The organism is Streptomyces sp. NPDC088194 (assembly GCF_040702025.1).
In the GTDB taxonomy this organism is placed as follows: domain Bacteria; phylum Actinomycetota; class Actinomycetes; order Streptomycetales; family Streptomycetaceae; genus Actinacidiphila.
This window is the reverse complement of record NZ_JBFBIV010000011.1, coordinates 76487-132210: the sequence shown is the minus strand read 5'-3', so window position 1 is coordinate 132210 and position 55724 is coordinate 76487. Positions and strand designations below refer to the sequence as shown.

The window sequence follows — 55724 nt, the reverse complement described above, 5'->3', positions numbered from 1 at the left end:
GCGCGGTGGGCGGTGGTGGCCGCGGTGAGCGCGTCGGTGGCGCGGGCCGCGGCGAGTTCGGCGCGGGCCTCGGCGGCGGCGGCCTCGCGGGCGCGGGAGGTGGCGGCGGTGGCGGTGTCGGCGGCCGCGCGGGCCAGCTTCTCGGCGGTGCGCTCGGCGTCGGCGGCGGCGAGCGCGGCGCGGGCCGGATCGGCGTCGGGCGCGGTGTCGTCGAGCCACCCGGCCCGCACCGCCTCAGCGGTCTCCTGCTCGACCTCGGCGAGCCGCTGCCCGAGGTGCCCGCTCTCGCTGCGGGCGCGCTGCGCCTCGGTGGCGGCCGCGGTCGCGTCGCGGTGGGCGCCCTCGGCGAGGGTCTGTAGCGTGGCGGAGCGCTCCTCCTCGTCGTCGGCCTGGCGCTCGGCCCGCACCGCGGCACCCTGCAAGGCGCGCACGAGTTCGGCGGCGGCCTGCGTACGGGCGGCGAGCGCGGGCGCCGCGTCGCGCTCGGCGGCGCGGATCGCCTCGGTGACCCTGGCCAGCCGGTCGCCGGCGGCACGGTGCCGCAGCACCGTCTCCGCGGTCTGCCAGGCGGAGTGCAGGGTACGGGCGTCGGTGAGCTCGCGGCGCAGCGCGGCGGCGCCCTTCTCGGCGCCAGCCAGCGCCAGCGAGGCGTGCCGGTAGGCGAGTTCGGCGGCGATCCGGGCGCTGCCGGCCCGGGCCTGCTCGGTGTCGGTGACGGTGTGCGCGGCGTCGGCCATGTCGTGGGCGAGGTCGGCGGCCCGGTCGCGTTCCTGGCGGGCGCGGGCGGCCAGCCGCCGGGTGAGCGCGCGGGTGCGACGCTCGGACTGGGCGTGCACACCGCGGGCCTGGTCGCGTACGGCCGCGGCCTCGACGATCCGGTCCAGCAGGTCGAGCGAGCCGGCGGTGAAGTCGCGCTCGGCGGTGAGTTCCGACCGGCGGCCGAGCTTCCCGGCGAAGCCGTGCACGAGGTCGGCGAGGCCGTCGGTGTCGCGGGTGTCGGTGACCGCGCGCAGCAGCAGGTCGGTGAAGTCGGAGTCCTTCTTGACCGCGAACAGGCCGGCGGCCTCGCCCTCGTCGGCGTTCATCTCGCGCTGGTAGCGGAAGAGTTCGGGGTCCAGGCCGAGGTCACCGAGGTGTTCGTTCCACCGGTCGTGGATCTCCTCCCAGACCACCTCCAGGTGCGGGTACGCCTTGCCGGCCTCGGTGAGGGCGTCGCGGAAGCCCTTCATGGTGCGGCGGCGGCCACGCGCGCCGGACGCGCCCTCGACCGGGGGCCGTACCGTCGTCGACTCGGCGACCGGCAGCGAGTCCAGGCCCAGGCCGGGGCCGGGGCGGAAGGAGTACCACGCCTCGGCGAACCGGCGCGGGTCGGAGGAGACCTGCCGGCCGCGCCACTCGCTGACCTTGCCGACCACGACGAGTTCGCCGGTGAGGGTGTGCTGCCACTCCAGGGCGACGTGGCCGCAGTCCTCGGCGAGCAGGAACTTGCGCAGCACCCCGGAGCTGGCGCCGCCGAGGGTGTTGCGGTGGCCGGGCAGCATCACCGAGAAGATCAGCTTGAGCAGGACGGACTTGCCGCCGCCGTTCTCCAGGAAGAGCACGCCGGCCGGCGCGGGGCGGCGCGGCGGCCCGGTCGGCTCGTCGGCGAAGAAGTCGCCCTGCGCGGGTGCGGGCTGCGGCACGGGCTCGCCGACGCCGCGCAGGTCGAGAACGGTGTCGGCGTAGCGCGCGCCGGCCGGCCCGATCGAGTAGAGGCGCAGTCGGGAGAGCTCGTACATGCGGGGGGCTTTCGTCCTCGGGGCTTCGGCGGGTGGATGCGGGTCGGGGGTGAGTCGGGGGTGGTTCGTGGGTTCGGGGAACGGGTCGGGGGGTTCGGCGGGTGCATGCCGGTCGGGGCTACGAGGTCAGGGCTACGAGTCGGAGTACGGGTCAGGGCTACGGATCGGGGGTTCAGGTGGCGCGGCGGCGGGGGCCGGCCGGGGCACGGGTCAGCTGCCGGCGTGGAAGGGCAGGCCGGCGTCGGCGGCGAGGTCCGCGGCCTCGCCGTCGGCCGCGGCGGGTACGAGGGTGGCGGTGCCGTCGCCCACCGGTACGACACCGAGGTCGAGGAGTTCGGCCATGGCGGCGCTGCCCGCCATGTCGCGGACCTGGAGCTGGTAGCGGGCGGTGGTGCGGTAGGTGCCGCCCGACTCGTCGCCGGTGCGCTGCAGGAAGCCGGAGTCGACCAGGAACGCGACGGCCTTGCCGATGATGCCGGTGGTCGAACTCGCCAGCCGGCGGGCGTCCTTGGTCGCGCCGGTGGCGCTGCGCCGGGTGTAGACCCGCCAGGCCGCCTCCAGGCCGGGCGCGTCGCTGGCCGGGTCGGTGTTCTCGCCGCTCTCGTCGGCGCGCTCCTCCAGCCGGCGGCACGCCTGCCGGACGAAGGCGTCCACGCCGTGCACGGTGATCCGGCCGATGTAGCCGTCGTCGGCCAGGTCCTCGGGGCGGGGGAAGGCGAGGGCGGCCGCGGCGAGGTGGGCGAGGCCGTGCAGGAAGCGGTCGCCGGAGTCGGACGCGGCGCGGCGGGCGTAGTCGCCCATCCGGACCGCGAACACCGAGTCCTCGCCCGCGGCGACGGCCATGCCCGCCCGGGGCGACACCTCCAGCACGATCAGGCCGAGCCCGGCCGCCACGGCGTCGGCGAGCCGGGCGAACGCCGGGTCCTCGCGGTGGCGGCGGATCAGTTCCGCGTACTCCGCGTCGCGGGCCGGGACCAGCTTGGGCTGCAACCCGAACCCGACCAGGCGGGCGGCGTCCGCGACATCGCCGGGCACGATGGGGGACGGGGTGGCCGCCTCGCCGGATTCCCGTGTGTCGTCCTGCCGATCCGTGATCACGTCGTGCGTTCCTCTGGGTGCTGGGGGTGGGCTGGGTGCGGGTGGGCGGGGCCGGTCGGGCGCCCGGAGCCGAAGCCGGGGCCGGGGCCGTTGCGGAAACCGGGGCCGTTGCGGAAACCGGGGCCGGGGCCATCCGCCAGGCCGCGGACGCGGGGGTCGCCGCCCGTCGGACCGACCCGGCGTTCACCCCTCACGGTCGGCACCTCCCGCCAGCAGAGCGGTCCCCAGGATGAGGTCCGCGCCGCCGAACTCCGGGTCGTCGAGCACGGTGCCGTCGTCCACGGCGAAGAGCAGGTGGGGCTCGCCCTGCCGGTGCGCGGTGCCGACCGGCGGGGACGCGGCGTGGATGGCGAGGAGCGCGACCAGGTAGGGCAGGTCGGGGTCCTGGCGGCGGGCCTCGGCGAGCAGCCCCGACAGCCGGCGCGGGGCGTCGTGCGGCAGGTCGAGGAGGGCGAGCGCGGACTCCAGTTGCTCGTCGCTGAACCGGGAGTCGTCGGGGGTGGCGACCAGGTCGGGCTCGGGCATCTCCGCGCCCAGGTGGTCGCGTTCGACCGGCGGGGTGAGCAGGAGGTCGACCAGGTCGGTGACGCGGACGGCGCCGGGGGTGCGCAGGCCGGTGCCGCGGGCGAAGAACGCGTCGGTGACGCGGGACGCCTGCTCGACGGGCAGCGGCAGCAGGGGCGCGACGAGCTGGCCGTACAGGTCGAGTCCGGCGCGGGCGGGCGGCGCGGCGAACGCCTGCCGGTCCTGCTCGGCGCGGAAGAGCGGCCCGGCCTCCAGCAGCCGGGATTGGAGTTGGGTGTGGCGGCGGATGCAGTCCTTGACGATGTCCACCAGTTCGGCGGCGCGCCGCTTGTGCTCGGGCTCCTCCGCTTCGTCGCGCGCCTTGCGGATGTTGGTGAGGATCGCGTTCTCGTGGCGGTAGCGGTCGGCGACGTGGTCGAGGGCCTCGGCGATCATGTCGGGCACCTGGCGCAGCCAGTCGACCGCGCGGACGTTGCGCCGGGTGGCCTCCAGGGTGCGGCGGAGGGTTTCCGCGTACTGCACCGTGCGGTAGCGGGCCTGCTCGGCGGCGAGTTGGGCGTCGGCGAGGCGGCCGCGGCTGATCAGCACCTCCAGCTTGACCTCGGCGGCGATCTGGGCGCTGGTGACGTCGGTGTCGAGGGCGCCGACCAGGACGTTGACCGCCTCGTCGGTGGTGCGCAGGTACACGCTGCCGCCGGGGCCGGCGACCTCCTCGATCAGCTTGAAGTCGTAGTCCCGCCGGATGTACGCGCCGTCCGCGCCGAACGTGCCGTAGACGGCGCGGAATCCGCGGTCGGCACTGCCGACGTTGATGAGGTTCTCCAGCACCCAGCGGGCCACCCGCTCGTGTTCGGCGAGGGTGCGGGTGGGGGCCTGGGCGGCGACGCGGGGCAGCAGTCTGGCCACTATCTGGTCGTGGTCCGCGCCGGTGTCGAAGTCCATGTTGAGGGTGACCAGGTCGATCGCGGCCAGCGCCACCTCGGCCATCGCGTAGACCGAGTACGCGCCGGCGAGGTTCGCCTTGCGGGTGTCGAGGTCGTGCAGCGGCGCGGTGCAGGCGAGCGCGCGCAGCCGGCGGGCCAGCCCTTCGTCGGCCGCCGGGCCCGGCGCGGGGCGCGGCGCACCCGGCAGCGGCTGCGGCGGCGGCTGCCGCGACTGCTGCGGCGGAAGGTGCGGGACGGTCGTGGTCACGCCCCAACATTAGGCGGTGCCACCGACAACGCACGAAACGGCACGGATGCGTACGGGGTGGGCGGTGCCGGGTGGAAGCGGCGGGGAGCTGCCATGATCGTGCCACGGGCATCGGCGGGCCGATGCGAGGCGACGGACCCGGGCGGATCATCATGGCGCAGGACGCGGTGGCGCGAGCGGCGATCGACCTCAACGCCGACCTCGGCGAGGGCTTCGGCCGCTGGCGGCTGACCGACGACGAGGCACTGCTGGCGGTCGTGACGAGCGCCAACGTGGCGTGCGGCTTCCACGCGGGCGACCCGGCGACGATGCGGCGGGTGTGCGATCTGGCCGCCGAGCGCGGGGTGCGGATCGGCGCGCAGGTCTCCTACCGCGACCTGGCGGGCTTCGGGCGGCGCACGATGGACGTGCCGGCGGACGAGCTGGCGGCGGAAGTGGCCTATCAGATCGGCGCGTTGGAGGTGTTCGCGCGGGCGGCGGGCGCGGTGGTGGCGTATGTGAAGCCGCACGGCGCGCTGTACAACCGGGCGGTGCACGACGCGGAGCAGGCCGAAGCGGTGGTGGCGGGCGTACGGCTGGCGGGGGCGCTGCCGGTGCTGGGGCTGCCGGGTTCCCGGCTGCTGGCGGCGGCGGAGCGGGCCGGGCTGGCGGCGGTGCCCGAGGCGTTCGCGGACCGCGCGTACACCGCGGCCGGCACCCTGGTGTCGCGGCGCGAGCCGGGCGCGGTGGTGGAGGACGCGGACGCCGTGGTGGCCCGCTCGGTCGGGCTGGCCCGCGACGGCCGGGTGGCGGCGCTGACCGGGGAGGCGGTCGCGGTCGCGGCGCGGTCCCTGTGCGTGCACGGCGACACCCCCGGCGCGGCCCGGCTGGCGGTGCGGGTGCGCGGCGCGCTGGAGGACGCGGGGCTGCGGGTGGAGGCGTTCGCATGAGCGGGAGTACGGGCGCGGGCGCGCATACGGATACGGGCTCGGGTTCGGGCTCGGATACGGGCGGGCCCGTACGGATGAGGGCGCGGGCCCTGCCGGCCGGGGAGTCCGCGGTGCTGGTCGAGGTGGAGAACGGCGAGCAGGCGCAGGCCCTGCACGCGGAGGTGGAACGGCGGCGCGCGGCAGGCGAGTTGGGCGCGGTGACGGAAGTGGTGCCGGCGGCCCGTACGGTGCTGGTCGCCGGGCTGGCCGACCCGCGGGCGTTCGCGGCGGACGTGGTGCGCTGGGAGGTGCCGCCGCCGGCGACCGCCGCGGCGGGTGCGGTGGAGCTGTCCGTACGGTTCGACGGGCCGGATCTGGCGGAGGTCGCGGGTATGTGGGGCATGTCGCGGGAGGAGGTCGTGGCGACCGTCACGGGCACCGCCTTCCGGGTGGCGTTCTGCGGGTTCGCCCCCGGGTTCGGCTATCTGACCGGTCTGCCGCCGGAGTTGGCGGTGCCGCGCCGGGCCACCCCGCGAACGGCCGTTCCCCCGGGGTCGGTCGGCCTCGCCGGGCCGTACGCGGGGGTCTATCCGCGGGCGTCGCCGGGCGGTTGGCAGATCATCGGCACGACGGACGCGGAGCTGTGGGACCCGGCGCGCGAGCCGGCGGCCCTGCTCGCGCCCGGCACCGGCGTACGCTTCACGGCCGCGCGATGACCGCCGCCGCGAGCCCGACCGCGCTGACCGTCGTCCGCGCCGGCGCCCTCACCACGGTGCAGGACCTCGGCCGGCCCGGGTACGCGCACCTCGGCGTGCCCGCTTCCGGCGCCCTCGACCGGCCGGCGCACCTGCTGGCGAACCGCCTGGTCGGCAACCCCGCGGGCGCGGCCGGCCTGGAGACGACGCTGAACGGCTGCGCGGTGCGCGCCTCGCGTCCGATGCTCGCGGCGGTGACGGGCGCGGCCTGCCCGGTCCGGGTGGACGGCCGCCCGGTGGCCTGGGGCGCGCCGGTACGGGTGCCCGCGGGGGCGGTTCTCGACGTGGGGGCGGCCACCCGGGGCGTACGCGCCTACCTGGCGTTCGCGGGGGGCGTGGACGTGCCCGAGGTGCTGGGCAGCCGCGCGACCGACCTGCTGTCGGGGCTCGGCCCCGCGCCGCTCGCCGACGGCGCCGAACTCCCCCTCGGAGCACGCCCGTCGGGCCTGACCGGTGCGTGCGACGTGCTGCCGTACGGCGGGCTCGGCGCCGAACTGGTGCTTCCGCTGCTGCCCGGCCCCCGCGACGACTGGTTCACGCCCGACGCGCCGCGGGTGCTCGCCCGCGGCCGCTACGAGGTCTCCCCCGCGTCCAACCGGATCGGCCTGCGCACCCTCGGGCCGCCCCTGGAACGGGTCAGGGATGCCGAACTTCCCAGCGAGGGAATGGTTTTGGGCGCCGTCCAGGTCCCTCCCGACGGACGGCCCGTCGTCTTCCTCGCCGACCACCCCACCACCGGGGGCTACCCGGTCATCGGTGTCGTCCCGGCCGCGGCCCTCCCCGCCGCCGCCCAGGCCCGCCCAGGAACCCCCGTCCGTTTCACCCCCGCACGGCGCCGCTGAACACCCGCGCGCCCCGCAGGCGGCTCTTCCGGGTCATTCGTCGCCGCTTTCGGCGGGCAGCGGGAGGAGCTTGCCGCGGGCGTGTGCCCGGTCAGGCTGATATCGAGGGCCTCGCACCAGACCGCGAGGGGGAAGGCGCCGGCGGCGTCCACCCGGCGGTCGTAGCGCCGGCGGTGGGACGCGGCCGACGCGTCGGCGCGGAACCAGCCCCGCTCCACGTCCGCGCGCCGGCCCGCCGCGCTCAGCGCCTGACCGACCCGCCGCACCCGCGGCTCCGACGTGTCGCGCCGGAGCTGCCGCAACGCGTGCTCGATCCATCCGGCGCCCCGCGAACGTCCCTCGGCGGGACCCCACTTGGGAACGACGAGCGTACCGACCGGTCGAACAGGACGGCTTCGAAGAACGGATGCCCCGCAGCCTGCCGGGAGCGCCACCCCCGCTCAAGGGCGCCCTGCCGTAAGGGAGGAGGGCAGCACCGCGCCGAGGGCGTGTTCGGTGGCGCGGCGGGCCGCGAGGTCCAGGAGGGGCACCGTGCCGCGGACTTCGTGGCGGTACTCCTCGGCGGCGAGCCGTAGCAGGTCGGGCAGGAGGTCACGGCTGCGGTCGGCGACCCAGCGGGTGCCGCGCGTGGCCATCCACCAGGTGGAGGCGCGCCGCCCGGGCGGAGGGCGGTCGGGGTCGAGCCGTGGCGGCGGACCGGCGGCGAGCCCTCGGGCGGCGAGGATCGCGTGGAAGTCGCGGGCGAGCAGCCGGTGCCCCTTCTCGCTGGGGTGCAGCCGGTCCGCGCTGAGGGTGCCGGGCGCGGTGGACCAGGGCCGGTGCGCGGCGTGCAGGTGGAGGGCGCCGTGGTGCGCGGACAGGGCGTGCACGGCGGTGTTGAGCGCCGTCATACGGCGGGCCAGCGGGCGGGCCAAGGGCCAGGGCAGGCCGAGCACGCTGCCGGGGTCGGGCAGGCACGCGGTGAGCACGTCGGCGCCGGCCGCGCGCAGCTCTCCGATCGCGGTGTGCAGGTCGGCCGTGACCCGGTCGATCGCGAATCCGCCGCGCAGCGTGTCGTTGCCGCCGACGACCACGGACGCCAGGCGCGGCCGGCACGCCAGGGCCACCGCGAGCTGCCGCCCGGCCACGTCCCCCGAACAGGCGCCGCTGCGGGCCGCGTTGACCACGGCGACGACGCCCGGCCCGGCGCCGATGCCCTCGGCGAGCAACGCGCCCCAGCCGCGCCAGCCGCCCCCGGGCATGGGGTCGCCGACCCCTTCGCTCAGCGAGTCCCCGAGCACCGCGAACCGCAGGGCCGGCTCCTGGCGCGCCGCCGTACCGCGCGCGTATCCCCGGGCGCCCCCGGAAGTCCCCGCTCCGGAAGCCTCCGCTTCCGAAGCAGCCGCTCCCGAAGTGGCCGCTCCGGGCCGCGACATGGGCAGGTCGGTGCTCATGTCCAGGCGTCCGATCCGGTGCCGGCCGGGTGCGGGACGGGCGCGTCGTGGGCGGCGAGGAACGCGGCGACGGCCGCCGGCCACGGGTGGAGCTCGGCGCGGGCGCGGGCAGTCGCGCGGCGGGTCCGAGCGGGCACGGCCAGCAGCCGCCGGACGGCATCCGCGTACTGCGCCGGGGTGGTGGCCGCGGCGCCCGCCGGCCCGATGAGCGCAGGCAGCGCGGAGCGGGCGCTGGCCACCACGGGGGTGCCGCAGGCCAGCGCCTCCAGCGCGGCGAGCCCGAACGTCTCGACCGGCCCGGGCGCCAGCGCCACGTCCGCCGTGGCCAGCAGCGCCGCGAGGTCGGAGCGCCGCGCCACATGGCCGAGGAAGGTCACCGGCAGCCGCGCCGCCCGCACCCGTTCGGTCAGCCGGGCCCGCAGCGGCCCGTCCCCGGCCACCACGAGTGCCGCGGCCACGCCCCGGCCGCGCAGGTGGGCCAGCGCGTCGAGGGCGTCGTCCGGCCGCTTCTCCGGGGACAGCCGCGAGCACAGCACGAGCAGCACCTCGCCGTCCCGCGCGTACCGGGCCCGCACCCGCGGGTCGCGGTGCCTGGGGTGCCATGCGGCGAGGTCCACGCCGAGCGGGGCGCGTACGACGTTGCGGGCGCCGATCCGCTCGAACTCCGCCGCCGCCCACGCGGTGGTGCACACGATGCGCGTGTAGGCGTGCGCGGACCGGCGGTTGAGGGCGTCGCCGAACCTGCGGGCGAGCGGGCCGGGCACGCCCCAGGTGCCGAGCACGCCGTCGGCGCTCTCGTGCGAGACCATCACGGCCGGCACCCGGTGCCGCCTGGCCCACTCCCCCGTCCAGCGCAGCGTGGTGCGGTCGGAGACCTCCAGCCGGTCGGGGGCCAGCCGCGCGAGCAGCGCCTCGACCGGGGCGCGGCGGGCCAGCACCCGGTAGCCGCCGGTGCCGGGGATCTCGGGGCCGGGCACCGTGATCACCCGCCCCTGCGGGGTGAGTTCGTCGGACCGCTCGGCGCCGGGCACGACCAGCACGGGTTCGTGGCCGGCCGCCGCGTAGCCCTCGCCGAGGTGCCGCAGCGCGGTGCGCAGGCCGCCGGAGACGGGGGTCACGAAGTTCGCCACCCGCACGATCCGCAGCGGGCCCGTACGGCCCGGGCCGTTCCCGCGCGTGCCGCGCACACCGCCCGCACCGGTCACGCCGTACGCGCTCGTACCGTTCAGGCCGTTCACGCCGGTCACGCCGGTCACGCCGTATGCGCTCGCGTCGGCCTGGTCGTGGCCGCTCATGCCGCCGCCGCCTCGTGCCGGGTGAGGACATCGGCGTAGTGGTCGAGGAGTTGGTCGCCGACCGCCTCCCAGGTACGGGCGGCGACGGCGCGGCGGGCCTGCGCGCCGAAGCGGGCACGGCACGCGGGGTCGGCCTGGAGCCGCCGTACGGCGTCGGCGGTGGCGGCGCCGTCGAGGGGCGGCACCAGCAGGCCGGTCACGCCGTGGTCGACCAGGTCGAGCGGGCCGCCGCCGGCGGGGGCGACCGCGGGCAGGCCGCTGGCCATCGCCTCCTGGACGGTCTGGCAGAACGTCTCGAAGGGTCCGGTGTGGCAGAAGACGTCGAAGGAGGCGTAGAGGCGGGCCAGTTCGTCGCCGGTCCTGCGGCCGAGGAAGACCGCGCCGGGCAGGGCGGCGCGCAGTCCCGCGGCGCTCGGCCCGTCGCCGACGACGACCACCCGCACACCGGGCAGCGCGCAGGTCCCGGCGAGCAGGTCGACGTGCTTCTCGGGGGCGAGCCGGCCGACGTATCCGACGATCAGCTCGCCGTGCGGGGCGAGTTCGCGGCGCAGCGCGTCGTCGCGGTGGTCCGGGTGGAAGCGCCGGGAGTCCACGCCCCGGGCCCACAGGTGCACGCGCGGCACGCCCTGCCGGACGAGCGCGTCCACCGCGGCGCTGGAGGGGGCCAGGGTGCGGGCGGCGGCGGTGTGCACCGCACGGATACGGCGCCACGCCGCGGCCTCGCCGGTGCTCAAGTACGTCTTGGCGTACCCGGCCAGGTCGGTCTGGTAGACGGCGACCGCGGGCACGCCGAGCCGGGTGGCGGCGGCCATCCCGCGCACGCCGAGGACGAAGGGGCTGGCGAGGTGGACCAGGTCGGCCCGGTGCGCGGCCACGGCGGCCGCGGTACGCCGGCCGGGCAGCGCGACGCGCACCTGCGGGTAGCCGGGCAGCGGCAGCGACGGCACCCGTACGACGGGACAGGGGTCCTGGCCGGGCTCGGGAAGGAGCGGGCCGGCGGGGGCGACGACCAGAGGGGCGTGGCCGCGCCTGACGAGGTGCTCGGCCGTGCGCAGGGCGCAGTGGGCCACTCCGTTGACGTCCGGGGGGAAGGACTCGGTGACGATGGCGACTCTCATACCGTGGTTGTCGCCGGACCGGGAGTTGTCAGGGCCACGTGGATCTTTCCCGAAGGGGAACGCCCCGTGAGAAGCTGTCTTCCGAACCTTCCGAACCTTCCGAACCTTCCGAACCTTTCGGGCCGGTGCGCCGGTACGCCCCAGGGCGGCTGGCCGAGGCCGTCTCCCCGGCCGCCAGGGTCTTGACCGAGGCCGGAGGGCATCCGGGACCGAAGCCACCTCAGCGCTTACCAGGGGCATCCTGGCCGTGCCGCACGGGGCCGAGGCGGGGAGTCCACGGACATGGACGGCGACGAAGCTCCGGACGACGGTTCCGTCCGGCTGGGATATTCCGGCGGGCTCGCCCGCCCGCTGTCCCGATGACTCCTCCTTGCCTGCGGTTTCGGGGTGGCGATCGCCCTGGCCGGTGGAGCGAGCCTGCCCGAGGCCGACGGCGGATTCACCGAACCGCTCACCCGCACCCTGCTCGCGCTGGGCCTGGCCGTGGTCGGGATCTCGTGCGTGCTGCCGGCGATCGGCCGGTGGCTCGGCCGGCCGGCGGAGCTCTCCGCCGCGGGCATCCGGGCGCCGAGGTGGCGCGGGGAGCAGCGGGGAGCGGCGCATCCCCCTGGTCCGAGGTCCGGGACCACCGGATACACGGCACGGACAAGGACCGGCGGCGGCTGCTGGCGGTGTGGCCGGCTCCGGATCGCGACGGCGCGCCGCTGTGGCGCGGCGACGTGTCGCGGGCCTCGGTTCCCGAGGAAGAGGTCATGGCCGTCGTACGCCGCTCGACGAACCGCTGACATCGGTCGAGGACAGCGGGCGGACGCGGCACTGCGGACGCGGCCTGGAGGGTGGGGCGGCGGTGGGCGGAGCGACAGCGGCGGGGGCGAGTCGGTAGGCTTCCGGCGCCCGTCCCCATGGGAGTCCACTCGATCGCCAGGCATAAAAGCCCGGTGGCCGGTAAGGATGCCGGACGGCGTTACACGCCTGGCCACGGAAATCCCGTTGCCATGAGACCCCCCGCACCGGATGCTGACCTCATGTTCGACCCAGACATAGCGCCCAGTGGCACCCTTCTCGGCCTCCTCCAGCGAGGACGCGGGGACGGGCCCCTCCATGCCCTGGCGACCGAGCGGGCGGAGGCCCTCGCCGCCCTGGAGCACTGCGTGCTGCGCGACCCCCGCCTGGACTGGCGGGTCGAGTCGCGCTCGCTGTACTACGCCCGCCTCTACTCCGACCTCGAGGGCCCGCTCGACGGGGTCGAACAGCACCTCTTCCATCCCGACGACCTGCTCGTCCCCGACGAGCACCGCTGCGGGCTGGCGCTGTCCGTGCTCGGGCACCTGGCGGGGTACGGCCGCCGCGACGCCCTGCGGCTGCTGCGCCGCTACGCCGCGGCCGGCGGCTCCTGGTCCTGGGCGCTGGACGAGCTCGCCGTGCGCGACGACGAAGCCGGCCTGCGCGCGCTCGGCCCCGCCGTGGTCGCCCGGTTCCCGGAGACCGAGGAGGGCGACGCGGAGCTGGCGCGGGCCGTCCGCGAGGCGTACGAACCGCGGCCCTGGCAGCTGTGGGCCGAGGACGCCGCCCGGCCCGGCACCGCCGCCCGGGTCCGCAAGGCCACCGAGCAGGTGTCCTTCGACCGCTGGCAGCGGCAGATGCGGTCCGCCGGACCCACCCCCGGGTGGAGCGTCGCGGCCGTACTGGAGTGGGCCGAGCAGGGGCTCGCGCAGTATCCCGTGCTCGACCGCGACCAGCCCGCCGCCCGCTGCCTCGCCTCGGTGGCCGGGCCCGAGGACCGCCCCGCGCTGCTGGACGCGGCCCTGCACGGCCCGTCGGCCGCCCGCGCGGCCGCGCTGCGCCACCTCGTCGACCGCCGCGACCCCGAGGCGTTCGCCCTCCTGGAGGCCGCCGCGGCCGCCGCGGACGAGCGGGTGGTACGGGCCGCCGTCGAGTCGTTCGAGCGGCGTGCCGACGACGACGCGACCGCGCACGCGCGCCAGTGGGCGGAGCGCACCGACCCGCTCGGGTACGCCGCCGCCCGGATTCTGGCCAGACACGGCGGGCCGCGCGACGCCGACCTCGTGCTGGCCGCGCTCCGGCGGGCCGTACAGGCCGGCGGGGCCGACGCCGACGGGCTCGACGCGCTGGTCGAAGGCGCGGGGCGGCTCGCCGCTTGCCGCGCGGCGCCGGTGCTCAGGCATCTCTACCGGGAGACGTCGTCGTCGCAGTTGCGCGGGATCGCCGCACACGCGCTGGCCGCCACCGATCCGGGGTTCGCGGCCGGGTTCGCGGTGGAGTGCCTGTGGGACTGCGAGGAGAGCACGCGGGAGCTCGCGGCGCGGAAGGCCGCGTCCGGCGACGTCCGGGTGCTGGCGCAACTGCGCAGGCTGGCCGCGGACCCCGCGGAGGAAGTGGACGTCCAGACGGCGGTCCGGGGCCGGTTGAGCGCCGGGTGAACGCCGGCTGACGCGAGGCCCCGCCGGGCGTACGGCCGCACGCGCAGCTGGCCCCGCCCGCACCGGAAACGGTGCCGCGCCCGGCACCTCGCCCTCGCCGTTCCACCTCCGAACGATTCCGCTCCGCCCCCCGGCGGCAAGGAGCCCGGCCGGGCGTACGGCATGACGCCGCGCGCCCGTACCGCCGATCGACGTCCCCTTTGCTCGCACGGTCGGCGGCGGTCGGCGGTCAGCCGTCGCCACTGAGGGGACCCAGCGTGCGGTGCCGGCTCCGGCGCGCCGCTCTGAGGAGCCGTCCGCGACAGCGCGCCCGGCGGTCCCCTCGGCCGGACCGGTGCCCCGCGTACCGCCTGGGCACCCCTTTACCCCGTCCTGAGCGCGGTCCGGTGCCGCCGCACCGGGAGATCACCGCCTGCCCGCCTCCGTCCCGCCGCCAAGTACCCCCGCGGCACCGGATGTTGCGCTCCGCGCGCGGCTGGGCGGCCCGGAGGAAGTACACACGAAAGTGTGGGCTTTTGGCATATGCCGGAAGCACCACCGGATCGGGTATCGCGGAAACCCTTACGAGCCATCGCTCGCTGTGCAACAGTCGTTACTGGTCCATCTGTCCCACCGTCCGCCACGGCCGCACCAGCGGCTGCCCGCAGACATCCCTCGGAGTGCGTCATGCCGTCCCCCGCGCACGCGGATTCCCCCGCAGCACAGCCACCGGGTCCCGGGGCTGTGGATGCTCTGATCAGCCAGGCGCGCCAGTTGCGCAGCCGGGTCGACGAAGTGCTCGGCGAGAGCGTGTCGGCGGCTGAGGACCCGCGGCTGCGGTGGCAGCGTGCGCTGTGCGACCTCGCGGTGCACCAGCTCGACGATCTGGGCACCCATCTGGGGCAGTTGCGGGAGGGCTTCGACCTGGACGTGCCGGTCGAGGCGCCGGCGCGAGAGCCCGGGTCACCGCTCGACGCGGCGATCGGCGCCTCCGCGCTGCCCGACCCGGTCGCGGTCGGCGCGCTCGGGCGGGCCGGAAGCGCCCAGTGGGACCTGCTCACCGACGCGGTGCAGTGGTCCGACGAGTTGTACCGCATCTTCGGCCGCGCCCAGAAGGACGGACCGTTGACCCTGGACGAGTTGCCGTCATGGCTCTTCTCGGAGGACCAGCAACTGCTCTCCGAGATGGTGACCGGCTGCCTGGTCGACGGGCGGCCGATCGACGGCGAGTTCAGGATCGTGCGGGCCGAAGGCTCCGTGCGCACCGTGCACATGGTCGGCGAACCGGTCTTCGACGCCGACGGCGGCACCATCGCGATGTGGGCGGTGATCCGCGACGTCAGCGATCTGCGGCGCAGCCAGCGCACCCTCAGGGAGACCCGCGACTCCCTGGAGCGGCAGCGGCAGATCGCGCAGACCGAGCGCCGGCTCGCGGTGGAACTGCAGGAGGCCGTACTCCCACCGTGGCGTGGCGGCCTGCGCTTCCCGCAGGAGGGCGGTCCCGCCGCGATGGACCTTGCCGCGCGCTATCTCCCGTCGGCGACCAGCGGCCTGATCGGCGGCGACTGGTACGACGCGATGCAACTGCCCGACGGTTCCTCCTTACTGTCGGTCGGCGACCTCACCGGGCATGGTGTGGCCGCGACTTCGGGCATGGCGATGCTGCTCGGCGCGCTGCGCGGCATGGCCGTCGCCGGGTTGGAGCCCGGCGCGCTGATGTCCTCGCTCAACGAACTCCTCGACACCTCCGCGCAGCCCGCCCTCGGCAGCGCCCTGTGCTGCCGGTACGAACCCGGTGAGCGGGTGCTGCGCTGGGCGCAGGCCGGGCACCCCGCCCCGCTGCTGTTCCGCAACGGGACGGGGCGCGTCCTCGACTCGCCCGACGGCATGCTGCTCGGCGCCACCTCCGGTGCCCGGTACGCCCAGGCGCGGGAACAACTCCTCCCCGGCGACCTGCTGTTGCTGCACACCGACGGCCTGGTGCCGAGCCGCTCCCCGCACAACGCGACCGCCGGCGGCAGCGCCGCACGCCTGCTCGCCATGGGACCGCTGTTCGACGGCGCCCGGTCCGCGCAGGACTGCCTGCGCATGGTGGCCGAGGAGTTCGACGTCCCCGACCGGGCGGACGACGCGTGCGTACTGATCGCGAGGATCTCCTGACCGCCCGAGCGATCACCCGAAGGTGAGATCACGCGAACGCGACCGCGAGGTCATCGGACCGCACGACGGGCCGTAGGGCGACACGGCGTCATCACCAACTGGCCATGAGGCGTGGGCACATGACCGACAGGGGTTTCTCCCGCTGCCCGACAACGGTGTGACGTGACGGCGGCGTCACACCGAACGGGTCTGCGGGTTCTTCCCCTTGGGCTCCTTCGCCCCCTTTCCCTCCCGGGGCGCCTTCTGCTTCGGCAGCGCCGTCTCGATCTCCCGGCGCAGCTCCTGGATCTCGACCTGCCCGGAGTACCGCGCGGTAAGCCGGTACATCTGGCGCAGCCGGTCCCAGGTGCGGTGCGAGGAGGTCTGCCCGATGGTCGACAGCGCGATCCGGGCGTAGCGGTCCGCCTGTTCGGGGTCGTTGGCGATGAAGCAGGCCGAGGCGAGCGAGAGGTAGTCGAAGATCATCGACCGCTCGCGGCCGCCGCCGCGCAGGTCGATCGCCCGCCTGGCGTGCAGTTGGGCCTGGACGGCGGCCGACGGGTCGTGCTCGGCCAGCGTGCGGTACGCGAGCGCCTGCATGCCGTGCAGGTCGGCCTCGTCGAAGTTCTGCATCCAGCTCGGCGGCGGCCCCTCGCCCGCGTCGGACGCGAAGAGCTCCTCGGCCTCGCCCAGGGTGCGCCGCATCTCCTGGCCGCGCCCCATCGACGCCTGCGCCCACGCCTCGACGGTGCGCAGCATCGCCTGGATACGCGGCAGGGTCTGCTCGCCGGAACCGGACGTGGCGAGCTTCATCAGGTCGATCGCGTCGTCGGGCCGGTCCAGGTGCACCATCTGGCGGGCCGCCCTGGACAGCGCCTCACCGGCCCGCGGCCGGTCGCCGCCCTCGCGTGCCGCGTGCGCGGCGATCACGAAGTACTTCTGGGCGGTCGGCTCCAGGCCGACGTCGTGCGACATCCAGCCGGCGAGCACCGCGAGGTTGGCCGCCACCCCCCACAACCGGCGTTGCAGATGCGGGGGGTGGCGGTAGGAGAGCATGCCGCCGACCTCGTTGAGCTGGCCGACCACCGCCTTGCGCTGGAGCCCGCCGCCGCGTGAGGCGTCCCAGGCGCGGAACACCTCGACCGAGTGCTCCAGCGACTCGATCTCCTGGGAGCCGATCGGGGCCGCCTCGTAGACGTCGTGCGCGACCGGATCGACCGCGAGCGGGTCGTCGAGGACGGGTGCGTCGGCCGCCAGGGCCGGATCGGTGTGCAGCCACTCGTGCATGGCCGTGCTGAGTACGGTGCCGGCGGTGAGCGCGGCGCCCGCGCCCACCAGTCCGCGTCGGTTGAGCATGAGGTCCATTCCCGTGAATTCGGTGAGGACCGCGGCGGTTCGCTCCGGCGGCCACGGCAGGCCGTCGCCGATCTGTTTCTTCCCCGCCTGCCGGCGCCGGTCGAAGCCGAGATCCTCGATGGTCACGACACGTCCGAGGCGCTCGGTGAACAGCGCGGCCAGCACTCTCGGCACGGGTTCGCGCGGCGACTCACCGGTGTCGATCCAGCGGCGTACCCGCGAGGTGTCGGTCGCCAGCTGCGGATGGCCCATGGCCGCCGCATGCCGGTTGACCAGCCGTGCGAGTTCGCCCTTGGACCAGCCGGTGAGGCCGAACAGGTCCGCGAGTCGGGTGTTGGCTTCGTTGCCCACGTCAAGCCCCCAGGTTCCTCGGCACGTTGACACTAATCCCGGTGACATTCGCCTCGCGACTATTCGCCAGGGTTCGCCAGGGTCCGCCAGATGGTCTGCCACCCGCGCCAGGGTGTCAGGTAGGAACGCGCCACCCCGGCCCGGTTCCGCATTCCCCAGGGTGCGGTACCGGACCGGGACGGCGCCCCTGGAACTCCTTGGCACGCGAAGGGATCTGCTTCCACTCATGTATTCGGCATCGTCCTCCGTGTCCGCCCCGCCCCGGCCCTCGCACCCCTCCGTCGCCGAGCCGGTGCTGCGCCCGCGCCCGGCCGCCTTGCGGCGGAACATGGCCGGCGGCGCCCATCCGCTCAGCGGGAGAATCGACTTGACCGGCCCGCAGGGGGCTCAGCTGCGCACCGCCGTGGCCGCCGTGCAGCGGATCTGCCCCGAGTTCGCCCCCGTGCAGTTGCTGCGGCGCGGCGGCCGTACCGCGCTGCTGATCGGCACCTCCGGCCGGGCGCCGGCGGTCGCCAAGTGTCTGCTGGACCACTCCCCCGCCTGGGCGGAACGTTTCCGCCATGAGATAGCGGCCTACCGCACGTTCGTCCGGCAGCGCCCGCCGGTGCGGGTGCCGCGGCTGATCGCCGCCGACCCGGACAGCTGCGTGCTGGTGATGGAGCGGATGCCCGGACGGGTGGTCACGCCGCAGCGGCACCCCGTGCAGGCGCCCACCCGGGCGGATGTGCGCGCCGCGCTGTCGGCGTACTCGCGGATCAACGCCTGGCGGCCGGCCCCCGGTTCGTTCGACGCGCCGATCGACTACCCGGCGCGGATCGGGCGCTACCACGAACTGGGCCTGCTCACCGACCGGGATCTGGGCGACCTGCAGAAGCTGCTGCGCGGGCTGGCGCACGCGCCGGGCCAGTTCTGCCACGGCGACGCCCTCCTGTCGAACGTGCTGCTGTCGCCGGCCGGACCGTCGCTGGTCGACTGGGAGCACGCGGGCTGGTACCTGCCCGGGTACGACCTGGCGGTGCTGTGGTCGGTGCTCGGGGACGATCCCGCCGCGCGGCGCCAGATCAGCCAGCAGGCGCAGGCCCAGGGCGCGGAGGCCCGTGACGGGTTCCTGGTCAACCTGATGCTGGTGCTGACCCGGGAGATCCGTACCTACGAGACCGCCGTGCAGCGGACGATGCGGGCCACCGGGCCGGTCCCGCCGGGTTCCGCCGAGGCGGGCGAGGAGCAGCGGCTGCTGCTGCGGCGGCTGCACGACGACTGCGGGATGGCGAGGCGCGCGGTGCGGGCGGCAGTCGGCACGCAGTAACGGCTGCCGGCCGGACGGGACAGCCGCCGGGCAGGGCGGGCGGCTGTCAGGAGGCGGGGCACGCCCCCTCGCCGACGGAGATGGTCACGGAGTCGTAGCCCATGGCCATCCTGCGCTTCAGCGCGTGGACGTCGAGGCACAGCTGCGTGTCCGTGCCGTCGGCGCTGACGGTGTAGTCGGCCCGTTCCGGACCGCCCTCGACCAGGGCCGACGTCGGGGGCGCCGAGGCGAGGGCGACGGTGAGCCCGCGCTCGGCGCGGTGGGCCGCTTCCGCTATCCCGCTCTGGAGGATCTCCTCGTAGCCCACGCTTCCGGGCCCGAACTCGGCGTCGCTCGCCAGCTCGGCCGTCGCCGCCGTCACCGCCTTCCGCAACTCCTTCTCGCTCCAGTCGCCCGAAGCGCCACGGACGGACGAGCGGTGCAGCAGGAACAGGGCGACGACCGCGACCAGCACGGTCCCGGCGATGAGCGCGCGGCCGATGGGGTTGTACGGGTTGTAGACGTAGCGCCTGTCGCCCCACCTGCTGCGAACGAAGATGCGGTCCGGGTCGTCGCTGCCGTTGGTCATGGCGGGATTCTCGACGCCGGCCGGCCTCTTTGGCCAACGAGTTGGGCGCGGCGCACCGGCCACGCCTCCGCCCCCCGGCGGGAATTGTCGACAGGCCGCTGAAACGGAGCACAGCGGGTGCACAGGTGTACGCCTCTGGCGGTCGGCAGGTGGGCGGCCGCGTGGCGCGGAAACCCGGGGTGCGCGGCCCTGACGTGCGGAAGACGCGCCGTATACGGGTGGTTGACGGGGCGTCGGGAGGGCCGGTACCTGTGGGGAACCGATCAACTCGGCAACCCCCCATCCGGAGGAGGCCCTCGTGCCGCGTTCCGCTCCCCCGTCCCCGCCTGGAAGATCCGTGCCGCTCGGGCGCCGCGCCCGAAGCGCGGTCGCGGTCGCCGCGGCGGCCGTGCTGCTGCCGCTGTTCGGCGCGGGGACCGCGCACGCGGCCGCCGCGCCGGGTTCACTCCAGCAGGCGTTCACCGACGCCGCCGGGAAGTACGGAGTGCCGAGCAGCGTGCTGCTGGGCGTGTCGTACATGGAATCCCGGTGGGACGGCCACCAGGGCATGCCGAGCGTCACCGGCGGCTACGGGCCGATGCACCTGACCGACGCGCGGACCGCGCTGACCGACTTCCCGGTCAAGCAGGTCGGCGACGGGGGCGACGACGGGCGCGGCGACGACTCGCGCCCGCTGATCACGCCCGCGCAGGCGGCGGCGCCGGCCACCGCGGCCTTCCCGGCGAACCTGACCACGGTGCGGCGCGCGGCGACCCTCACCGGGCTGCCGTCCGCCGAGCTGCGCGACACGCCGGCGGCGAACGTGGCCGGCGGCGCCGCTCTGCTGGCCGCGGAGCAGCGCGAGCTGGGCGAACCGCTGAGCGCCGATCCGGCCGACTGGTACGCCGCCGTGGCGCGCTACTCCGGCGCGGACGACCGGGACACCGCGGACTCCTTCGCCGACGACGTGTTCGACGTGATCCGGCAGGGCCAGGCGCGCACCACCGACAGCGGCCAGCGGGTGGCGCTCGCGGCGGTGCCCGGTCTGGCGCCCGCGGCCGGCCAGGCCGCGAAGGTGGGGCTGCGCGCGGACAACGACGCGGGCACCGAGTGCCCGCCGGGGCTGGGCTGCGAGTGGGTGCCGGCGCCCTACCAGGAGATCGGCGGCGGGGACTACGGCAACTACGACCTCGCCGACCGGCCGAACGACGAGAAGATCGACACGATCGTCATCCACGACACCGAGGGTTCCTGGGCCACCTCGCTGAAGCTGGTGCAGGACCCGACATACCTGGCGTGGCACTACACGGTGCGCTCCTCCGACGGGCACATCGCGCAGCATGTGAAGACGCAGGATGTCGGCTGGCAGGCGGGCAACTGGTACACCAACGCCAAGTCCATCGGGGTCGAGCACGAGGGCTTCCTCACCGACCCGGACGCCTGGTACACGGAGGCGATGTACCGCTCGTCGGCGCGGCTGGTGCGCTACCTGGCGCAGAAGTACGACGTGCCGCTGAACCGGCAGCACATCCTCGGCCACGACAACGTGCCGGGTCCGACGGGTTCCTACGTGCCCGGCATGCACACCGACCCCGGGCCGTACTGGGACTGGGCCCACTACATGGCGCTGCTCGGCGCGCCGATCCACCCGACGGCGGGGGCGTGGGGCGGTGAGGTGACGATCGACCCGGACTACGCGACGAACCAGCCGGTCTACACCGGCTGCACCACGGCCGGCGCGACCTGCCCGGCGCACGGCTCCGACGCGGTGCGGCTGTACACGGCGCCGAGCGAGGACGCTCCGCTGGTGCAGGACGTGGCTCTGCACGGTGCGACGGGCGCCAGCACCACCGACGTCAACGACGTGGGCGCGCGGGCGTCCACCGGCCAGCAGTACGCGGTCGCCGGACGGCAGGGCGACTGGACCGCGATCTGGTACCTCGGCCAGAAGGCGTGGTTCCACAACCCGAAGGCGAACCCGACGGCCGTGGACGCGACGGGTCTGGTGGTGACCCCGAAGAAGGGTCTGGCGAGCATCCCGGTCTACGGCCGCGCCTACCCCGAGGCGAGCGCGTTCCCGGCCGGAGTGCCGGTCCAGGCGCTCACCCCGATGCCGTACTCCATCCCGGCCGGCCAGCGGTACGTGGTCGGCGGCGCGGTGCACGGCGAGTACTACTACTCGGTGACCTTCGACCCGGCGAGCCACCAGGTCGTGCGGGGCAAGAACGTCTACTACGAGATCCAGCTCGGGCACCGAGTGGAGTACGTTCTCGCGTCCGATGTGGCGCTGGTGCCCTCGGCGCTGCCGTAGCCGGGCCGGGAGGCCGCGGCGACGGGTGACACCGGTGAGCAGATGAGCAGGTGACACAGGTAAGGGGCGCCATCCTGGGATGGCGCCCCTTACGTCGTTCGGCTTGGTGCGGCTGGATGCGGTTCGTTCGGCCCGGCCGGCTCGCGGCCCGGGCGTTCACTCGGCCTGGAACATCTCCGCGGGCAGCGGCTTGAGCAGCTGGTAGAGGTCGTCGGTGATCGGACGGTCCCAGGTGGCGATGGTGACCTGCACGCCGTCGCTGCGGTCGAACTGCGCGCAGGCGACCCGCGACTCGGAGATCTTGATCCGGCGGACGATCAGCGGTCCGTCGCCCAGCATCACCGGGGTGCCCTCGACGTCGACGACCTCGGCCGGTTCGTCGTTGCCGAGCGCGGCCAGCAGCTGGGCCACCTCGAAGGGCACCTGGCCCTCCTCCAGTTCGCGGGCCGGGGAGCCCTCGGGGAGGTTCCCGATCAGCATCGCGGGGCCGCGGCCGCCGAAGAGGTCGTACCGCAGGTAGATGCCCTGGCAGCTCCCGTCGGCACCGGGCAGCAGCCCCGCGCCCAGGTCGCCGGGCCAGTCCCCCGGGTCCATCGCGAGGACGTCGAAGTCCGGCCCGGTGGGCGTGGCTGCGCTACGGCGGCGGAGGAAGGACATACGGCCATCGTACGGGGTGGCACGGCCGGGGCGGGAGCCCGTCTTTCACGTCTCGCGCGGTGCCGCGGCGGGCGGGGCCTGCGGTGCGGCGGGCGGCACGGACAGCGGCGCGGGCAGGGGCACGGACAGCGGTGCGGGCAGCCGGGCCAGTTCGGCCCGCGCGGTGCCCGCCAGGCCGTCCGCGCCGCAGCCCACCGCACCGTCGAGCCCCAGCCGCAGCGCGTCGGCGGCCGGTCCCGGGCGGCCCGCCGCGCGCAGGGCGGCGCCCTGGGCGACCCGCGCCGCCGCGAGCTGATGGGCGGCGGGCGACGCCTCCAGCTGGGCGACGGCCTCGGCGAGCAGGTCGAGGCCGCGCGCCCCGCCGATCACCTCGGCGGCGACCCGCAGCGCGCCCCCGACCGCGGACGGCGCACCGAACTGCCGGGCCCGGCCGACCGCGTCGAGCGCGGTGCTCGCCGCGCGGTCGGGGGCGTCGTGCGCCTCGGCGAGGGCCAGGTGGAGCTGCCAGGGGCACCAGCCCGGGTTGCGCATGCCGCGCGGGTCGAGCCGCCGCCCGACCGCGGCGAGTTCCGCGGCGGCCTCCTGGTACCGGCCCAGCGCGAGCAGGATCTCGCCGTGCACGGCCTGGGCGTCGGGAAAGGTCACGGCGGCCGGGAAGGGCGCGGCGAAGTCGTAGTCGGCGGCGAGCGCGGCCGCCTCCTCGGGGCGGCCACGGGCGATCAGCACCCCGGCGAGCACGCCGACGGCGTACCACTGCACGGGGGTGCCGCGGCCGACCCGCTCGGCCAGCCGCAATCCGTCGCGGGCCAGTTCCTCCGCCTCGGCGAGCCGCCCGCAGCGGTGGCGGACGTAGCCGAGCAGGACGTACCCGAAGGAGAGGTGCGCGCCGCGCCAGCCGTGGCGTTCGAAGTCGGCGATGCCCTCGGCGAACAGCTCCTCGGCGCGCTCGGGCCGGTCGGCGTACAGGTGGGTCATCGCGACCAGCACCGGCACCTCGAAGCCGCGGCCCTCGTCGACCCAGGGCAGGCCGCCGCGCAGGGCGCGGGCGGCGTGGCGCAGGACGGTGCCGGTGGGTTCGCCGCGCAAGGTGGCGTCCCAGGCGCGCAGGCCGATGATGTACCGCTCGGTGAGGTCGCGGCCGGTGAGGCGGTCGGCGAGCCGGGCCAGCCGGCGGGACCTGCCGGGCGAGTCGGGTTCGTCGGAGCGGAAGGCGTCCCACATGAACTGCTCGGCCTGCATGCGCAGTCGGGTGCGTGCCCCGGTGGCGGTGCGGGCGGCCCGGCCGACGACGTCGGCGGCCTCGCTGAGCCGGTCGCTGTGCGCGAGGGACTGGGAGAGCAGGAAGAGGATGCCGTCGCGCAGTTCGGGGTCGTCGATCGGCTCTTCGAGGGCGGCCCGCAGGTGGTTGACGGTGGTCGGGGGCTCCAGCAGCTGTGTGGCGCAGCCGAGTTCGTAGAGCACGCCGGCCCGCTCGCCGGGCGGCGGGGGCTCGCGCAGCGCCCGGGCCAGGCAGCTGCGGGCCGCCTCGGGGGCGCCGGCCCGCAGGATCTCCCGGGCGGCGGCGCGCAGTTGGTGCACCACCCACGGGTCCTCCTCGGGGTGGGTCTCCAGCAGGTGGCGGGCGGCCGCGGTGGGGCCGAGCCCGGCGTCGACCACGGCCCACGCGGCCTTGCCGTGCAGGGCGACCCGCACCGCGTCGGGTATCGCCCGGTAGACGGCGGTGGCGATCAGCGGGTGGACGAACTCCAGGGTGCGGCTGCCGGTGAGGACGCGCGCGGCCCGCAGCCGGTCCGCGCAGTCGGCGGCCTCCTGGGTGCCCAGGCCGGCCACGGCGGCGGCCAGCGCGGGCCGGATCTCGGTGCCGAGCACGGCGGCGGCCCAGGCGAGGCGGACCGTGGAGGGGCCGAGCCGCTCCAGCCGGGCGACCAGGCCGCTGCCCTTCACCGCGGCGACCAGGTCGCGCAGCAGGTGGACGCTGCCACCGTCGGGTTGCAGCCCCCGGTCACGGACCTTCGCGGCCAACTCGACCGCCTCGAACGGGTTTCCCGCGGTGACCGCCCAGCACTCCCGGCAGAACTCCTCGTCGGCGTGCGCGCCGACCCGGTCGCGCACCAGCAGGCCGATCGCGTCGGCGGTCAGCGGTTCCAGGCCGAGCGGACGGTGCCCGGCGCGGCCCGGCAGGCCGCGGAACGCCTCGGCGGACGGCGGCAGTTCGTCCGGGCGGTAGGCCACCACGACGAGCAGCGCGAGGTCGTCGGTGCGGGGTGCGAACGCGGCCAGCCAGTTCAGGGACTGCGGGTCGGCCCAGTGCGCGTCGTCGAGCACCAGCACCACCGGGGCGTGCCGGACCACCACGTGGGTGAGCACCCAGTCCAGTCCGTCGCGCAGCCCCTGGGGGTCGGGGGCGGCGCCCTGCGCGGTGCACAGCCCCAGCGCCGGGCCCACGATGCCGTACCAACTGCCCAGTGCCGCCCGCAGATCCGCCTCGGTGGAGCCGGCCAGCAGCGGTTGCAGGAGTTGCCGTGCGACGTGGAAGGCGACCTGCTGCTCCTGGTCGCCGCCGCGCGCGGACAGCACGGTGCAGCCGCGGTCCGCGGCCCGGGCCCGTACCTCGGCGAGCAGGGTCGTCTTGCCCAGCCCGGCGGGCCCGGCGAACGCCAGCAGCCCGCCCCGCCGCCGTAGCCGACCGCCGGCCGGCTCCGGTAAGGCGCCGGGCGCCACTCCGGTGAGGGCGGTCAACGCCTCGTCGACGGCCGCGAGTTCGACGTCACGCTCGAGCAGCGGGCGGGCGACGCCGGCGGGCCCTCCAGCCATGCTCTCCCCCTTGCCGACCGGCGGGGCGCGCGCCCGGCGCACTCGGTCCGATCGGTCCACAGGGTACGCCGTCGGCTGCGCTCGGTCAGGGGGAACGACCGTGCCGGTACGCCACTGGCAGGAGGCGTACCGGCAGGGTGGAGCCCATGACTCCGCGGGGGAGGCGGGTGCCTTCCCGGTCGGCCCGCCGCGACTGTCCCACGGGCCTCCCGGCCGTCACCACTCCACTCGGGCCCCACTCCCCGCCAAAGCTCCCATGCGCCCCGCGTGCGCCCCCGTTACCGCGCGTAACCGAAGGGGGCGGATGAAAGGGATGGGGAGTCGGGTGCGAGCGGTGCGGGAGGGTCGTGCATGCGGGCGGTGCGGGTCGTACGGGCGGACCGACGCGGGCCTTACGGGCGGGCCGTCGCGGTCGACGCGGCTCCGGCGACGGCGATCAGCCCCGAGACGCCCGGCCCAACCGGCCCGCGTGGAGCGTCAGTTCGGGTCTTCGGCGGTACGGGCCCGCTGGCGGGCATGGTGGCGGGCGACGCGGGCGCGGTTGCCGCAGGAGGGCTTGCACCACTCCTGGCGGGCGTGCGCCTGGACGAAGTAGCGCACGCAGCGCGGTGCCGGGCAGGCCCGCAACCGGGCGCGGTCCGGGCCGGCCAGGAAGGCCATGCCGGCCCGGGCGAGCGCGGCGGCGAGCAGGTCGGCCGGGGCGTGGCGGCCGGCCACCGCGTAGCCGGCGGCGGGCGGGCCGTCGGCGGGCCAGGCGAGCCGGTGGGTGACCGGCACCCGCGCCGCGGCCGCGTTCAGCCGCTCCAGGGCCGCCGCCGCGTCGGGCAGCCGCCCGGCGTCGGCCTTGCTGGGGGCGCCGGGAAGCACCGCCCGCGCGAACAGCGCCCGCAGCGCGGTCCGTACGCCGACGGCGGCGGCGAGCACGGCGGGGTCGGCGGCCACAGCGGGATGGGCGGGGTCCGCACGCCCGTCACCCTCGTCCGCCGTCACGAAGCCGTACTCCGCCAGCGCCCGCTCGTGCTGCCGGACCCAGGCGGTCAGGCCCTCGGGGGCGGCGAGGTCGTCCGCGACTCCGCCGTGGCCGTCATGGCGCACGGTGACCGCGAGGGCGAGAGCGAGATGATCAACCGGCATGACCTAATGGTATCGTCGCCGTACACCATTAATGCAGAGGGGGTATTCGTGTCCGACCTGCGCGAGGTACTGCGCGAGATCGAGGTGTTCGAGGGGGAGTTGCCGGACTTCGACGTCTCTCGACTTCCCGCCGACCCGCACGAATTGTTCACCGAGTGGCTGCTGACGGCCATCCGGCAAGGGGTGCGCGAACCGCACGCGATGACCGTGTCCACCACCGGCCTCGACGGCACCCCGTCGGCACGGGTGCTGATCTGCAAGAACGTCACCGCCGACGGCTGGCAGTTCGCCGCCGACGCCGGCAGCCGCAAGGGCCGCGAGCTGTCCGGCCGCTCCGCCGCGGCGCTCACCTTCTACTGGTCCCCGCTCGCCCGCCAGGTGCGGGTGCGCGGAACCGTACGCCCCGGCAACCCCGAGGAGTCCGCCGCCGACTTCCTCGCCCGCTCCCCCGGCGCCCGGGCCGAGGCGCTGCTCGGCCGGCAGAGCACCCCGCTGTCCGACCTCGCCGCCCGCGACGCCGACGTGCGCGCCGCCGCCGAGCGGATCGCGGCGGAGCCCGGGCTGGTGGCGCCCGGCTGGACGCTGTACACGCTGCACGCCGAGCAGGTGGAGTTCTGGCAGGGCGACCGGGAACGCCGGCACACCCGCGTCGACTACCGCCGCACGGACGCCGGTTGGGAGCGTGGACTGCTGTGGCCGTGACCGGAACCGCACCCGCCGATCTCCAGGCGGCGCTCGCCGAGGGGCAGTCACGGCTGCGCGCCCTGCTGCCGGCCCTCACCGACGAGGTACTGCGCGGGCCGAGCCCGCTGCCCGGCTGGAGCCGCGGCCATGTGCTCACCCACATCGAGGGGGTCGGCCTCGCCCTTGCCCGGCAGGCCCGTTACGCACTGCGCGGCAAGCTCATCGACGTCTACGACGGAGGCCGCCCCACCCGTGACGCCGCCATCGAGGCCGGGCACCGGCGCCCGGTGCAGCAGCTCGCGCCCGCGCTCGCGGACGCGCTGGACGAGGTCGAGGCGTCCTGGTCCCTGGTCGGGCCGGACGACTGGGAGCGGCCGGTCCGCTACCGCGACGGCACCCTGCGCGACGCCGGGCTCGCCTGGTGGCGCGAGTTGGAGATCCACACGGCCGACGCGGACCTCGGCTACGGCACCCACGCGTGGTCGGTGCCGCTGTGCACCCACCTCATCGGCTTCCTCGCGCCCCGCGTGCCGGACGGCTACCGGGTGACGCTCACCGCCACGGACGCGGACTTCCGCTGGTCGCACGGCTCCGGGTCACCGCTGTCCGTCGAGGGCCGCCTCACCGACCTCGCCGCGTGGCTGGCCGGGCGGCACCCCGAAGAGCCGCTGCGCGGCGGTCCGTTGCCGCCGCTGGGCAACTGGCCGTAGGCGCGCGGCCCTTGGCGGGAACCGCGCGGCAGCGCGTCGTCGGCAGGTGGGTCCCGCGACCGCGGAACCCACCGCCCCGACGGGTCAGGTCAGATCGAACTCGCCGTCGCGGGCGCCCAGCACGAAGGCACGCCATTCCGCGGGGGTGAAGATCAGCGCGGGCCCCTCGGGGTTGCGGCCGTCGCGCATCGCGATGTACCCCTCCACGAAAGCGATCTGCACGTCCCCGGTGCCCTGGCTGCTGGACAGCCACTCGGCCCCGGTCAGATCCACCTGAGGCTTCTTCCCGTTGGCCAACGGCTGTCCGATGGTGCTCTCAGCCACGTCCTGACTCCTCCCACATCGTCGTCCGCTTCCAGCCTATCGGTGTTGGACCCACCCGGCAGAAGAAGGCGGAAGCCGCACGCGGGGGCGCCCGGATGCGCTATGGCGGCCGGTCCGGCACCGGGTCCGCGCGGTGCCGGATGCGATCCTCACGCGCCCCAACTGCCCTACCACACCACCCCGTTCGATCCGTACGCGCGAAGCGGGCCCGGCCGGTAGGGTCCGATCATGACCGCACATGATCACGACTACCGCGCGGCCGGCGACACCCGCGAGTCCCCGCTCGCGCCGGGTCTCGACCCCGCCCGTACCGCCCTCGTGCTCGTCGACCTGATGGACCGGATCGTCGCGCTGCCGCTGGCCCCGCACCCGGGGTCGGAGGTGGTCGCCGCGGCGGTGCGGCTGGCGGCGGCCTTCCGCGCGGCGGGCGCGCCGGTGGTGGCGGTGCGGGCGCGCCGGTCGGGGGCGGCCGAGCAGCCACCCGGCAGCGATCTGGTACCGCAGGTCGCCGCGGTCGCGGACGCGCTGCTGGTCAAGCGCACGGTCGGGGCGTTCCAGGGCACCGAGTTGGACGCGCGCCTGCGGGAGCGCGGCATCGACACCCTGGTGCTCGCCGGGATCGCCACGAACATGGGCGTGGAGTCCACCGCGCGGGCCGCCGCCGACCTCGGCTACCGGCTGGTCTTCGCGCACGACGCGATGTCGGGGCTGACGGCGGCCGAGCACGAGGCGGCGGTGGCGCTGAACTTCCCCCGCTTCGGCACGGTGGTCGCCGGGTCCGACGTGTACTTCGCCTGACGCACCCGACCACGTTCCGGCCCGTTTCCGGGCCCATCTCCGGGTCCGCTTGCGGGCCCGGTCGGCGGCGGGGTCGACCCGCCGCCGTTCTTCGGGCTTGGTTCTGTACCTACTAGTATGTACGATGAGCTCATGGACACCGCGGAACGCCTCGTCGCAAGCGCGCAGGAACTGCTCTGGGAGCGCGGCTACGTCGGCACCAGCCCGAAGGCCATCCAGGAGCGGGCCGGTGCCGGGCAGGGCAGCATGTACCACCACTTCAAGGGCAAGCCCGACCTCGCGGCCGCGGCGATGCGGCGCAGCGCGGCGCAGTTGCGGGCGCAGGCCGACGCGCAGCTCGCCGAGGGCGACACCGCGGTGGCGCGGGTCGGCGCGTATCTGATGCGCGAGCGGGAGCCGCTGCGCGGCTGCCGGGTCGGCCGGATGGCGATGGACCCGGAGGTGATCGCCAGCGACGAGCTGAGGGAGCCGGTCCGCGACACGTTCGCGTGGCTGCGCGGACGGCTTGCCGACATCGTCGCCGACGGCATCGCGGCCGGGGAGCTGCGCCCGGAGATCGACGCGGGCGACACGGCGGCGGCACTGGCCGCGGTCGTCCAGGGCGGTTACGTGCTCGCCCGCGCGGCCGGCGACCGCGAACCGTTCGACCAGGCGGTGCGCGGTGCGCTCGGCCTGCTCCGGGCCGCCGCGACCGACCCGGCCGCCTGACCCGGCCGCTCCACCCGGCCCCCTGACCCGGCCACTTCGCCCGGCCCCCTGATCAACGCGGCACCGGCCCGCGACCGTACGACCTCCCGCGCCGTACACCGGCCGAGGGCCCCAATCGCTGTGCCTGTCAAGGCACTTGGCCCGTACGAGACGTGCGGGCAGCACGACACGAGGACGCGTACGCACCGCCCGCGCGCACCCGCGCGACGGCTCGTACCTGACGAGGGAGCACCCACCCGTGCACGGCATGAACTACCGCATCGCCCTGCCCGCCGACTACGACATGGGCATCATCAGACAGCGGGTCGCGACTCGTGGCCATCTGCTCGACGCCTTCCCGGGGTTGGGGCAGAAGGCGTACCTGATCCGGGAGCGCGGCACCGACGGCTCGCCGGTGAACGAGTACGCGCCCTTCTACCTGTGGAACACCGCCCAGGGCATGAACAGCTTCCTGTGGGGACCCGGATTCCGTTCCCTGGTGGACGACTTCGGCCGCCCGACGGTCGAGCACTGGACCGGGCTCGGCTTCGAACGCGGTCCGGAGGTGGCGCAGCCGCCGGCCGCCGCCACCCGAGCGGCCCGGCAACTGGCCGCCGGCGAACCGCTCGCGGAGGCCGTCGCACGCGAGTTGGCGGAGCTGCGGGAGGTGGCGGCACGGCCCGGCGCGCACTCCGCCGCGCTGCTGGTCGACCCGCGCCACTGGGAGTTGCTGCGTTTCACGCTGTGGCGGGACGCCGCGCCCGAGGAGCCCGGGGCCGAGCGCTTCCAGGTGCTGCACCTGTCGCGGCCCGAACTGGACGCCATCGACACCGGGAGGCAGTGGTGAAGCAGGCGAAGATCGACCGCGAGGCGGGCTACCGGCTGCTCGGCGACCTCGCCGGACCGGGCACCGTCGAGGGCACCTTGTCCCCGCTGGACGCCCTGGCGCCGGGGTTCGCCGACTGGATCGTCACCGCGCTGTTCGGCGGCACCTACCAGCGCGACGGCCTCGCCCTGCGGGACCGCCTCGTCGCGAACCTCGCCGCGCTCACCGCGCTCGGCGGCGTGGAGCCCCAACTCGACGACCACGTCCGCAACTCGCTGCGGACCGGCATCGCCCCCGCGGAGATCGTCGAGGTGATGGTGCACCTCGCGCCGTACGTCGGCGTGCCCAAGGCGCTGGCGGGGCTGCGGGTCGCCGCGGCGGCCTTCGCCGACCTCGGGGTGGCCCCGGACGGCAACGCGGCGAACGACCCCGGCACGGGCGTCGGCGTCGGCAGCGGCAGCGGCAGCGGCGCGGACGGCGGTGCCGCGTGAAGACCGTACGGACGGTGCTCGGCGACATCGCGCCCGAGCGGCTCGGGGTGACCGACGCGCACGACCACCTGTTCTTCGCCGCGCCCGCGTTCGCCGGGCAGGAACTGGACGATCCGGCCGCGGCGGAGGCGGAGTTGGCGGCGTTCCGGGCGGTGGGCGGCGCGGCGGTGGCGCAGTGGACGCCGTTCGGGCTGGGCCGGAATGCCGCCGGACTGCCCGCGCTGTCGAGGGCGGCCGGGGTGCATGTGGTGGCGGCGACCGGCCTGCACCAGGCCACGCACTACGCTCCCGCGCTGCTGGACCGGCTGCGGTCGGACGGCCTCGCGGCCTTCTTCACCGCCGAGTTGGCCGAGGGCATGCTCGCCGGCGACGATCCGGACGGGCCGCGTGGCGGCGCGAAGGCGGGCATGATCAAGGTGGCCGGGATGTTCCACGGCCTGGACGGGCACACCCGCGAGGTGATGACGGCGGCGGCGCGGGCACACCACGCCACGGGCGCGCCGATCGGTGTCCACCACGAGATGGGCACCGCCGCGGTCGATGTACTCGCGCTGCTGCACGGCGAGTTGGGCGTCCCGGTGACCAGCATCCTGCTCGGCCACCTCAACCGGTTCCCCGACTCCGGCATCCACCGCGAACTGGCCTCCTCCGGCGCGTTCCTCGCCTTCGACGGGCCCTCCCGCGCCCACCACGCCACCGACTGGCGGCTGTTGGACTGCCTCACCGAACTCGCCGCGGCAGGGCACACCGGCCAGATCCTGCTCGGCGGCGACAACGTCCTCGCCTCCGCCCGCGCTTCGACCGGCGGCTCCCCCGGCATCCCCTACCTGCTGCGGGTGCTGCGGCCCCGGGTCGCCGCCGCCCTGGGCGAGGACGCCGCCGAGGCGATCTTCGTGGCGAACCCGGCCCGCGCGTTCGCCGTCGAGTGGCGCTGACCCGGACGCCCGGGATCAGGCGCCCCTCAGCTTCAACGACGGGTCCGGCAGGGCGAGTTCCGCGATCACGGCGGCGTGGTCGGAGGGCCACACCCCGGCCACCTGCCGGTCGCCGGCGCGGCGGGCGGTACGGACCCAGCCGCGGCTGTCCGGGCCCGGCAGGCCGACGAGGATGTAGTCGATACAGCTCGGGCGATCCCCGAAGTTCACCGCGTACTCGGTGCTGATGTCCCAGGTGCCCTGCGGCAGCGCGGGATCGGCGAACCGCCAGGCGTCGAGGAGCACCAGCCCGGGGACGGCGGGGGCGGTCTTGTAGCCGCAGATCAGCCGCACCTCGTCGAAGTCGGGCTCCGCGTTGAAGTCGCCGGTGACGACCGGCGGGTAGGGCCCGTGGGCGTGCTCGGCGACGAACGCGGCCAGCTCGCGGACCTGCGCGCAGCGCACCGCGGACTCGGCGACACCGGAGTTGAGGTGGGTGGTGAAGAAGGGCAGCGGCCCGCCGGGCACGTCGAGGAGGGCGTGCAGCGCGGTCTTGCCGTCGTCGCGGTGGCCGGGCAGCGTGGGCAGACGGTGCTCGGCCGTCGCCAGGATCGGGTGCCGGCTCAGTACGGCCACGCCGATGTCGACGCTGGTGTCGCCGCCGTTGCGGGCGTGCCAGCGGTCCTGCGCCGCCGCGCGCGACCAGGCCCAGTGCATGCCGAGGCGCTCGGCGAGCCACTCCGCCAGGTTCTCCCCGCCCGCCCCGTCGGGACCGCCGCTCGCCCACACCTCCTGAAGGCCCAGGACGTCGGGCCGTTCGGCTTCGAGGGTGCGCAGGATCGCCTCGCGCCGCTCCTGCCAGCCGCCGAAGCGCCACCACAGGTTCCAGGTCATCACCCGCAGCGCGTCCGGCCCGTCGCTCCGCCGCTCGCCCCGCTCGTCACCCGTCGTGCCGTCCGCGACCTCCGCACCGTCCGCGCTGCCGGAATCCACTGGACCTCCCCGTTCGTCCTGCCTACGGTGGCGGCATGCCCACCCAGGTGATCATTCTGAACGGCGGCTCCAGTTCGGGGAAGAGCAGTATCGCGCGCGCTCTGCAGGACGTGCTGCCCGGCCCGCCGTGGCTGACGTTCGGCACCGACACCCTGGTCGAGGCGCTCCCGGCCCGCATGCGCGAGGAGGACGCGGAGTCCGGTCCGGGGCCGGACGGCGGTGACGGCATCGCGTTCGGGCCCGACGGGGAGGTGGTGCCGGGCGCGGAGTTCCGCCGGCTCGACGACGCGTGGGCGCTGGGCATGGCCGCGACCGCCCGCGCGGGCGCGCACCTCGTCATCGACGAGGTCTTCCTCGGCGGCGCCGCCTCCCAGGCCCGCTGGCGCGACGCGATGGCCGGGCTCGGTGTGCTATGGGTGGGGGTGCGCTGCGACCCGGCGGTGGCCGCCGCCCGGGAGGCCGCGCGCGGCGACCGGGTCCCGGGCATGGCGGCGCGGCAGGCGACGCTGGTCCACACCGGTGTCAGCTACGACCTGGAGGTCGACTCCAGCCACACCGACCCGCTGGCCTGCGCCCGGACGATCGCGGTGCACGTCAGCGGTTGAACCGGCGCTCGCATCAGGCGGTTTCCGGCCCGGTCCGCCGTGGTCCGTGGGGGTGTCCGAGGAACGCGCGCACCGTCTCGATGAACTCCGCCGGGCGCTCGTCGTGCACCATGTGCCCCGCGTCGATCGTCACCAGGCGGGAGTCCGGGATGCGCGCGGCGGTCCGCGCGAGCTGGTCCTGCGGCAGGTGGCTGCCCGGGCCGCCGGCGACCACCAGGGTGGGCGCGGTGATCTCGGCGAGGCCGTCCCAGTGCCGGGCGGCCGGCGCGTTGCGCTGCACCGCGACGTCCCGCACCACCCGCCAGTCGTACGGCGTGGGGCCGTCGGGGCCTTCGGGGACCGGGCGGCGGGGCTCGGCGGGGAAGGGCAGCGGGCCCTCCTCCAGCACCAGCCGCGCCACGGCCGCCGGGCGGTCCATCGCCACCAGCGAGGCGGGCACGGTCCCCATCGAGTGGGCGACGATCACCACCTGCTCCTGCCCGAGCGCGTCGATCAGGCCGAGGACGTCGTCGCGCATGGCCTCGTAGGCGTACTCCCCCGGGTGGTCGCTCTCGCCGTGCCCGCGCATGTCGACGGCCAGGGTCCGCAGGCCGTCCGCCGCCAGCGCCGCCGACACGGCCCGCCACGAGCCGCGGTTCTCGCCCAGCCCGTGCAGGAGCAGCACCGCCGCCCCGTCGGCCGGCCCCTCCGCGTCGCCGACCAGCCGCACCCCGTTGACCTCGTACGTCACCACGTCGCTCATGTCGCCACGCTAGCCGCGCCGAACGCCCCGGGCCGCCGTGTTCGCCGGTGGCGTGACCGTCGACGCGCGCTCGCCGGACGGGAGGCGGGGGCGGTCAGCGCCCCTCTGCGGCACGGCGGTTCGGCGATCCGGTGGTCCGGTGGCTCTCACCGGCTCAACGGCAGGGCGATCCGGCCCGCGTGGCGCGGGTCCTCCGCCTCGTCGAGCATGGCCGCGGCCACCGTCTCCCGGCTCACCCGGGCGGGGAGAAGGCGTCTGGGAGCGCCGTCGAGGCCGGTGGTGCGCCGGCGCGGGCCGAGCGGGCCGTTGGAGAGCGGCCCCGCGTGGAAGACCGTGCCGCCGGCCTGGAGGACGGTGGCGTCCGCGGCGACCTTGTCGGCCAGTTGGGCGCCGAGCGCTTTGAGGAGCGTACGGGTGACGGGACCGGCGGACCGGGCGGAGGGACCGGTGCCGTAGGCGCCCAGCCACACGATCCGCTCGGGTCCGGCGGCGACCACCGCGCGGGCGCCGGACGTCAGGGCGCCGGGCCGGTCGCCCTTGGCCACGCCGAGACCGGACAGCACCACCTGGCTCCCGCGCAGCGCTTCGGCGATGGAGGCGGGGTCGCGTACGTCGGCGGCGACGCGGGTCAGGCGCGGGTCGTCGGGGACGGTGATCCGCGCGGGGGTACGGGCGACGGCGGTGACGGTGTGCCCGCGGTCGAGCGCCTGGCGGGTCAGCGCGAGGCCCGTGGCGCCGGAGGCGGCGAGGATGGTCAGGTGCACGGCGGGTTCCTGGTGAGTGGTGGGGATGGCGGCTGCGGTGGGGCGGGGGCGGGAGCCGACCCGGGTGCCCCGGTGGCCGTGCCGGTGGACCGGGCTCTCCGGCCCGCGCCCCTACGACATCGGCCCCGACTTCGGCATCGGCCTCGACTTCGAACTTCGGCTTCGAGCTTCGACTTCGACCGCTTCGACTTCGACCGCTTCGACTTGCGCCTTCGACGCTAGGCGCCCGGACAGATGATTGCCAGTGCACTCTTGTAAGCCCAGAAGTTACCCTGGTGCATGTGGACCTGAATCTGCTCGTCGCGCTCGACGCCCTGCTCGAAGAGAACAGCGTCGCCGCGGCCGCCGAGCGCCTCCATCTGAGCCCGCCGGCGATGAGCCGTACCCTCGCCCGTATCCGCAAGGCGACCGGGGACGACATCCTGGTCCGCACCGGGCGCACCATGACCCCGACCCCGCGCGCCCTGGAACTGCGCCAGGAGACACGGGAGTTGGTGCGGCGCGCCGGCGCGGTCCTGACCCCGGTCACCACGCTCGACCCGGCCCGCCTCGACCGCACCTTCACCCTGCGCTGCCACGACGCCCTGGTGACCGCGTTGGCCCCGCTCCTGATCACGGCCGTCGCCCGGCAGGCACCGCTGGTCTCGATCAGGTTCCTCGCCGAACCCTCCGCCGACGTCGCCGACCTGAGCCGCGGACACACCGACGTCGAGGTCGGGGCCGCCGCGCCCGACCGGCCGGAGATCGCCGCGGAGGAGGTCGGGTCGGACCGGATGGTCGCCGTCATGCGGCCCGACCACCCGCTGGCCGAGGGCGAGATCACCCCGGCGCGCTTCGCGGAGGCCGTGCACGTCACCGTCTCGCGCCGGGGCCACCTGTCCGGTCCCGTCGACGACGCGCTCGCCGGACTCGGCCTGCGCCGGCACGTGTGTGCCGCGCTGCCCACCGCGAGTGCCGCCCTCGACCTCGCCGCCCGGATCGGGGCCGTGACCGTGGTCGCCGAGAAGGTGTGCCGCCCTGTCCTCACCGGCCTGGGGCTGTGCGCCCGCACCCTCCCCTTCGACCTGCCACCCGTCCCGGTCGTCGTCGCCTGGCACCACCGCCACGACAGCGATCCGGCCCACGCCTGGCTGCGCGCCCGACTCGTCGACGCGCTCGCGGTCATCACCGCGGACGCCCCGGCCGGCGACCCGGCTCCGGCCCCGCGCTGACACCGTAAGGCTGACGCCTGGCGTGAGGCGCGCGGCCCGCGTACGGAGCCGGGGCCGGGTCAGGCGGCCGCGTGCCGTACGTGCAGATGGCCGTCGAGCGGGTAGGCCGGCGGAGCCGCCGGCAGGAGCCGGTCGAAGCGGTAACCGCCCTTCTCCGCGACACGGCAGGACGCCGCGTTGTCGAGCTGGTGGAGGAGTTCGAGGCGTTCCAGACCGGCGGCCCCGAAGACGTCGAAGGACCACGCGGTGAGCGTTTCCAGGGCGCGCGGGGCGACGCCACGGCCGCGCGCCCTGGCCACCGTCCAGTAGCCGACCTCGGCGCGGGGCGCACCGGACGCGACGTCCTTGAGCACCACGTTGCCCACCAACCCCGGCGGCGCACCGTCCGGTGCCGTTTCGAGGACGGCGAAGCCGAACCGGTCGCCCTGCGCCCAGCCCTGTTCCTCGGCCCGCACCCACCGCACCGCGTCGTCCTCGCTGTCCGGACAGCGGCTCGTCCACCGCCGCATCCCCGGGTCCCGGTACGCCTCGACCAGCGCGGCGGCGTCCCCCTCGCACCAGGGGCGCAGCACGAGTGCCGGCGCGGTCGGCGTGGCGGGGGCCGTGAGCACGACGGTCGCGTTCATCGCGGGATCGTATCCGAGGGCGCCACGACGTGACGCGGCATCCGCCGTTCCGGGACCGCGCCGCGGCCACCACGTCATCGCGGTGCCCGGGCGTGCAGGGCGCGGGCTGCCCAGTCGAGCACCGGTCGCAGGCTCTCCGGCGCGGGCCAGCCGTTGATCACCGCGAGCAGCGCGAAGTACCGCTCCCGGCGCGGGTCGTTCATACGCTCCAGCCGGGCCGCCAGTTGCCGCCGCGGATCGGGCCCGGCACCGTCGCCGCTGTCGCCGTCGCCACCCTCGTTGCCGTCCCCGTCCCCATCGCCGTCCCCGTCGCCGCGGTCGAGGAGATGGGCGCAGCGGGTCAGGAGGACCGCGACGATCGGATCGGCCTGCGGAGCGGCCGGATCGGTGCCCGCCGCCACGGCCGGAGCGACCTGGTCACGGACGATCGCGGCCAAACTGCCGTGCAGCATGGGCGGTTCGCCCGGAAGGTGCCCGGCCGCCTCCTCCTCGACCAGCTGCCGCAGATGAGCCCGGAAGCCGGGGTCCTGCGCGAGCTCGGCCAGTTCCACCCACGCCCGGACCTGTTCCGCGTCGGGGTGGTCGGGCAGTTCGGGGGTCATCGAGCGCATGACGCCGGCGAACACCGGGTCGCCTGCCAGGTCGGCGAAGGCGGCACCGAGGAAGTCGCCGACCAGCCGCCGGCGTTCGGTCTCGGAGAGCATGGCCAGCCGGTACATCAGACGGGTCTCCTCAGGGGTCGCGCCGCGCTCCGCCACGGCGGCCAGCACCGCGCGCCGCAGCCGCAGCACCCGGATCTGGACGTCCAGGGCGTCGGCGTGCACCGCGGCGATCTCCGGCAGCGCGAGTTCCCGGTCCACCACCTTCCGGACCGCCGCGAGGTCCAGCCCCAGCTCGCGCAGGGTGCGTACCAGGTCCAGGCGGGCGACGGCGTCGTGGGCGTAGCGGCGGTAGCCGGCCGGGCTGCGGTCCGCGGGCGGCAGCAGGCCGCGGTCGGAGTAGTACCGGACGGTCTTCACCGTGGTCCCGGTGCGCCGGGCCAACTCGCCGATCGAGTAGAGCGTGGGGCCGTTCATGCCCCCATCCTCGGGTCTCCCCCGGCGGGAGACTCAAGCCCGCACCCGCACCCGCACCCGCGCGACGGCCCGATGTCGCGGCCCTCTCCATGCGTTCCACGGCCATCTCCATGTACGGAACACGTAGTGCACGCAGGTAACTCCACCACTGCCAAAGATGCATTTGCCGTCAAGAGCCGTGCTGCCTACCGTCGAAGAGCAGGCGGCGAGGGAACCGATTCCCCGCTCCGACCGGATGCCAACCCAGGGAGAACCCATGTCCGTTGCCCCGTCCACCGACCTCGACCACGCGCTTCTGGACACCGTGACCGCCGCCGTCAGGGCCGCAGGGGCCACCTTGCGCGAGCGCTTCACCGCGGACGCCCGCGGCAGCGGCCTCGATGAGATCGTCGGCGAGATCCACGCCAACGACGCCGCCGTCCTGGACGTGCTCACGCCCCCGCTGCTCGCGGCCCGGCCCGGATCGCGGTGGGCCGAGGACGAGTTGGCCGGTGGGGCGCTGCCGCCGGGCGACTGGTGGGTGGTCGACCCGGCCGAGGGGAACATCAACCACGTGCACGGCATGCCGGACTGGGCGGTCACCGCCACGCTGGTGCGCGACAACCGGCCGGTCCTGACCGCCGTCCACCTGCCGCTGACCGGGGAGACGTACACGGCCGTCGCCGGCCTCGGCGCCCGGCTCGACGGCAGGCCGCTGCGGGTGTCCGCCAAGAACGACCTCGCCGCCGCCCTGACCGGCACCGGCCAGGCGAAGCCGGGCGAGGACGAGCGCACCTTCCGCAGGATCGGCGCGTCGGTCACCGCGATGCTGGTCGCGGGGCTCGTGGTGCGGGTGTCGGTGCCGGCCACCTTGCAGCTCATCCATGTCGCGGCCGGGCGGATGGACGCCTTCTGGCAGTTCTCCGACGTCCGCTCCGGCCTGGTGGCCGGTGCGCTGCTGGTCGCCGAGGCGGGCGGCACCGTCACCGACATCGACGGCGCGCCCTGGAGCCTGACCAGCCGCGACTTCCTGGCCGCGGCCCCCGGCGTGCACGCCGCCACCGCCGAGGTCCTGGCACCGATCACCGCCTGACCGGGGAGGGGAGCCCGCCGGGCGATCGAAGCGCCCGGGCGAAGACAGCCCGCCGGGCGGGTGGAATCCAGCGGGCCACGGACCTGCTAGAGGCGTTCCGGGCCGTCCTCCCGGTGGGTGGCGACGCGCCGGTACAGCGCCTGGGCCTCATCGCTGCGGCCGAGGTGCTCCAGGCAACGGGCCTCGTCGTTGCGGCTGGTGAGGGTGTCGGGGTGGTCGGGCCCCAGCAGCGCCTCGCGCGCGTCGGCGACGTCATGGTAGACGCCCAGGGCGTCACCCCAGCGCCCGAGCCAGCCCAGGCACACCGCGATCTCCCGCTTGCTGACGAGGGTGTCGGCGTGGTCGGCGCCCAGCACGCGCTCCCGGACGGCGGCCACGTCGCGGGCCTCGGCCAGCGCGCGGTCCCACTGGCCGAGCCGGCCGAGGCTGACGCCGAGCGCCTGACGGGCCCGCAACGTCTCCTCGTCGCTGGAGCCGGCGGTGCGGGTGAGGGCGGCGACCAGGTCCTCGTAGAGCACGAGGGCGTCGGAGGTGCGGCCGAGCCGGGTCAGGCAGATGCCGGTCTCGTAGCGGACGGCGAGCGTGGCGGAGTGCTCGGTGCCCAGCACGCGGGCGCGGACCTCGCCGACCTCCCGGTAGACCTCCAGCGCATCCGCCCAGCGGCCCGCCCGGCCGAGCGTGAACCCGACCTCGAAACGGGTGCCGAGCGTCTCGGGGTGCTCGGCGCCCAGCACCCGCGACCGGGCGTCGGCGACCTGGACGGCAGTGGTGTACGCCTCCTGCGTACGGCCCAACTCGGCCAGGTTGTAGGCGAGGTTGTGCTTGCACCGCAGCGTGTCGGGGTGGTCGGGGCCGACGGTGCGCTCGCGGGCGTCGAGCACCGCGGAGAACTCCTGGTGGGCCTCCAGGTGCCGGCCGAGCGCGCCGAGCGCGTACGCCGCTTCGTGCCGCGCGGCGAGCGTGTCGGCGTCGTCGGGCCCGAGCACCCGGCGCCGCACCTCCGCGACATAGGCGTACAGCCGCAACGCCTCCTCGGCCCGGCCGAGTCGGGTCAGGCAGTAGGCCGCTTCGTGCCGGCTGGCCAGGGTGTCGGGGTGCTCGGTGCCCTGGGCGCGGTCGCGGGCGGTGGCGACGGCGGTGTGCAGTTCGTACGACTCCCGCCAGTTGCCGATCCGGCCGAGGTCGTCGGCCTCGGCCTGGCGGGCGGCGAGTTCGGCGAGCGCGGCCGGGTCGGCGGACGCGGTGACGGTGCGGGTGGACCAGGCACCGGTCAGTTCGTGGCGGGCGGGCACGGCGGGCGTACGGGGCCGGGTGGAACGGGCCTGCGGCCCGGTGCTCAGCGTGCGCGCCCAGTCCGGCACGGCGCCGGTCGCGGTCGCCACCTTGTCCCCCGCGCGCATCGCCTTGAGCCGCCCGCCGACGTCGGCGGCGTCCTGCGGGCGGTCCTCGGGGTCCTTGGCGAGCAGGTCGAGGATGAGGAGTTCCAGCTCCACCGGCAGCTCGGGGCGCTCGGCGCGCGGCGGATCGGGAATGTTGTCGCGGTGCCCGACCAGGATCGACCAGGCGTCGCCGAGGTCGAACGGCGGGTGCCCGGTGGCGAGTTCGTACAGCACGCAGCCGAGCGAGTACAGGTCGCTGCGCTGGTCGACGGCGGAGTTGCCGATCTGCTCGGGGGACATGTAGTGCGGGGTGCCCATGGCGACACCGGTGCCGGTGAGGCGGGAGGTGAAGCCGATGTCGTGGCCGAGCCGGGCGATGCCGAAGTCGCAGATCTTCACGGCGCCGTCGGTGAGCCGCATGATGTTGGCCGGTTTCAGGTCCCGGTGCACGACGCCCTGGGCGTGCGTGTAGGCGAGGGCCGCGGCGACCTGTTCGGCGATGTCGGTGATGTCGGGGACCGGCAGCGGGTGCCGGCGGGCGTCGTCGAGGACCTGGAGCAGGTTGCGGCCGTCGAGCAGCTCCATCACCAGGAACAGCACGCCGTCGTGCTCGCCGAAGTCGTGCACGACGGTGATGCCGCGGTGCTGGAGCGCCGCCGCCACCCGCGCCTCGCGCCGGAACCGCTCCTGGAGCACCCGGGTGAACCCCGCGTCGCCGGAATGCCCCATCGGTTTGAGGCACTTGACCGCCACCCGGCGGCCCAGCGACTCGTCCAGCGCGCGCCACACCTCGCCCATGCCGCCGCGGCCGATCAGTTCGTGCAGCCGGTAGCGGCCCTGGATCAGCATGCTGTCGGCGCGGGTGCCCGCGCTGCTTCCCGGGTCGGCGGTGGTGGCGCCGCCCGCGCCCGCGCCGGCGGTCGGTGCCGCGCCGCCGGGTCCGTACGGTCCGTCGTGGTGTCCAGCCTCCATCAGCGCCGTGCCCCCGTGCTCATCGGTGCTCGTGTCGGTGCTTCCCCGCACCCAGTATGGCCGGGCGGGGCGACATAGGGGGACAGCGCATCAGGGCACTTCGGGCTCATTCGGGGGAAGGCGCCGAGCCGAGGGGCGGGTGCCGGGGCCCAGCCGGGCGACCGCCTTGAGGATGTGACCGGGCGGCAACTGCCAGCGCACGGTGGCCGGGATCGCCCGCAGCGCCCGCCCGGCGACCCGCAGCCTGCGGTCCGCGGCGGCCCGCGACGGCGCGGTCCGCCCGTACAACGCGTGGGCGTACGGCGGCAGGGCGGCGAAGGCGGTGCCCGAGACGGCCGGCCACACCGCGAACCGCGCCGGCCGCAGGACGGCGTGCACCGGCGGCGCCTTCAGGAACCGGACCACGTCGAACGCCTCGGGGGTGACGGCCAGTTCGGGGCGGATCTCGGTGAAGTAGCGGGCGAGTTGCGCGGTGTCGGCGGGCACGCCGGCCGGATCGAGGCCCACCAGCCGGGCGGCCTCGCGCTGCTCGTCGACGTAGGCGTCCGCGTGGGCTTCGGTGAGCGGGAACCCGGAGCGGCGCGCGACGTTCAGATACGAGTCGATCTCGGCGCAGTGCACCCACAGCAGCAGTTCGGGGTCGTCGATGCCGAACCGCTCGCCCGTGCCGGGGTCGATCGCCGTCAGCCTGCGGTGGATGCCGCGGATACGGGCCCCGGCCTGCTCCGCGGCGGGCGTGGTCCCGTAGGTGATCCGGCCGACGAAGGACGCGGTGCGCAGCAGGCGGCCCCACGCATCGCGCCGGAAGTCGGAGTTCTGCGCGACACCGCGCACCGCGCGCGGGTGCAGCGCCTGGAGGTACAGCGCGCGGATGCCGGCGATCCACATGATCGGGTCGCCGTGCAACTGCCAGGTCACGGAGTCGGGGCCGAACAGTCCGGGGTCCTGGTCGGGATCAGGGTCGGGGACCGCGGTGGCGGCGTCGGGGAGCGTGGTTCCGGGCGCGGGGCTGTCGGGCGCGGGGTCGTGGGACGCGGTGGCGGGGTCCGGGTCCGGGTCAACGCCCGCGTCCCCGGCGGAACGCGCCGGCGGGACGGCGCTCAGGGCCGCGTCCGGGCCCGGGTCCGTGTCGCGCATGGCCGCCTCCGTACCGTCTCGCCGTCTCGTCCCGTGCCGTCCACCGTAATCGGCCCGGGCGGGCGGGCGAAGGGCGCGTCGGGCGGGCGCGACACCCCCGCCGGTACGGAGCGCGGTTTCCCGTGCACCGTGGGTGATACTGCAACTGCGCTGGTGGCGGCGGGCCGACCGGTGCGCGGGCGACGGACGCGAGGACGTGCACAACCATGGCCGAGGGGCAGCAGCAGCGCGGGACGTCCGGCGGTCCGTGGCGGCGGCCGGCGCGCGGCGAGACCGTGTGGCCGGCGCGCCCGCCCCTCCCGGCCGCCGTCCGGCGCCGCTACTGGCTGCTGCGCGGACTGACCTTCGGCCTGTCGCTGGCGGTGCTGGTGGCGGCGGGCGCGGGCACGCTGGTCTACCTGCGGCTGAACGGCAACATCCGGGACATGCCGCTGTTCGGCGGCATCGGCGGGAACGCGGGCCACGAGCGCCCGGACGCCTTCGGCCGTACGCCGGTGAACGTCCTGGTGATCGGCTCCGACACCCGCGCGGACCCGGCGGACTGCAAGCTCGGCGGCGACTGCGGCCCGGGCCGCAACGCGGACGTGGCGATGGTGCTGCACCTGTCCGCCGACCGCTCCCACGCCACGGTGCTGAGCATCCCCCGCGACACCGTCACCGACCTGCCGGCCTGCCGTGCCCCGAAGGGCGGGACCGCCGCCGCGCACCGCGGCCCGGTCAACTCCTCGCTCCAGTACGGTCCCGGCTGCACCGTCGCGGCCGTGCACGCCCTGACCGGCATCCCCATCGACCACTTCGTGATGGCCGATTTCGCGGGCGTGGTGCGGATGTCCGACGCGGTCGGCGGGGTGCCGGTCTGCGTGGACCGCGACATGTACGACCCCTACTCGCATCTGAGGCTGGCCCGCGGCCGGCACGATTTGCGCGGCCAGGCCGCGCTGGAGTTCCTGCGCACCCGGCACGCGTTCGGCGACGGCAGCGACCTGGGGCGTACGTCCGCGCAGCACCTCTTCCTGAGCGCGCTGGGCACGCGGCTGCGGCGCAGCGGCTCGCTCACCGACCCGGCCGGGATGCTGTCGCTGGCCGACACGGCCACCAAGTCCCTCACCGTCGACCCCGGTCTGGCCGCCGTCCCCAAGCTGATCGGGCTCGCGGACGACGTGCGCAAGGTCCCCTCCGCCCGGGTCGACTACGCCACGATGCCGACGGTTCCCGACCCGGACGACGGCGCCCACGTGGTCCCGGCGGCCGCCGCCCGGGGCGTCTTCGCCGCGATCGCGGACGACACGCCGCCGCGCAAGGCCAGGGCCCAGGGGTCCGCCCGCGTCGACGAGTCCTTCGACGGACCCGACGGCTCCGCCACGCCTGCCGCCGGCCGGTCGGCCCGGGCGAAACGGTCCTCCGGCCCGGCCTGCGTGAAGGTCGCCACCGCCGCCACGGTCTCCGTGCACGGCACCGCGATGAACCCCACCGCGGCCTACGCCGCCACCCCGCACGTCCCGGTGTCGGCGCGCTGACCGCGCCGCGGCCGTGGACCCGCCGGCGGGGTCAGCCCCAGAACGCCTGGGCGAGCGCGGTGCCGGTGAACGCGGCGCCCAGTCCCGCGGTGAGGCTGCCGACGACGTTCGCGGCCGCGTAGAAACGGGCCCGGTTCTCCACCAGCCGCAACGTCTCGTAGGAGAAGGTCGAGTAGGTGGTGAGGGCGCCGCAGAACCCGGTGCCGAGCAGGAGTTGCAGATGCGGGGAGGCGGCGCCCTCGGCCGCGGCCCCGCCGACCAGGCCGAGCACCGCGCAGCCGCTGACGTTCACCGCGAAGGTGCCCCACGGGAAGGCGGTGTCGTGCTTGGCCTGCACGGCGCGGTCGGTGAGGTAGCGCAACGGGGCGCCCACCATGGCGCCGAGGACGACGAGCAGCCAGTTCACCGGACCTCCCGGCCCGTCGCCGCCGCCACGACCCGCCGGGTCGCCTGCGCGCCCGCCCACACCGCGACCAGCGCGGCCGCCACGGTCAGCGCCAAGTAGCCCAGCGCGGGGCGCGGATGGCCGTGGTCGACCAGGCCGCGTACGTCGGTCGCGTAGGTGGAGAAGGTGGTGAAGCCGCCCAGCACTCCGGTGCCGAAGAACGGCCGGACCAGGTGGTGCGCGGTCCACACGTCGGTGATCAGCACCATGAACACGCCGATGACCGCGCAGCCCACGACGTTGACGCCGAGCGTCGTCCACGGAAAGGCGTCGGTCGCGGTCGGCCACAGCCGCGCGGCGCCGTAGCGGGCGCACGCGCCGATCGCACCGCCGACCGCGATCACGGCGATGACCACCGCCGGATGCCTGCTCAGTTCGGTGCGCTGGTCCGGGACATGCAGGTCGATGTCGGGGTCGACCGGCTCCTCGAAGAGGGGCGGGCGCGGGTCTGCCACGTGAGTCTCCTACTCGCATCGGTACGGCGCACATGCCCGCGCCTCTCGGCGCGATGCGGGTGTGCGCGTCGCAAGCAGGGACCGTTGGCGGCATCCTCACCGCGGTTCGGGTACGGCGGGCCCCACCGCCGCGCGGCCCCCCACGGGGTGCCGCACCGCCATCTTACGGTTTTCGGCTACGCGCCGCTGCGGCCGAGGGCCGAACCCGGCGTCAGCCCGGTGACCTGCTGGTCGCGCGCTCCCCCAGTGCTTCGCCTGGGAGGTACCCCCCATCCAGCCACCACCGGGAGGTGGTCCCTCAACCGGCGGGACGGGGCACCCGGGAGGGTCCGGTCAGCCGGGCGACGAGCATCGTGAAGACCCCGGCGAGCAACCCCCAGAAGGCGGAGCCGATACCGAGCAGGGTGACCCCGGAAGCGGTCGCGAGGAAAGTGACGACCGCGGCTTCACGATCACCCTCGGCGGTCAGCGCACCGTGCAGGGAACTCCCGATGGTGCCGAGCAGCCCCACCCCCGCGGTGCCGAGCACCAGCGCCTGCGGCATCGCGGTCAGCAGCGTCCCGATGGTCCCGCCGAACAGCGCGACGCACAGGTAGAACACGCCCGCCCAGACCGCGGCGAGGAAGCGCCGGTCCCGGTCGGGGTGGGCGTCGGGGCCGGTGCAGATCGCCGCGGAGATCGCCGCCAGGTTGATCGCGAAGGCACCGAAGGGAGCGAGGACCGCGCCCGCCGCGCCGGTCCAGCCGATCAGCGGGGAGACCGGGACGTCGTATCCGTCGCCCCGCAGGACCGCGACGCCGGGCAGGTTCTGCGAGGCCATGGTCACCACGTACAGCGGCAGGCCCGCGCCGATCAGGGTGTGCCAGTCGAACTGGGGGGCGGTGAAGACGGGCACCGCGGGGGTGAGCCGGATGTGGCCGGCCGCGCCGCCCCAGTCACCGGCCGCGGTGGTCGCCGCGATGCCGACGAGGAGGGCGGCGAGCACGGCGTACCGCGGACGTATGCGCCGGACGAGCAGGTAGGCCGCGAACATCGGGAAGGTGATGCCGAAGTGGCCGTGCATGGTGCGGAAGAGCCCGGTGCCGAACTCCAGCAGCACCCCGGCCAGCAGCGCCGACGCGAGCGACACCGGGATCGACGCCATCGCCCGGGCGAACCAGCCGGTCACCCCGCTGACCAGGATGAGCACGGACGAGAGCAGGAACGCGCCGACCGCCTGCCCCATCGACGCGCCGGCGAGCCCGGTGGCCAGCAGCGCCGCGCCCGGCGTCGACCAGGCGGTGACCACCGGCGCCCGGTAGCGCAGCGAGAGGCCGATGCAGGTGGCGCCGAGGCCGACCCCCAACGCGAGCATCCAGGAGGCGAGTTCGGCCGAGTCGGCGCCCGCTGCCCGGGCCGCGGCGAGCACGATCGCGGCCGAGCTGGTGGTGCCGACCAGCACCGTGACCAGGCCGGCCGTGACCGCGGACGGGGGCGCGGCCGCGCGTATGTGGGCCGCGGCGGTACGGCGGGGCGCTGAGGTGGTCATCGGTTGCTTCCCGGGGAGGTCGGACGGAACGCACGGGGGCTCGGGCGCGGGGCGAGGCGAGGTGGGGACTCGTTCCATGTATGGAACGTTCCGTATGTGGAACGCTAGAGTTAGCGGAGCGCGCCCGTCAATCGTCTGCGGCCGCGGACCGGCGTCCCCGGGAAGGTCGATGGAGCTGAACGAGCAGGTGGGGCGGCGTTTGCGGGCCCTGCGCGAGGAGCGGCGGCTGTCGCTGTCCGAACTCGCCCGGCGCTCGGGCGTCGGCAAGGCGACGCTGTCCGAACTGGAGGGCGGCCGGCGCAACCCCACCCTGGAGACGCTGTACGCGCTGACCACCGCGCTCGGCACACCGCTCAGTTCGGTGCTCGCCGATCCGCTCAGCTCCCTGCTGCCCCCCGGCGGGGCCCGCGCCCACGCCAGCGGCGAGGCCGTCACCGCGCTGCTCACCGAGCGGCACGAGAGCCCGGTCGCCATCACCGACGTGTTCCGTATCCACATACGCGCCGGCGCGGTCCAACGGTCGGACCCCCATCTGCCGGGCACCCGGGAGCATCTCTACGTGCTCAGCGGCACCGCCGTCGTCGGCGAGCCCGCCGCACCCGTCACCGCCGGCCCCGGCGGGTACGCGCACTGGCGGGCCGACCGCGCGCACCTCTACAGCGCGCCGCACGGCGACGTCGAAGCGGTGCTCTTCGTCCGCTACGCGCTCGCGGGCACCTCGGCCGCCCCAACCGGTCATCCGCCGGCCGATCAGCCCCCGGCCGATCCCCCGGCCCCGCACGACGGAGGCGGAAGCGCCCATGCCTGAGACCCCCGACGCCCATCCGGCCCCGTCCCCGCTGTCCGCAGCGTCCCCGCCGGCTCCGCCGCTTCCCGCGCCGTACCGCGCCCGGCCGGCCACGCTCGCCGACGCCGGCGCGATCCACCGGCTCGTCGCCGCCTGCGAGCACGACCTGCTCGGCAGCGTGGAGACCGGCGCCGACGCCGTCACCGCGCGCCTGACGCTGCCCGATCTGGACCCGGCGCTCGACACGCTGCTCGTGCACGCGCCGGGACCGGGTCCGCGCCCCGGCGCCGAGCCGGAACTCGTCGGCCGGGTGTGGGTGCACGGCGGCCGCCGCAGCGAGGTGGACGTCCATCCCGCCCACCGCGGGCGGGGGTTGGGCGGTCTGCTGCTCGACTGGGCCGAGGCGCGGGCCCGGCTGATGGGCGGGGTGCGGCTCGCGCAGCCGGCCGAGGACTGCGACGCGGCGGCCGTCGCGCTGCTGCTCTCGCGCGGGTACGCGCCGTTCGTGACGCAGTGGCTGCTGGGCATCGCGGTGCCCGACGAGCCCGAGGTGCCCGAACCGCCCGCGGGCGTGACCGTACGGCCGTTCCGCCCGGGTGACGAGCACGCGGCGCACCGGCTCGTCGAGGACGCCTTCGGCCAGTGGCAGAAGCGCCGGCTGCCGTACGACGAGTGGGCCCGACTCACCGTCGAGCAGGCCGCGTTCGCACCCGCGATGTCGCCCGTGGCGTTCGCCGGCGGCGAGATGGTCGGCGCGCTGGTGGCCCTCGACGTGCCGGGCTCGGCCGAGGGCTACGTCGACCGGCTCGCGGTGCGCGCCGACCACCGCGGCCGCGGCATCGCCGGGGTGCTGCTGCGGGAGACCTTCCGCGCCTTCCACCGGCGCGGCCGAATCGGCTGCACCCTGTGGACCCACTCCGCGACCGGCGCGCTGACCCTCTACGAGCACCTCGGCATGAGCGTGCGCCGCAGTTCCTCGGTCTACGCCAAGGCCCTCGAACCCGGCTGACGCCGCGTCACCCCGCGGCGTGCGCGAGCCGCCGCAGTGCGAGCAGGCCGCCGACGCCGGGCACGAACGCGACGGCCCTGGTCGTGCCGCCGGCCGCCCGCAGGCGCCAGGTCGTGACCACCACGAACAGGTACGCGCAGCCGTGGGTGGGACCGACCAGCGAGGAGACCGGCTGGAGGTGGGCGGTGGCGAGGTTCGCCAACAGGACCGCCAGCGAGACCAGTTCGACGTGCGCGGCGATGCGCAGGGACCGTGGACGCATCCTCATGCCCCCGTCGTGGAACCGGGGCGGACGATCATCAGCACGGTGACCGTGGCCCACAGCAGGTTGAACACGCCGGTGAGCGAGGCGAGTCGGCCGGCGACCCGGGTGACCGGGCCGGGTTCGGCGTCCTCGGCGGCATCGAGCGCGCGGTCCTGGGCGGGCAGGATCAGCAGCGCCAGGACCGCGGCGGCCGCCGCCGTCAGCAGGATCGACGCGATCAGCCAACCTGTCCCCAGGACGCCCAGGCTGCCGGCGGTGGCGAAGCCGAGGACGGGGACGGCGACGCCGATCGCGGCGTACACGCGGCAGATGCGGTGCAGCATCCGCAGGGTCGTCACGGCCTGGTCGTCGCGCGGTTCGCCGTGGGCGGCCCGCAGCGCGCGGGGGAACATGCTCGCGGCGACGGTGACCGGCCCGATGCACAGCAGCGCCGCCAGGACGTGCAGGGAGAGGAAGACCTTCGTCACGGCCGGCGTCCCATGCTCCCGGCGGCCGTGGCCGTGGCCGTGGTCGTGGTCGTGGCCGTGGTCGTGGCCGTGGCCGTGGTCGTGGCCGTGGCCGCGCGAGGGCATCCGGCGGCTGAGCCGTCGGTCAGGGCGAGGGAGCCCGCGGGGGGCGGCAGGTCGATCTGGACGTGCATGGAACTTCCTTCAGGAGCAGGTGCTTCGGGATCAAGTGGCCGGCCGGCGCCGGTTCGCCTCCGACGCTAGGGGCCGCCCGGCCGCCACCCCAGTGGCACGAACGCCACCTTTCAACGGAAAATCGCCAACGGCCGTGCGAGAGGCGGGAAGACCGGCTGAACTGCACTCCTGCTCCGCTCCGGGAGCGGGGTCCCGGATCGGACTGCCCGGCGGGGAGGTACCTTCTGGACATGCACACCGTCGCCGTACTCGCGCTGGACCAGGTGATCCCCTTCGACCTGTCCACGCCGCTGGAGGTGTTCGCCCGTACCCGGCTGCCCGACGGGCGTACGGCCTACCAGGTACGCGTCTGCGCCGAGCGGCCCCAGGTCGACGCCGGCACCTTCACCCTGACCGCGCCCTGGGCCCTGGACGCGCTGGCCGCCGCCGACACGATCATCGTGCCCGGCACCGCCGACCCCGCGGCGCCGATCAGCCCCGCCGTCCGCGACGCCCTGCGCGCCGCCGCGAAGAACGGCACCCGGATCGCCTCCCTCTGCACCGGCGCCTTCCCGCTCGCCGCGACCGGCCTGCTGGACGGCCTGCGCGCGACCACGCACTGGGTCGCCGCCGATCTGCTGGCCGCCACCCACCCGCAGATCGAGGTGGACCCCGACGTCCTCTACGTCGACAACGGGCAGATCCTCACCTCGGCGGGCGCGGCCGCCGGCCTGGACCTGTGCCTGCACATGATCCGCTCCGACTACGGTTCCGCCGTCGCCGCCGACGCCGCGCGGCTGTCCGTGGTGCCGCTCGAACGCGAGGGCGGTCAGGCGCAGTTCATCGTGTACCCGCACACGCCCACGCCGCAGGGCTCCGCGCTCGAACCGCTGCTCGGCTGGCTCCAGGAGGACCTGGGGCGCGAGCTGACCCTCGCCGACATCGCCGCGCGGGCCGGCCTGAGCACCCGCACCCTGATCCGGCGGTTCCGCGACCAGACCGGCGTCACCCCGCTCCAGTGGCTCCACCGGGCCCGGGTCCGGCAGGCCCAGCACCTGCTGGAGACCACCGCGCACTCCGTCGAACGCATCGGCGCCCAGGTCGGGTTCGGGTCGCCCACCGCCTTCCGCGACCGCTTCAAGCGCACGACCGGCGTCAGCCCCCAGGCGTACCGCCGCGCCTTCGGCCCGCTGCCCTGACCGCCCGGCGCGCACGCGGTCGGCCCCGGGTCGTTACCGGGTCGACATGCACACGTGGCGCCGCATGGGCAGGCTGGGGGCATGGACGAGGAACGCGGAACTCAGGTCATCGTGGAACCGCCGGCCCCCGCCGGCCGCCGGATACGGGTCGGCCGGGAGACGCTCGGACTCGCCCGCAGCCCCGGTGACCTGCTGGAGTTCCTTCGCCGCGCGGGCCTCGACCCGGACGCGGTCAGCCTCGACGACCCCGAGCTGTTCGTGTGGCACGGCGGCGGCCCGGACGTCTGGACCGCCCCGGACGGCGCCTCGAACGGCTGACGGCTCCCCGATCCCGTCGTGGAACGACCCGCGCCGAGCGCCTTTTCCGGCCCCCGCCGCGCGATCTACGCTGTGCCGATGATCGATGCGCGGCAGATGCCGACCACCGCGGGCTACGCCGAAGCCGCCGAGACGCTCGCCGGGCAGTACGAGAGCGTGTCCTTCGCCGACGTCCATCGCGACACGCTGCACCTGCTGCCGACCCGGCCGGCCGCGGTCCTGGACATCGGCGCGGGCAGCGGACGCGACGCCGCCGCGCTGGCCGCGCTGGGGCACCGGGTCGTCGCCGTCGAACCGACCGCGGAACTGCGCGCCCTGGGCCGGAAGATCCATGCCGACCAGGACATCGAGTGGGTCGACGACGCGCTGCCCGGCCTCCCGGCGCTGCGCGGGCGCGGCGACGGACCCGAGCGGCGCTTCGAGCTGATCCTGCTGACCGCGGTGTGGATGCATCTCGACGCGGGCCAGCGGACGGCGGCGATGGGAGCGCTCGCCGACCTGCTCGCCGCCGAGGGGCAGGTCGTGCTGTCGCTGCGGCACGGCCCGGTCCCGGCGGGCCGGCGCATGTTCGACGTCTCGGCGGACGAGACGGTCCGGCTCGGCCGCGACCACGGTCTGCGCCGGGTCCACCGCAGCGAGCGGCCGGACCCGCACGGCCGCCCCGGGGTGTCGTGGAGTCACCTGGTCCTGCGCCGCGGAGCGGCCGGCGGGTGATCCGGCCCGAACCGGCCCCGGTCCAGGGCCGGTTCGGCGGGACGAGGGTCAGTGCGCCGGGCCGGGCGCCCGCATCGGGACCCCGCGGAAGGTCTGCACCAGGATCGTCAGCGCGCCGAAGGTCACGCACTGGTCGGCGAGGTTGAAGATCCCGGAGTGACCGATCTGGATGAAGTCCAGCACGGCGCCGCGGCCGAACCCGGGGTGGCGGAAGAGCCGGTCGGCGAGGTTGCCGCCGGCGCCGGCGAAGAGCAGCCCGAGCCCGACCGCCCAGCCGACCGAGCGCACGGACGAGGACGCCCAGGTGATGAAGGAGAGCACGCCGACGGCCAGCACCGTGAAGACGAGGGTGGCGTGCGGGGCGAAGGACCCGGCCGCGCCGGAGTTGCGGAAGGCGGTGAAGGTCACGCCGCCGCCCAGCGCGTGCACCGGCTGCTTGCCCTCCACGGCCACCGCGGCGACGGCCTTCGTCACCTGGTCCACCGCGAGCCCGGCCGCGGCCGTGATCCACAGCGCCCGCCGCGGCCTCCCCATGCTGCCCGCCATCGGCCGCCTCCCCGTCCTCCCGCGTCCATGCCCATGCAATGGCTGAACGTTCACCTTTCCCGCAGCCTACGCCCGACCGCCCGCCACCCCGCCGGGCGCCCGAGCCCGACCCGATCCCGACCCGATCCCGAGCCAATTCCCGCCACCGTGCCCGACCCGATTCCCGCCACCGCGTCCGACCCGGCGCCCGTATCCCGCGCCCGACCCGGCGCCCGTATCCCGCACCCGATCCCCACCCGCACCCACACCCGCCCCGTCCGCCCCTGTCCCGACACCCGATTCTCTGACTAGAGTCAGAGAATGGATACGGCGCAGATCGACCAGGTGCGACGGTTCAACCGCACCGTCACCGAACGCGTGGGCGTGCTCCACGACCGCTACCTCGGCCGCGACCGGCCCGTGGGCGAGGCCCGGCTGCTGTGGCAGATCGGCGAGCAGGGCCAGGACGTACGCCGGCTGCGGGACCGGCTCGGGCTCGACTCCGGGTACGTCAGCAGGCTGCTGCGCGCCCTGGAGGCCGACGGCCTGGTGACCGTGGAGCCGGCACCCGGCGACCGGCGGGTGCGGACCGTACGGCTCACCGACGCGGGCCGGGCCGAGCGTGCCGCGCTCGACGACCGCAGCGACGAGCTGGCCGGCTCCCTCCTGGCGCCGCTCAACCCCGCGCAGCGGGCCCGGCTGACCGCGGCGATGGCCGACGTCGAGCGGCTGCTGACCGCCGCGACCGTCACCCTGGAGCCCGTCGAGCCGGGGCACCCCGACGCCGAGCACTGCCTGCGGGCGTACTTCGCGGAGATGGACGAGCGCTTCGAGGGCGGCTTCGACCCCGCGGCGAGCCTGCTGCCCGACGCGGGCGACCTGCGCCCGCCGCGCGGCGTCTTCCTGATCGCCCGGCTGTACGGCGAGCCGGTCGGCTGCGCCGGCCTGAAGCTGCCGGCCGGCGCCCCCGCCGAGATCAAGCGCATGTGGGTCGCGCCGGACGCCCGCCGACTCGGCCTCGGCCGCAGGTTCCTCGCCGAACTGGAGGCCCGGGCCGCCGCCGACGGCCGCACCGCGCTGCGGCTGGACACCAACAGGACCCTCGACGCGGCGATCAGGCTCTACCACTCCTGCGGCTTCCAGGAGGTGCCCGCGTTCAACGACGAGCCCTACGCCCACCACTGGTTCGAGAAGCGGATCACAGCGACCCCACAGAATCGTTAACACTGAGTCAAGATCGGGTCAACAGTTCCCACCCTGCGGATCGATGTCATAAGGGGCACGATCCGGTCACGATAAACGGCCACTTATATACGTACACAATCAGACAAACGGGACGGTCTTCGACGATCTTGTTTGCGCTGCGTAGGGCACGGGGTAGGCGGCGACCCGAACCCGGAGGTCCGTCTCCTGGCGGCGGTTGCCGCTGCCAGGACACTCGGGTCGCTGCCGGATAGCTTCGATGTGAACTCATTGGCCGGTATGCGACGGCCTCTGGTTCCGTCCTGTCCCCTGCCCCGAAAGGCAAACGTGTCACAGCTCGTCATCGAGCACGTATTCAAGGTCTTCGGCCGCAAGCCGAAGGAAGGCATTCGTCGGCTTCAGGAGGGGGCCGACCGTGCGGAACTGAGAGAGGAGGGGACGACCGCGGCGGTGATCGACGCCTCCTTCGACGTGGAGCAGGGCGAGATCTTCGTCGTCATGGGTCTGTCCGGCTCGGGCAAGTCCACGCTGCTGCGCATGCTGAACGGTCTGCTGGAGCCCACCTCGGGCAGGGTGCTGTTCGACGGCCAGGACCTCACGGGCCTGTCCGCGAAGGCCCTGCGCGACCTGCGCTCCCGCAAGATCAGCATGGTCTTCCAGCACTTCGCGCTCTTCCCGCACCGCAGCGTCCTGGAGAACGCCGCCTACGGCCTGGAGGTCCAGGGCCGGCCGGCCAAGGAGCGCGAGGAGAAGGCGGCCGAGGCGCTGTCGATGGTCGGCCTGGACGGCTGGGAGAAGTCCTGGCCGGACGAGCTGTCCGGCGGCATGCAGCAGCGGGTCGGCCTGGCCCGCGCGCTCGCCACCGACGCCGACCTGCTGCTGATGGACGAGTCCTTCTCCGCGCTGGACCCGCTGATCCGCCGCGACATGCAGGACCAGCTGCTGGAGCTCCAGCAGCGGCTGCGCAAGACGATCGTCTTCATCACCCACGACCTCAACGAGGCGATGCGGCTCGGCGACCGGATCGCGGTGATGCGCGACGGCCGGATCGTCCAGATCGGCACCGCGGAGGACATCCTCACCGACCCGGCCAACGACTACGTGGCCAGCTTCGTGCAGGACGTCGACCGTTCCCGGGTGCTGACCGCGGCCTCGATCATGGAGGAGCCGCGGGTGATGGTGAGCCCCAACGACGGCCCGCGCGCCGCCATGCGCGCGCTGCGCACCGACCAGGCGTCCGCCGCCTTCGTCGTCGAACGCGGCCGCAAGCTGGTCGGCACCGTCACCGAGGTGCGTGTCACCGAGGCGCTGCGCAAGGCCGAGGGCACCATGCGCGACCTGATGGACACCGACTGCGTCACCACGCACGCGGACGCGCCGCTGTCCGAACTGCTCACCCCCGCCTCGCAGTCGAAGCTGCCGCTCGCGGTGCTCGACGACAACGGCCGGCTGACCGGCGTCATCCCCCGGGTGACGCTGCTCGCCGCGCTCGGCGAGGGCCTGGAGGACACCGGCAGCCACCGCCTGCCCGACTTCCCGACGCTGGACGACGCCGTCCCGAGCGGCGGCGATCCAGGCGGACCCGGTGGACCGGGCGGTCCGGGTGGTTTTGACGGCCCGGGCGGTCCTGACGGCGGCGGCGACGCCGAGGGCAAGGAGGCGACCCGTGCCTAGGCTCCACTTCGGCGACTGGGCCGAGGACGTCGTCCACTGGCTCACCCACCACCTGTCCTGGCTCTTCAACTTCATCAGCCATGTCGTCAACGGCATGTACAACGGCGTGGAGTGGGCGCTCGGCGGCCCGTCGCCGCTGCTGATGGCCGCGATCCTCGCGGTGCTCGCGCTGTGGATGCGCGGGCTGACCGCGGGCGTCCTGGCGTTCGTCGGCTTCGCGCTCATCGACTCCGTCGCCCAGTGGGACGAGGCGATGGAATCGCTGTCCCTGGTGGTCGTCTCGGCGGTGGTCGCGCTGGCGCTCGCGGTGCCGCTGGGCATCTGGGCCGCCCGGCGCCGCACGGCGAGCGTGCTGATCCGGCCGGTGCTGGACGTCATGCAGACGCTGCCGGCGTTCGTCTACCTGATCCCGGCGATCATCTTCTTCAGCCTCGGCACGGTGCCCGCCGTCATCGCCACCATCGTCTTCGCGATGCCGGTCGGCGTGCGCATGACCGAGCTGGGCATCCGGCAGGTCGACCCGGAACTGGTCGAGGCCGCGGAGGCGTTCGGCACACCGCCGTCCCGCACCCTGCTGCGGGTGCAGTTGCCGCTGGCGCTGCCGACCATCATGGCCGGCGTCAACCAGGTCATCATGCTGGCGCTGTCCATGGTCGTCATCGGCGGCATGGTCGGCGCGGACGGCCTCGGCTCGACCGTCTTCGGCGCGATCAGCCAGGTGAACATCGGCCTCGGCTTCGAGGGCGGCATATCCGTGGTGGTGCTCGCCATCTACCTGGACCGGATCACCGGCGCCCTCGGCGACCAGGTGTCGCCGCTGGGCCGCCGCGCCCTGGCGCGCGCCCGCAGCGCCACCCAGGGCTTCTCGGTGCTGCGCTACCGGCCGCGCCCGGCCGTCGGCCTGTCCGCGGTGGTCATCCTCGCGCTGGTCGCGGGCGGCATCGGGGTGTTCTCGGACAACGGCGGCAGCTCGACTCCGACCGCGTCCACGAACGTCGGCAAGGGACAGTCGGTCAAGATCGGCTCCTTCAACTGGGACGAGTCGATCGCCTCGGCGAACCTCTGGAAGGAAGTCCTCGACGAGCGCGGCTACAAGGCGCAGGTCAACACCTACGACCCCGGCGCCGCCTTCACCGGACTGGCCAGCGGCAACTTCGACTACCTCACCGACGCCTGGCTGCCCACCACGCACGCCTCGTACATGAAGCAGTACGGCAGCAGCTACACCGACCTCGGCAAGTGGTACGACCAGACCTCCCTGGAGGTCTCGGTCCCGTCCTACGTCAAGGGCGTCAAGACCATGGCCGACCTCAAGGGCAAGTCGGCCGAGTTCGGCGGCAAGATCATCGGCATCGAGCCCGGCGCCGGCGAGATGAAACTGCTCAGCTCCAAGGTCCTCCCCGGCTACGGGCTCGACAAGGAGTACAAGCTCGTCGCCAGCTCCACCGCCGGCATGCTCGCCGAACTCCAGCGCGA

Annotated in this window: 52 protein-coding genes (1 of these 52 cut by a window edge); 27 read left to right on the top strand and 25 right to left on the bottom strand. The window is 75.1% G+C overall.

Annotation, left to right across the window (positions count from 1 at the left end):
- The 3 genes from AB0399_RS08745 to AB0399_RS08735 all read right to left on the bottom strand — a co-directional run.
- Positions 1 to 1778, bottom strand: the 5' end (the start) of a protein-coding gene (locus AB0399_RS08745) for a hypothetical protein (RefSeq protein ID WP_366410735.1). It extends 2977 nt beyond the left edge of the window; the window shows 1778 of its 4755 coding nt (coding positions 1–1778); the start codon lies at positions 1776 to 1778; the stop codon falls past the left edge of the window.
- A gap of 210 nt (positions 1779 to 1988) precedes the next feature.
- Positions 1989 to 2816 (bottom strand): hypothetical protein, encoded by an 828-nt coding sequence (locus tag AB0399_RS08740; protein ID WP_366410750.1) that lies wholly within the window; start codon positions 2814 to 2816, stop codon positions 1989 to 1991.
- Between the two features lie 243 nt (positions 2817 to 3059).
- Positions 3060 to 4532 carry a hypothetical protein gene (locus AB0399_RS08735; RefSeq protein ID WP_329373657.1) on the bottom strand — a complete coding sequence of 491 codons (1473 nt, stop codon included), beginning with the start codon at positions 4530 to 4532 and terminating at the stop codon, positions 3060 to 3062.
- A 212-nt stretch (positions 4533 to 4744) separates the two neighbouring features.
- Here AB0399_RS08735 and AB0399_RS08730 point away from each other — a divergent pair, with 212 nt between their 5' ends.
- The 3 genes from AB0399_RS08730 to AB0399_RS08720 all read left to right on the top strand — a co-directional run bounded on the left by AB0399_RS08730 (position 4745) and on the right by AB0399_RS08720 (position 7097).
- Positions 4745 to 5521, top strand: coding sequence for a 5-oxoprolinase subunit PxpA (locus AB0399_RS08730; RefSeq protein ID WP_366410749.1), 777 nt, complete (start codon positions 4745 to 4747; stop codon positions 5519 to 5521).
- A 74-nt stretch (positions 5522 to 5595) separates the two neighbouring features.
- Entirely contained in the window at positions 5596 to 6216 is a 621-nt protein-coding gene (locus AB0399_RS08725) for an allophanate hydrolase subunit 1 (RefSeq protein WP_329373661.1), read from the top strand.
- Positions 6213 to 7097: a biotin-dependent carboxyltransferase family protein gene (locus AB0399_RS08720; RefSeq protein WP_366410734.1), complete on the top strand. Its 885-nt coding sequence runs from the start codon at positions 6213 to 6215 to the stop codon at positions 7095 to 7097. Before AB0399_RS08725 ends, AB0399_RS08720 begins: the two co-directional genes overlap by 4 nt.
- A 440-nt stretch (positions 7098 to 7537) precedes the next feature.
- On the opposite strand, the gene AB0399_RS08715 is transcribed toward AB0399_RS08720, so the two are convergent.
- From AB0399_RS08715 to AB0399_RS08705, 3 genes are read right to left on the bottom strand one after another with little or no spacing between them, the layout of a single operon-like run.
- On the bottom strand, positions 7538 to 8530 hold the full coding sequence (locus tag AB0399_RS08715; RefSeq protein ID WP_366410733.1) for an SGNH/GDSL hydrolase family protein: 993 nt from the start codon (positions 8528 to 8530) through the stop codon (positions 7538 to 7540).
- Entirely contained in the window at positions 8527 to 9825 is a 1299-nt protein-coding gene (locus tag AB0399_RS08710) for a glycosyltransferase (protein ID WP_366410732.1), read from the bottom strand. The genes AB0399_RS08715 and AB0399_RS08710 overlap by 4 nt, the downstream gene beginning before the upstream one ends.
- Positions 9822 to 10943 (bottom strand): glycosyltransferase family 1 protein, encoded by a 1122-nt coding sequence (locus tag AB0399_RS08705; protein WP_366410731.1) that lies wholly within the window; start codon positions 10941 to 10943, stop codon positions 9822 to 9824. Before AB0399_RS08705 ends, AB0399_RS08710 begins: the two co-directional genes overlap by 4 nt.
- A 572-nt stretch (positions 10944 to 11515) precedes the next feature.
- Here AB0399_RS08705 and AB0399_RS08700 point away from each other — a divergent pair.
- The 3 genes from AB0399_RS08700 (at position 11516) to AB0399_RS08690 (ending at position 15523) form a co-directional block, all read left to right on the top strand.
- The gene (locus AB0399_RS08700; protein ID WP_366410730.1) at positions 11516 to 11728 is read left to right on the top strand and encodes a hypothetical protein; all 213 of its coding nucleotides are present in this window, start codon (positions 11516 to 11518) and stop codon (positions 11726 to 11728) included.
- Positions 11729 to 11968: 240 nt separating this feature from the next.
- The gene (locus AB0399_RS08695) at positions 11969 to 13384 is read left to right on the top strand and encodes a HEAT repeat domain-containing protein (RefSeq protein ID WP_329362270.1); all 1416 of its coding nucleotides are present in this window, start codon (positions 11969 to 11971) and stop codon (positions 13382 to 13384) included.
- 666 nt (positions 13385 to 14050) lie between these two features.
- Positions 14051 to 15523, top strand: coding sequence for a SpoIIE family protein phosphatase (locus AB0399_RS08690; protein ID WP_366410729.1), 1473 nt, complete (start codon positions 14051 to 14053; stop codon positions 15521 to 15523).
- A 174-nt stretch (positions 15524 to 15697) separates the two neighbouring features.
- Here the strand turns inward: AB0399_RS08690 and AB0399_RS08685 are convergent, their stop codons facing one another.
- Positions 15698 to 17209: a hypothetical protein gene (locus tag AB0399_RS08685; protein ID WP_366410728.1), complete on the bottom strand. Its 1512-nt coding sequence runs from the start codon at positions 17207 to 17209 to the stop codon at positions 15698 to 15700.
- A 226-nt stretch (positions 17210 to 17435) separates the two neighbouring features.
- Here AB0399_RS08685 and AB0399_RS08680 point away from each other — a divergent pair, with 226 nt between their 5' ends.
- Entirely contained in the window at positions 17436 to 18515 is a 1080-nt protein-coding gene (locus tag AB0399_RS08680; protein WP_366410727.1) for an aminoglycoside phosphotransferase family protein, read from the top strand.
- A gap of 46 nt (positions 18516 to 18561) precedes the next feature.
- Here the strand turns inward: AB0399_RS08680 and AB0399_RS08675 are convergent, their stop codons facing one another.
- Positions 18562 to 19083 (bottom strand): hypothetical protein, encoded by a 522-nt coding sequence (locus AB0399_RS08675; protein ID WP_366410726.1) that lies wholly within the window; start codon positions 19081 to 19083, stop codon positions 18562 to 18564.
- Between the two features lie 337 nt (positions 19084 to 19420).
- Between AB0399_RS08675 and AB0399_RS08670 the strand changes: the two genes are divergently transcribed.
- The gene (locus AB0399_RS08670) at positions 19421 to 21373 is read left to right on the top strand and encodes an N-acetylmuramoyl-L-alanine amidase (protein WP_366410725.1); all 1953 of its coding nucleotides are present in this window, start codon (positions 19421 to 19423) and stop codon (positions 21371 to 21373) included.
- 156 nt (positions 21374 to 21529) lie between these two features.
- Here AB0399_RS08670 and AB0399_RS08665 read toward each other — a convergent pair whose 3' ends face one another.
- The 3 genes from AB0399_RS08665 to AB0399_RS08655 all read right to left on the bottom strand — a co-directional run bounded on the left by AB0399_RS08665 (position 21530) and on the right by AB0399_RS08655 (position 25978).
- On the bottom strand, positions 21530 to 22030 hold the full coding sequence (locus AB0399_RS08665) for a hypothetical protein (RefSeq protein ID WP_328472424.1): 501 nt from the start codon (positions 22028 to 22030) through the stop codon (positions 21530 to 21532).
- 45 nt (positions 22031 to 22075) lie between these two features.
- On the bottom strand, positions 22076 to 24844 hold the full coding sequence (locus AB0399_RS08660; RefSeq protein WP_366410724.1) for an AAA family ATPase: 2769 nt from the start codon (positions 24842 to 24844) through the stop codon (positions 22076 to 22078).
- 477 nt (positions 24845 to 25321) lie between these two features.
- Positions 25322 to 25978, bottom strand: coding sequence for a CGNR zinc finger domain-containing protein (locus AB0399_RS08655; RefSeq protein WP_366410723.1), 657 nt, complete (start codon positions 25976 to 25978; stop codon positions 25322 to 25324).
- Between the two features lie 48 nt (positions 25979 to 26026).
- On the opposite strand from AB0399_RS08655, the gene AB0399_RS08650 reads away from it, so the two are divergent.
- Both AB0399_RS08650 and AB0399_RS08645 read left to right on the top strand, forming a co-directional pair.
- Entirely contained in the window at positions 26027 to 26680 is a 654-nt protein-coding gene (locus AB0399_RS08650; RefSeq protein WP_329362286.1) for a pyridoxal 5'-phosphate synthase, read from the top strand.
- Positions 26677 to 27372, top strand: coding sequence for a maleylpyruvate isomerase family mycothiol-dependent enzyme (locus AB0399_RS08645; RefSeq protein WP_329362288.1), 696 nt, complete (start codon positions 26677 to 26679; stop codon positions 27370 to 27372). The genes AB0399_RS08650 and AB0399_RS08645 overlap by 4 nt, the downstream gene beginning before the upstream one ends.
- Positions 27373 to 27456: 84 nt before the next feature.
- Here AB0399_RS08645 and AB0399_RS08640 read toward each other — a convergent pair whose 3' ends face one another.
- The gene (locus AB0399_RS08640) at positions 27457 to 27696 is read right to left on the bottom strand and encodes a DUF397 domain-containing protein (RefSeq protein ID WP_103889877.1); all 240 of its coding nucleotides are present in this window, start codon (positions 27694 to 27696) and stop codon (positions 27457 to 27459) included.
- A 228-nt stretch (positions 27697 to 27924) separates the two neighbouring features.
- Here AB0399_RS08640 and AB0399_RS08635 point away from each other — a divergent pair, with 228 nt between their 5' ends.
- From AB0399_RS08635 to AB0399_RS08615, 5 genes are all read left to right on the top strand, one after another.
- The gene (locus AB0399_RS08635; protein ID WP_328472410.1) at positions 27925 to 28494 is read left to right on the top strand and encodes an isochorismatase family protein; all 570 of its coding nucleotides are present in this window, start codon (positions 27925 to 27927) and stop codon (positions 28492 to 28494) included.
- Between the two features lie 132 nt (positions 28495 to 28626).
- Positions 28627 to 29202, top strand: a complete 576-nt coding sequence (locus AB0399_RS08630) for a TetR/AcrR family transcriptional regulator (protein WP_366410722.1) — start codon at positions 28627 to 28629, stop codon at positions 29200 to 29202.
- 238 nt (positions 29203 to 29440) lie between these two features.
- A complete protein-coding gene (locus AB0399_RS08625; protein ID WP_366410721.1) occupies positions 29441 to 30028 on the top strand; it encodes a DUF4865 family protein in 588 nt (195 codons plus the stop codon).
- A complete protein-coding gene (locus AB0399_RS08620; RefSeq protein ID WP_366410720.1) occupies positions 30025 to 30498 on the top strand; it encodes a carboxymuconolactone decarboxylase family protein in 474 nt (157 codons plus the stop codon). The genes AB0399_RS08625 and AB0399_RS08620 overlap by 4 nt, the downstream gene beginning before the upstream one ends.
- The gene (locus AB0399_RS08615) at positions 30495 to 31433 is read left to right on the top strand and encodes a phosphotriesterase (protein WP_366410719.1); all 939 of its coding nucleotides are present in this window, start codon (positions 30495 to 30497) and stop codon (positions 31431 to 31433) included. Before AB0399_RS08620 ends, AB0399_RS08615 begins: the two co-directional genes overlap by 4 nt.
- Positions 31434 to 31448: 15 nt before the next feature.
- On the opposite strand, the gene AB0399_RS08610 is transcribed toward AB0399_RS08615, so the two are convergent.
- Positions 31449 to 32306: an endonuclease/exonuclease/phosphatase family protein gene (locus tag AB0399_RS08610; protein WP_366410748.1), complete on the bottom strand. Its 858-nt coding sequence runs from the start codon at positions 32304 to 32306 to the stop codon at positions 31449 to 31451.
- A gap of 134 nt (positions 32307 to 32440) precedes the next feature.
- Between AB0399_RS08610 and cpt the strand changes: the two genes are divergently transcribed.
- Positions 32441 to 33010: a chloramphenicol phosphotransferase CPT gene (cpt, locus tag AB0399_RS08605; protein WP_366410718.1), complete on the top strand. Its 570-nt coding sequence runs from the start codon at positions 32441 to 32443 to the stop codon at positions 33008 to 33010.
- A 13-nt stretch (positions 33011 to 33023) separates the two neighbouring features.
- Here cpt and AB0399_RS08600 read toward each other — a convergent pair whose 3' ends face one another.
- Together AB0399_RS08600 and AB0399_RS08595 are read right to left on the bottom strand one after the other, a co-directional pair.
- The gene (locus AB0399_RS08600) at positions 33024 to 33752 is read right to left on the bottom strand and encodes an alpha/beta hydrolase (protein WP_366410717.1); all 729 of its coding nucleotides are present in this window, start codon (positions 33750 to 33752) and stop codon (positions 33024 to 33026) included.
- Positions 33753 to 33898: 146 nt separating this feature from the next.
- Positions 33899 to 34516: an NAD(P)-binding oxidoreductase gene (locus AB0399_RS08595; protein WP_366410716.1), complete on the bottom strand. Its 618-nt coding sequence runs from the start codon at positions 34514 to 34516 to the stop codon at positions 33899 to 33901.
- 281 nt (positions 34517 to 34797) lie between these two features.
- On the opposite strand from AB0399_RS08595, the gene AB0399_RS08590 reads away from it, so the two are divergent.
- Complete coding sequence (locus tag AB0399_RS08590; protein ID WP_366410715.1) at positions 34798 to 35727, top strand: LysR family transcriptional regulator; 930 nt, start codon at positions 34798 to 34800, stop codon at positions 35725 to 35727.
- Between the two features lie 59 nt (positions 35728 to 35786).
- Here AB0399_RS08590 and AB0399_RS08585 read toward each other — a convergent pair whose 3' ends face one another.
- Complete coding sequence (locus AB0399_RS08585; protein WP_329362305.1) at positions 35787 to 36353, bottom strand: GNAT family N-acetyltransferase; 567 nt, start codon at positions 36351 to 36353, stop codon at positions 35787 to 35789.
- Between the two features lie 74 nt (positions 36354 to 36427).
- Positions 36428 to 37429: a MerR family transcriptional regulator gene (locus AB0399_RS08580; RefSeq protein ID WP_366410714.1), complete on the bottom strand. Its 1002-nt coding sequence runs from the start codon at positions 37427 to 37429 to the stop codon at positions 36428 to 36430.
- Positions 37430 to 37685: 256 nt separating this feature from the next.
- Between AB0399_RS08580 and AB0399_RS08575 the strand changes: the two genes are divergently transcribed.
- On the top strand, positions 37686 to 38501 hold the full coding sequence (locus AB0399_RS08575; RefSeq protein WP_366410713.1) for an inositol monophosphatase family protein: 816 nt from the start codon (positions 37686 to 37688) through the stop codon (positions 38499 to 38501).
- Positions 38502 to 38587: 86 nt separating this feature from the next.
- Here AB0399_RS08575 and AB0399_RS08570 read toward each other — a convergent pair whose 3' ends face one another.
- Together AB0399_RS08570 and AB0399_RS08565 are read right to left on the bottom strand one after the other, a co-directional pair.
- Complete coding sequence (locus AB0399_RS08570) at positions 38588 to 40729, bottom strand: tetratricopeptide repeat protein (RefSeq protein WP_329373667.1); 2142 nt, start codon at positions 40727 to 40729, stop codon at positions 38588 to 38590.
- Between the two features lie 213 nt (positions 40730 to 40942).
- Positions 40943 to 41989: an oxygenase MpaB family protein gene (locus AB0399_RS08565; RefSeq protein ID WP_366410712.1), complete on the bottom strand. Its 1047-nt coding sequence runs from the start codon at positions 41987 to 41989 to the stop codon at positions 40943 to 40945.
- Positions 41990 to 42195: 206 nt separating this feature from the next.
- Between AB0399_RS08565 and AB0399_RS08560 the strand changes: the two genes are divergently transcribed.
- Complete coding sequence (locus tag AB0399_RS08560; protein ID WP_366410711.1) at positions 42196 to 43506, top strand: LCP family protein; 1311 nt, start codon at positions 42196 to 42198, stop codon at positions 43504 to 43506.
- 31 nt (positions 43507 to 43537) lie between these two features.
- Here AB0399_RS08560 and crcB (AB0399_RS08555) read toward each other — a convergent pair whose 3' ends face one another.
- The 3 genes from crcB (AB0399_RS08555) to AB0399_RS08545 form a co-directional block, all read right to left on the bottom strand.
- Complete coding sequence (gene crcB, locus AB0399_RS08555; protein WP_328472379.1) at positions 43538 to 43912, bottom strand: fluoride efflux transporter CrcB; 375 nt, start codon at positions 43910 to 43912, stop codon at positions 43538 to 43540.
- Entirely contained in the window at positions 43909 to 44358 is a 450-nt protein-coding gene (crcB, locus tag AB0399_RS08550) for a fluoride efflux transporter CrcB (protein ID WP_329373669.1), read from the bottom strand. Before crcB (AB0399_RS08550) ends, crcB (AB0399_RS08555) begins: the two co-directional genes overlap by 4 nt.
- Positions 44359 to 44704: 346 nt before the next feature.
- On the bottom strand, positions 44705 to 45934 hold the full coding sequence (locus AB0399_RS08545; RefSeq protein WP_366410710.1) for a benzoate/H(+) symporter BenE family transporter: 1230 nt from the start codon (positions 45932 to 45934) through the stop codon (positions 44705 to 44707).
- 169 nt (positions 45935 to 46103) lie between these two features.
- On the opposite strand from AB0399_RS08545, the gene AB0399_RS08540 reads away from it, so the two are divergent.
- Both AB0399_RS08540 and AB0399_RS08535 read left to right on the top strand, forming a co-directional pair.
- Entirely contained in the window at positions 46104 to 46742 is a 639-nt protein-coding gene (locus tag AB0399_RS08540; protein WP_366410709.1) for a helix-turn-helix domain-containing protein, read from the top strand.
- A complete protein-coding gene (locus AB0399_RS08535; protein ID WP_366410708.1) occupies positions 46735 to 47730 on the top strand; it encodes a GNAT family N-acetyltransferase in 996 nt (331 codons plus the stop codon). The genes AB0399_RS08540 and AB0399_RS08535 overlap by 8 nt, the downstream gene beginning before the upstream one ends.
- A gap of 7 nt (positions 47731 to 47737) precedes the next feature.
- Here AB0399_RS08535 and AB0399_RS08530 read toward each other — a convergent pair whose 3' ends face one another.
- Both AB0399_RS08530 and AB0399_RS08525 read right to left on the bottom strand, forming a co-directional pair.
- Complete coding sequence (locus AB0399_RS08530; protein ID WP_366410707.1) at positions 47738 to 47998, bottom strand: DUF3817 domain-containing protein; 261 nt, start codon at positions 47996 to 47998, stop codon at positions 47738 to 47740.
- Positions 47995 to 48462, bottom strand: a complete 468-nt coding sequence (locus AB0399_RS08525; RefSeq protein WP_329373673.1) for a DUF2269 family protein — start codon at positions 48460 to 48462, stop codon at positions 47995 to 47997. The genes AB0399_RS08530 and AB0399_RS08525 overlap by 4 nt, the downstream gene beginning before the upstream one ends.
- A 404-nt stretch (positions 48463 to 48866) precedes the next feature.
- Here AB0399_RS08525 and AB0399_RS08520 point away from each other — a divergent pair, with 404 nt between their 5' ends.
- The 3 genes from AB0399_RS08520 (at position 48867) to AB0399_RS08510 (ending at position 50846) form a co-directional block, all read left to right on the top strand.
- Positions 48867 to 49814, top strand: a complete 948-nt coding sequence (locus tag AB0399_RS08520) for a helix-turn-helix domain-containing protein (protein WP_366410706.1) — start codon at positions 48867 to 48869, stop codon at positions 49812 to 49814.
- A gap of 81 nt (positions 49815 to 49895) precedes the next feature.
- A complete protein-coding gene (locus AB0399_RS08515; protein ID WP_366410705.1) occupies positions 49896 to 50132 on the top strand; it encodes a hypothetical protein in 237 nt (78 codons plus the stop codon).
- A gap of 78 nt (positions 50133 to 50210) precedes the next feature.
- Positions 50211 to 50846, top strand: coding sequence for a class I SAM-dependent methyltransferase (locus AB0399_RS08510; RefSeq protein ID WP_366410704.1), 636 nt, complete (start codon positions 50211 to 50213; stop codon positions 50844 to 50846).
- 48 nt (positions 50847 to 50894) lie between these two features.
- Here the strand turns inward: AB0399_RS08510 and AB0399_RS08505 are convergent, their stop codons facing one another.
- Positions 50895 to 51392, bottom strand: a complete 498-nt coding sequence (locus AB0399_RS08505; protein WP_328472361.1) for a signal peptidase II — start codon at positions 51390 to 51392, stop codon at positions 50895 to 50897.
- Positions 51393 to 51692: 300 nt separating this feature from the next.
- On the opposite strand from AB0399_RS08505, the gene AB0399_RS08500 reads away from it, so the two are divergent.
- The 3 genes from AB0399_RS08500 to AB0399_RS08490 all read left to right on the top strand — a co-directional run.
- Positions 51693 to 52595 carry a bifunctional helix-turn-helix transcriptional regulator/GNAT family N-acetyltransferase gene (locus tag AB0399_RS08500; RefSeq protein WP_366410703.1) on the top strand — a complete coding sequence of 301 codons (903 nt, stop codon included), beginning with the start codon at positions 51693 to 51695 and terminating at the stop codon, positions 52593 to 52595.
- Positions 52596 to 52901: 306 nt separating this feature from the next.
- Positions 52902 to 54248 carry a glycine betaine/L-proline ABC transporter ATP-binding protein gene (locus tag AB0399_RS08495; protein WP_366410702.1) on the top strand — a complete coding sequence of 449 codons (1347 nt, stop codon included), beginning with the start codon at positions 52902 to 52904 and terminating at the stop codon, positions 54246 to 54248.
- Positions 54241 to 55724 (top strand): glycine betaine ABC transporter substrate-binding protein (locus AB0399_RS08490; RefSeq protein WP_366410701.1); only part of this gene is annotated, 1484 nt, incomplete at its 3' end. The genes AB0399_RS08495 and AB0399_RS08490, both read left to right, overlap by 8 nt.

What these genes read in the sequence shown, in the direction of transcription:
- AB0399_RS08585 (WP_329362305.1), bottom strand. Translation starts at nt 36,353, where the DNA reads ATGAACGCGACCGTCGTGCTCACGGCCCCCGCCACGCCGACCGCGCCG.
- AB0399_RS08660 (WP_366410724.1), bottom strand. Translation starts at nt 24,844, where the DNA reads ATGGCTGGAGGGCCCGCCGGCGTCGCCCGCCCGCTGCTCGAGCGTGAC.
- AB0399_RS08705 (WP_366410731.1), bottom strand. Translation starts at nt 10,943, where the DNA reads ATGAGAGTCGCCATCGTCACCGAGTCCTTCCCCCCGGACGTCAACGGA.
- AB0399_RS08535 (WP_366410708.1), top strand. Translation starts at nt 46,735, where the DNA reads ATGCCTGAGACCCCCGACGCCCATCCGGCCCCGTCCCCGCTGTCCGCA.
- AB0399_RS08600 (WP_366410717.1), bottom strand. Translation starts at nt 33,752, where the DNA reads ATGAGCGACGTGGTGACGTACGAGGTCAACGGGGTGCGGCTGGTCGGC.
- AB0399_RS08675 (WP_366410726.1), bottom strand. Translation starts at nt 19,083, where the DNA reads ATGACCAACGGCAGCGACGACCCGGACCGCATCTTCGTTCGCAGCAGG.
- cpt (WP_366410718.1), top strand. Translation starts at nt 32,441, where the DNA reads ATGCCCACCCAGGTGATCATTCTGAACGGCGGCTCCAGTTCGGGGAAG.
- AB0399_RS08715 (WP_366410733.1), bottom strand. Translation starts at nt 8,530, where the DNA reads ATGAGCACCGACCTGCCCATGTCGCGGCCCGGAGCGGCCACTTCGGGA.
- AB0399_RS08720 (WP_366410734.1), top strand. Translation starts at nt 6,213, where the DNA reads ATGACCGCCGCCGCGAGCCCGACCGCGCTGACCGTCGTCCGCGCCGGC.
- AB0399_RS08710 (WP_366410732.1), bottom strand. Translation starts at nt 9,825, where the DNA reads ATGAGCGGCCACGACCAGGCCGACGCGAGCGCATACGGCGTGACCGGC.
- AB0399_RS08655 (WP_366410723.1), bottom strand. Translation starts at nt 25,978, where the DNA reads ATGCCGGTTGATCATCTCGCTCTCGCCCTCGCGGTCACCGTGCGCCAT.
- AB0399_RS08505 (WP_328472361.1), bottom strand. Translation starts at nt 51,392, where the DNA reads ATGGCGGGCAGCATGGGGAGGCCGCGGCGGGCGCTGTGGATCACGGCC.
- AB0399_RS08560 (WP_366410711.1), top strand. Translation starts at nt 42,196, where the DNA reads ATGGCCGAGGGGCAGCAGCAGCGCGGGACGTCCGGCGGTCCGTGGCGG.
- AB0399_RS08725 (WP_329373661.1), top strand. Translation starts at nt 5,596, where the DNA reads ATGAGGGCGCGGGCCCTGCCGGCCGGGGAGTCCGCGGTGCTGGTCGAG.
- AB0399_RS08695 (WP_329362270.1), top strand. Translation starts at nt 11,969, where the DNA reads ATGTTCGACCCAGACATAGCGCCCAGTGGCACCCTTCTCGGCCTCCTC.
- AB0399_RS08665 (WP_328472424.1), bottom strand. Translation starts at nt 22,030, where the DNA reads ATGTCCTTCCTCCGCCGCCGTAGCGCAGCCACGCCCACCGGGCCGGAC.
- AB0399_RS08565 (WP_366410712.1), bottom strand. Translation starts at nt 41,989, where the DNA reads ATGCGCGACACGGACCCGGGCCCGGACGCGGCCCTGAGCGCCGTCCCG.
- AB0399_RS08570 (WP_329373667.1), bottom strand. Translation starts at nt 40,729, where the DNA reads ATGCTGATCCAGGGCCGCTACCGGCTGCACGAACTGATCGGCCGCGGC.
- AB0399_RS08510 (WP_366410704.1), top strand. Translation starts at nt 50,211, where the DNA reads ATGATCGATGCGCGGCAGATGCCGACCACCGCGGGCTACGCCGAAGCC.
- AB0399_RS08500 (WP_366410703.1), top strand. Translation starts at nt 51,693, where the DNA reads ATGGATACGGCGCAGATCGACCAGGTGCGACGGTTCAACCGCACCGTC.
- AB0399_RS08630 (WP_366410722.1), top strand. Translation starts at nt 28,627, where the DNA reads ATGGACACCGCGGAACGCCTCGTCGCAAGCGCGCAGGAACTGCTCTGG.
- AB0399_RS08680 (WP_366410727.1), top strand. Translation starts at nt 17,436, where the DNA reads ATGTATTCGGCATCGTCCTCCGTGTCCGCCCCGCCCCGGCCCTCGCAC.
- AB0399_RS08530 (WP_366410707.1), bottom strand. Translation starts at nt 47,998, where the DNA reads ATGAGGATGCGTCCACGGTCCCTGCGCATCGCCGCGCACGTCGAACTG.
- AB0399_RS08635 (WP_328472410.1), top strand. Translation starts at nt 27,925, where the DNA reads ATGACCGCACATGATCACGACTACCGCGCGGCCGGCGACACCCGCGAG.
- AB0399_RS08540 (WP_366410709.1), top strand. Translation starts at nt 46,104, where the DNA reads ATGGAGCTGAACGAGCAGGTGGGGCGGCGTTTGCGGGCCCTGCGCGAG.
- AB0399_RS08580 (WP_366410714.1), bottom strand. Translation starts at nt 37,429, where the DNA reads ATGAACGGCCCCACGCTCTACTCGATCGGCGAGTTGGCCCGGCGCACC.
- AB0399_RS08730 (WP_366410749.1), top strand. Translation starts at nt 4,745, where the DNA reads ATGGCGCAGGACGCGGTGGCGCGAGCGGCGATCGACCTCAACGCCGAC.
- AB0399_RS08575 (WP_366410713.1), top strand. Translation starts at nt 37,686, where the DNA reads ATGTCCGTTGCCCCGTCCACCGACCTCGACCACGCGCTTCTGGACACC.
- AB0399_RS08610 (WP_366410748.1), bottom strand. Translation starts at nt 32,306, where the DNA reads ATGACCTGGAACCTGTGGTGGCGCTTCGGCGGCTGGCAGGAGCGGCGC.
- AB0399_RS08545 (WP_366410710.1), bottom strand. Translation starts at nt 45,934, where the DNA reads ATGACCACCTCAGCGCCCCGCCGTACCGCCGCGGCCCACATACGCGCG.
- AB0399_RS08520 (WP_366410706.1), top strand. Translation starts at nt 48,867, where the DNA reads ATGCACACCGTCGCCGTACTCGCGCTGGACCAGGTGATCCCCTTCGAC.
- AB0399_RS08690 (WP_366410729.1), top strand. Translation starts at nt 14,051, where the DNA reads ATGCCGTCCCCCGCGCACGCGGATTCCCCCGCAGCACAGCCACCGGGT.
- AB0399_RS08515 (WP_366410705.1), top strand. Translation starts at nt 49,896, where the DNA reads ATGGACGAGGAACGCGGAACTCAGGTCATCGTGGAACCGCCGGCCCCC.